At 41.9% G+C, this 57,671-nt stretch carries 53 protein-coding genes (1 of these 53 running past the window's edge); 27 read left to right on the forward strand and 26 right to left on the reverse strand.

Features of this window, described 5'->3' with window-relative positions; all coding sequences use genetic code 11:
* The first annotated feature begins 1,113 nt into the window (after positions 1–1,113).
* The 16 genes from AC4E96_RS01905 to AC4E96_RS01980 all read left to right on the forward strand — a co-directional run bounded on the left by AC4E96_RS01905 (position 1,114) and on the right by AC4E96_RS01980 (position 16,728).
* Complete coding sequence (locus tag AC4E96_RS01905) at positions 1,114–1,371, forward strand: OadG family protein (RefSeq protein WP_488032223.1); 258 nt, start codon at positions 1,114–1,116, stop codon at positions 1,369–1,371.
* A gap of 10 nt (positions 1,372–1,381) precedes the next feature.
* Positions 1,382–3,217 carry a sodium-extruding oxaloacetate decarboxylase subunit alpha gene (gene oadA, locus AC4E96_RS01910; protein ID WP_490254741.1) on the forward strand — a complete coding sequence of 612 codons (1,836 nt, stop codon included), beginning with the start codon at positions 1,382–1,384 and terminating at the stop codon, positions 3,215–3,217.
* A 4-nt stretch (positions 3,218–3,221) separates the two neighbouring features.
* A complete protein-coding gene (locus tag AC4E96_RS01915) occupies positions 3,222–4,355 on the forward strand; it encodes a sodium ion-translocating decarboxylase subunit beta (protein WP_488032221.1) in 1,134 nt (377 codons plus the stop codon).
* 233 nt (positions 4,356–4,588) lie between these two features.
* Entirely contained in the window at positions 4,589–6,220 is a 1,632-nt protein-coding gene (pyrG, locus tag AC4E96_RS01920; RefSeq protein WP_490254742.1) for a CTP synthase, read from the forward strand.
* A gap of 62 nt (positions 6,221–6,282) precedes the next feature.
* Positions 6,283–7,572, forward strand: coding sequence for a phosphopyruvate hydratase (eno, locus tag AC4E96_RS01925; protein ID WP_490254743.1), 1,290 nt, complete (start codon positions 6,283–6,285; stop codon positions 7,570–7,572).
* A 191-nt stretch (positions 7,573–7,763) separates the two neighbouring features.
* Positions 7,764–8,369, forward strand: coding sequence for a hypothetical protein (locus AC4E96_RS01930; RefSeq protein WP_490254744.1), 606 nt, complete (start codon positions 7,764–7,766; stop codon positions 8,367–8,369).
* Positions 8,370–8,449: 80 nt separating this feature from the next.
* Positions 8,450–8,755, forward strand: a complete 306-nt coding sequence (locus tag AC4E96_RS01935) for a septum formation initiator family protein (protein ID WP_490254745.1) — start codon at positions 8,450–8,452, stop codon at positions 8,753–8,755.
* A gap of 2 nt (positions 8,756–8,757) precedes the next feature.
* Positions 8,758–9,522 (forward strand): 2-C-methyl-D-erythritol 4-phosphate cytidylyltransferase, encoded by a 765-nt coding sequence (gene ispD / locus AC4E96_RS01940; protein ID WP_490254746.1) that lies wholly within the window; start codon positions 8,758–8,760, stop codon positions 9,520–9,522.
* Between the two features lie 8 nt (positions 9,523–9,530).
* Entirely contained in the window at positions 9,531–10,007 is a 477-nt protein-coding gene (gene ispF / locus AC4E96_RS01945) for a 2-C-methyl-D-erythritol 2,4-cyclodiphosphate synthase (protein WP_488032229.1), read from the forward strand.
* 91 nt (positions 10,008–10,098) lie between these two features.
* Positions 10,099–11,157, forward strand: coding sequence for a tRNA pseudouridine(13) synthase TruD (gene truD / locus AC4E96_RS01950; protein ID WP_490254747.1), 1,059 nt, complete (start codon positions 10,099–10,101; stop codon positions 11,155–11,157).
* A gap of 60 nt (positions 11,158–11,217) precedes the next feature.
* The gene (surE, locus tag AC4E96_RS01955; protein ID WP_488032214.1) at positions 11,218–11,967 is read left to right on the forward strand and encodes a 5'/3'-nucleotidase SurE; all 750 of its coding nucleotides are present in this window, start codon (positions 11,218–11,220) and stop codon (positions 11,965–11,967) included.
* Position 11,968: 1 nt separating this feature from the next.
* Positions 11,969–12,607 carry a protein-L-isoaspartate(D-aspartate) O-methyltransferase gene (locus AC4E96_RS01960; RefSeq protein WP_490254748.1) on the forward strand — a complete coding sequence of 213 codons (639 nt, stop codon included), beginning with the start codon at positions 11,969–11,971 and terminating at the stop codon, positions 12,605–12,607.
* Positions 12,607–13,191 carry a YqaA family protein gene (locus AC4E96_RS01965; RefSeq protein ID WP_488032212.1) on the forward strand — a complete coding sequence of 195 codons (585 nt, stop codon included), beginning with the start codon at positions 12,607–12,609 and terminating at the stop codon, positions 13,189–13,191. The genes AC4E96_RS01960 and AC4E96_RS01965 overlap by 1 nt, the downstream gene beginning before the upstream one ends.
* 278 nt (positions 13,192–13,469) lie before the next feature.
* On the forward strand, positions 13,470–14,051 hold the full coding sequence (locus AC4E96_RS01970; RefSeq protein ID WP_488032211.1) for a peptidoglycan DD-metalloendopeptidase family protein: 582 nt from the start codon (positions 13,470–13,472) through the stop codon (positions 14,049–14,051).
* Positions 14,052–14,108: 57 nt separating this feature from the next.
* Positions 14,109–15,092 (forward strand): RNA polymerase sigma factor RpoS, encoded by a 984-nt coding sequence (rpoS, locus tag AC4E96_RS01975; RefSeq protein ID WP_490254749.1) that lies wholly within the window; start codon positions 14,109–14,111, stop codon positions 15,090–15,092.
* A 235-nt stretch (positions 15,093–15,327) separates the two neighbouring features.
* A complete protein-coding gene (locus tag AC4E96_RS01980; RefSeq protein WP_490254750.1) occupies positions 15,328–16,728 on the forward strand; it encodes a hypothetical protein in 1,401 nt (466 codons plus the stop codon).
* Between the two features lie 108 nt (positions 16,729–16,836).
* On the opposite strand, the gene mutS is transcribed toward AC4E96_RS01980, so the two are convergent.
* Positions 16,837–19,491 (reverse strand): DNA mismatch repair protein MutS, encoded by a 2,655-nt coding sequence (mutS, locus tag AC4E96_RS01985; protein ID WP_490254751.1) that lies wholly within the window; start codon positions 19,489–19,491, stop codon positions 16,837–16,839.
* A 339-nt stretch (positions 19,492–19,830) separates the two neighbouring features.
* On the opposite strand from mutS, the gene AC4E96_RS01990 reads away from it, so the two are divergent.
* Together AC4E96_RS01990 and recA are read left to right on the forward strand one after the other, a co-directional pair.
* Positions 19,831–20,352 carry a CinA family protein gene (locus tag AC4E96_RS01990; RefSeq protein ID WP_488032207.1) on the forward strand — a complete coding sequence of 174 codons (522 nt, stop codon included), beginning with the start codon at positions 19,831–19,833 and terminating at the stop codon, positions 20,350–20,352.
* Between the two features lie 99 nt (positions 20,353–20,451).
* A complete protein-coding gene (gene recA, locus AC4E96_RS01995) occupies positions 20,452–21,492 on the forward strand; it encodes a recombinase RecA (RefSeq protein WP_488032206.1) in 1,041 nt (346 codons plus the stop codon).
* A gap of 75 nt (positions 21,493–21,567) precedes the next feature.
* Here recA and AC4E96_RS02000 read toward each other — a convergent pair whose 3' ends face one another.
* From AC4E96_RS02000 to AC4E96_RS02050, 11 genes are all read right to left on the reverse strand, one after another.
* Positions 21,568–22,827 (reverse strand): hypothetical protein, encoded by a 1,260-nt coding sequence (locus AC4E96_RS02000; protein WP_490254752.1) that lies wholly within the window; start codon positions 22,825–22,827, stop codon positions 21,568–21,570.
* Positions 22,828–22,832: 5 nt separating this feature from the next.
* On the reverse strand, positions 22,833–25,139 hold the full coding sequence (locus AC4E96_RS02005) for a putative bifunctional diguanylate cyclase/phosphodiesterase (RefSeq protein WP_490254753.1): 2,307 nt from the start codon (positions 25,137–25,139) through the stop codon (positions 22,833–22,835).
* A 37-nt stretch (positions 25,140–25,176) separates the two neighbouring features.
* Positions 25,177–25,860 carry a methylamine utilization protein gene (locus AC4E96_RS02010; RefSeq protein WP_490254754.1) on the reverse strand — a complete coding sequence of 228 codons (684 nt, stop codon included), beginning with the start codon at positions 25,858–25,860 and terminating at the stop codon, positions 25,177–25,179.
* A gap of 92 nt (positions 25,861–25,952) precedes the next feature.
* Positions 25,953–27,200: a TIGR02281 family clan AA aspartic protease gene (locus tag AC4E96_RS02015; RefSeq protein ID WP_490254755.1), complete on the reverse strand. Its 1,248-nt coding sequence runs from the start codon at positions 27,198–27,200 to the stop codon at positions 25,953–25,955.
* A gap of 27 nt (positions 27,201–27,227) precedes the next feature.
* Positions 27,228–28,331, reverse strand: a complete 1,104-nt coding sequence (locus tag AC4E96_RS02020) for a phosphoribosylaminoimidazolesuccinocarboxamide synthase (protein WP_488032201.1) — start codon at positions 28,329–28,331, stop codon at positions 27,228–27,230.
* A gap of 119 nt (positions 28,332–28,450) precedes the next feature.
* A complete protein-coding gene (locus AC4E96_RS02025; protein ID WP_490254756.1) occupies positions 28,451–30,070 on the reverse strand; it encodes a methyl-accepting chemotaxis protein in 1,620 nt (539 codons plus the stop codon).
* Positions 30,071–30,244: 174 nt separating this feature from the next.
* Positions 30,245–31,012, reverse strand: coding sequence for an ABC transporter permease (locus AC4E96_RS02030; protein WP_488032199.1), 768 nt, complete (start codon positions 31,010–31,012; stop codon positions 30,245–30,247).
* Positions 31,012–31,950, reverse strand: a complete 939-nt coding sequence (locus AC4E96_RS02035; RefSeq protein ID WP_490254757.1) for an ABC transporter ATP-binding protein — start codon at positions 31,948–31,950, stop codon at positions 31,012–31,014. Before AC4E96_RS02035 ends, AC4E96_RS02030 begins: the two co-directional genes overlap by 1 nt.
* 31 nt (positions 31,951–31,981) lie before the next feature.
* On the reverse strand, positions 31,982–32,671 hold the full coding sequence (locus tag AC4E96_RS02040) for a flavin prenyltransferase UbiX (RefSeq protein ID WP_488032197.1): 690 nt from the start codon (positions 32,669–32,671) through the stop codon (positions 31,982–31,984).
* Positions 32,672–32,681: 10 nt separating this feature from the next.
* Positions 32,682–34,109 (reverse strand): UDP-N-acetylmuramate:L-alanyl-gamma-D-glutamyl-meso-diaminopimelate ligase, encoded by a 1,428-nt coding sequence (mpl, locus tag AC4E96_RS02045; RefSeq protein WP_490254758.1) that lies wholly within the window; start codon positions 34,107–34,109, stop codon positions 32,682–32,684.
* Between the two features lie 72 nt (positions 34,110–34,181).
* Entirely contained in the window at positions 34,182–36,698 is a 2,517-nt protein-coding gene (locus AC4E96_RS02050) for a zinc-dependent metalloprotease (protein ID WP_490254759.1), read from the reverse strand.
* A 397-nt stretch (positions 36,699–37,095) separates the two neighbouring features.
* On the opposite strand from AC4E96_RS02050, the gene AC4E96_RS02055 reads away from it, so the two are divergent.
* The 4 genes from AC4E96_RS02055 to AC4E96_RS02070 all read left to right on the forward strand — a co-directional run bounded on the left by AC4E96_RS02055 (position 37,096) and on the right by AC4E96_RS02070 (position 41,018).
* On the forward strand, positions 37,096–38,076 hold the full coding sequence (locus AC4E96_RS02055; RefSeq protein WP_490254760.1) for a class 1 fructose-bisphosphatase: 981 nt from the start codon (positions 37,096–37,098) through the stop codon (positions 38,074–38,076).
* A 276-nt stretch (positions 38,077–38,352) separates the two neighbouring features.
* Complete coding sequence (locus AC4E96_RS02060; protein WP_490254761.1) at positions 38,353–39,276, forward strand: manganese-dependent inorganic pyrophosphatase; 924 nt, start codon at positions 38,353–38,355, stop codon at positions 39,274–39,276.
* A gap of 172 nt (positions 39,277–39,448) precedes the next feature.
* Positions 39,449–40,600 carry an MFS transporter gene (locus AC4E96_RS02065; protein ID WP_488032228.1) on the forward strand — a complete coding sequence of 384 codons (1,152 nt, stop codon included), beginning with the start codon at positions 39,449–39,451 and terminating at the stop codon, positions 40,598–40,600.
* Entirely contained in the window at positions 40,593–41,018 is a 426-nt protein-coding gene (locus AC4E96_RS02070; protein WP_490254762.1) for a hypothetical protein, read from the forward strand. Before AC4E96_RS02065 ends, AC4E96_RS02070 begins: the two co-directional genes overlap by 8 nt.
* A 33-nt stretch (positions 41,019–41,051) precedes the next feature.
* Here AC4E96_RS02070 and AC4E96_RS02075 read toward each other — a convergent pair whose 3' ends face one another.
* The 13 genes from AC4E96_RS02075 to rpe all read right to left on the reverse strand — a co-directional run bounded on the left by AC4E96_RS02075 (position 41,052) and on the right by rpe (position 53,162).
* Positions 41,052–41,465 carry an acyl-CoA thioesterase gene (locus tag AC4E96_RS02075; protein WP_490254763.1) on the reverse strand — a complete coding sequence of 138 codons (414 nt, stop codon included), beginning with the start codon at positions 41,463–41,465 and terminating at the stop codon, positions 41,052–41,054.
* 76 nt (positions 41,466–41,541) lie between these two features.
* Positions 41,542–42,336, reverse strand: a complete 795-nt coding sequence (gene speD, locus AC4E96_RS02080; RefSeq protein ID WP_488032190.1) for an adenosylmethionine decarboxylase — start codon at positions 42,334–42,336, stop codon at positions 41,542–41,544.
* A gap of 132 nt (positions 42,337–42,468) precedes the next feature.
* Positions 42,469–43,251: a substrate-binding periplasmic protein gene (locus AC4E96_RS02085; protein ID WP_490254764.1), complete on the reverse strand. Its 783-nt coding sequence runs from the start codon at positions 43,249–43,251 to the stop codon at positions 42,469–42,471.
* A gap of 340 nt (positions 43,252–43,591) precedes the next feature.
* The gene (locus AC4E96_RS02090; protein WP_488032188.1) at positions 43,592–43,999 is read right to left on the reverse strand and encodes an OsmC family protein; all 408 of its coding nucleotides are present in this window, start codon (positions 43,997–43,999) and stop codon (positions 43,592–43,594) included.
* Positions 44,000–44,040: 41 nt separating this feature from the next.
* Entirely contained in the window at positions 44,041–44,391 is a 351-nt protein-coding gene (locus AC4E96_RS02095; protein WP_490254765.1) for a DUF3802 family protein, read from the reverse strand.
* A 53-nt stretch (positions 44,392–44,444) separates the two neighbouring features.
* The gene (locus tag AC4E96_RS02100) at positions 44,445–45,251 is read right to left on the reverse strand and encodes a 2-oxoadipate dioxygenase/decarboxylase family protein (protein WP_488032186.1); all 807 of its coding nucleotides are present in this window, start codon (positions 45,249–45,251) and stop codon (positions 44,445–44,447) included.
* Between the two features lie 120 nt (positions 45,252–45,371).
* A complete protein-coding gene (gene astD, locus AC4E96_RS02105; RefSeq protein WP_488032185.1) occupies positions 45,372–46,865 on the reverse strand; it encodes a succinylglutamate-semialdehyde dehydrogenase in 1,494 nt (497 codons plus the stop codon).
* A 9-nt stretch (positions 46,866–46,874) separates the two neighbouring features.
* Positions 46,875–47,900: an arginine N-succinyltransferase gene (astA, locus tag AC4E96_RS02110; RefSeq protein WP_490254802.1), complete on the reverse strand. Its 1,026-nt coding sequence runs from the start codon at positions 47,898–47,900 to the stop codon at positions 46,875–46,877.
* Between the two features lie 81 nt (positions 47,901–47,981).
* Positions 47,982–49,187 (reverse strand): aspartate aminotransferase family protein, encoded by a 1,206-nt coding sequence (locus AC4E96_RS02115; protein WP_490254766.1) that lies wholly within the window; start codon positions 49,185–49,187, stop codon positions 47,982–47,984.
* A 386-nt stretch (positions 49,188–49,573) separates the two neighbouring features.
* Positions 49,574–50,737, reverse strand: coding sequence for an HDOD domain-containing protein (locus AC4E96_RS02120; RefSeq protein WP_490254767.1), 1,164 nt, complete (start codon positions 50,735–50,737; stop codon positions 49,574–49,576).
* A gap of 17 nt (positions 50,738–50,754) precedes the next feature.
* The gene (locus AC4E96_RS02125; RefSeq protein WP_488032181.1) at positions 50,755–51,324 is read right to left on the reverse strand and encodes an anthranilate synthase component II; all 570 of its coding nucleotides are present in this window, start codon (positions 51,322–51,324) and stop codon (positions 50,755–50,757) included.
* A gap of 83 nt (positions 51,325–51,407) precedes the next feature.
* Positions 51,408–52,409, reverse strand: coding sequence for a tryptophan--tRNA ligase (gene trpS, locus AC4E96_RS02130; protein ID WP_488032227.1), 1,002 nt, complete (start codon positions 52,407–52,409; stop codon positions 51,408–51,410).
* 87 nt (positions 52,410–52,496) lie between these two features.
* Positions 52,497–53,162 carry a ribulose-phosphate 3-epimerase gene (rpe, locus tag AC4E96_RS02135; protein ID WP_488032180.1) on the reverse strand — a complete coding sequence of 222 codons (666 nt, stop codon included), beginning with the start codon at positions 53,160–53,162 and terminating at the stop codon, positions 52,497–52,499.
* Between the two features lie 253 nt (positions 53,163–53,415).
* Here rpe and AC4E96_RS02140 point away from each other — a divergent pair, with 253 nt between their 5' ends.
* The 5 genes from AC4E96_RS02140 (at position 53,416) to AC4E96_RS02160 (ending at position 57,241) form a co-directional block, all read left to right on the forward strand.
* On the forward strand, positions 53,416–54,075 hold the full coding sequence (locus AC4E96_RS02140; protein ID WP_488032179.1) for a TorF family putative porin: 660 nt from the start codon (positions 53,416–53,418) through the stop codon (positions 54,073–54,075).
* 87 nt (positions 54,076–54,162) lie between these two features.
* Entirely contained in the window at positions 54,163–54,426 is a 264-nt protein-coding gene (locus AC4E96_RS02145; RefSeq protein WP_488032178.1) for a DUF4404 family protein, read from the forward strand.
* Positions 54,427–54,622: 196 nt separating this feature from the next.
* On the forward strand, positions 54,623–54,817 hold the full coding sequence (locus AC4E96_RS02150) for a hypothetical protein (protein WP_488032177.1): 195 nt from the start codon (positions 54,623–54,625) through the stop codon (positions 54,815–54,817).
* A gap of 48 nt (positions 54,818–54,865) precedes the next feature.
* Positions 54,866–55,591 (forward strand): SapC family protein, encoded by a 726-nt coding sequence (locus tag AC4E96_RS02155; RefSeq protein WP_488032176.1) that lies wholly within the window; start codon positions 54,866–54,868, stop codon positions 55,589–55,591.
* A gap of 165 nt (positions 55,592–55,756) precedes the next feature.
* Entirely contained in the window at positions 55,757–57,241 is a 1,485-nt protein-coding gene (locus AC4E96_RS02160; RefSeq protein WP_490254768.1) for a GGDEF domain-containing protein, read from the forward strand.
* Positions 57,242–57,321: 80 nt separating this feature from the next.
* Here AC4E96_RS02160 and AC4E96_RS02165 read toward each other — a convergent pair whose 3' ends face one another.
* A protein-coding gene (locus tag AC4E96_RS02165; protein WP_490254769.1) for an inorganic phosphate transporter crosses the window boundary here: on the reverse strand, positions 57,322–57,671 show its 3' end. 934 nt of this gene lie beyond the right edge of the window; only the last 350 of its 1,284 coding nucleotides appear in the window; its start codon lies off the right edge, out of view; its stop codon occupies positions 57,322–57,324.

Here is a 57,671-nt window from a genome sequence, read left to right on the forward strand (position 1 = left end):
GGCTACGAACCAGGCGGTCGGAGGTTCGAATCCTCCCGAGCGCGCCATTTTCTCAGCAAACACAAACTTCTATTTTTTACACTCAACTAAATGACAACACAGATCTATCCTGGCTCGGGTCGGATCAGAACCTCCGCAAGGTTCGAGTGTACTTGACTGAGCATTGATAAGCCTTTATCTCGGCCGCGCAAGTACGTCCTTGTAATGCTTTCGGCCGCACATCCCTGTGCGGCAACGCCTCGAAAAGGCTCATTCAATACTCACCTCTCACGATTTGTGTAGCAGGCCTTATAAACACTCATGCAACACTCTCCTGTCTAAACCGGTGGTGATAAGAGATGATGAGTTAGGTAGTTCACTCCTTGATAGTCCAAACAGGATGTTTGGCCGTAAGCGCCACAAGGATGTGCTTGCAGCGGTCAAGGATTGAACTACCTAAGTTATCAGCTCGGGTCGGATGAGAACCTCCGCAAGGTTCGAGTGTATTGGGCTGAGCATTGATGAGCCTTTATCTCGGCCGCGCAAGTACGTCCTTGTAATGCTTTCGGCCGCACATCCCTGTGCGGCAACGCCTCGAAAAGGCTCATTCAATACTCACCTCTCACGATTTGTGTAGCAGGCCTTATAAACACTCATGCAACACTCTCCTGTCTAAACCGGTGGTGATAAGAGATGATGAGTTAGGTAGTTCACTCCTTGATAGTCCAAACAGGATGTTTGGCCGTAAGCGCCACAAGGATGTGCTTGCAGCGGTCAAGGAGTGAACTACCTAAGTTATCAGCTTGACCACAGAATCTGACGAATGTGTGGTGGCGACGTTTATTCTTTGGCATGCTCCTTAATCTCTTCTATTCTTAATAAAAGTTTCGCTTAAAAATCAGCTAACTAACTTCGCTATAAAAGTAGCTGAACGCGAATTTTTATGCATTTACATACGTAGGTAATTTGTGTGTTTTTACATAAAAAACTTTCATTTTTATGCGTTTTCATGTTAATTAAGAGCTAATGCTCTAATTTTTGATGTGTTGTCTTTGAGAAAGTATTCACTTGTTTTGTTTTAGTATTCATTTGGGTGGTACTTTCTCAGTAATGGAAACACAGTAAGGAAAGGAAATGGCTATTTCAGAATTACTAGCAGAAGCTGGTTTATTAATGCTGATCGGTATGATTGTCGTATTTGTGTTTTTGACAATACTGATCTTTGCAACGACTCTTTTATCTAAATTTGCTGGTACGCCGGCTACAGCACCTCTGTCTTCTGATAACAAAGAATCTTCATCATCAGAAAACAACACTTCTATCAAGGCCTCAGCGCCTGTTGTTGCAGCTATTAGCGCAGCGATTCAAACCTACAAACAAAATAATAAATAAAGGACTGACCATGAAAAAGCCCTTGTTACTGACCGAATTGGTATTGCGTGATGCGCACCAATCACTTTTAGCAACGCGTCTGCGTTTAGAAGACATGCTTCCTATTGCAGAAAAGCTCGACAAAGTAGGTTATTGGTCGATGGAGTCTTGGGGAGGCGCGACGTTTGATTCGTGCATCCGCTATTTAGGTGAAGATCCTTGGGAACGTATTCGCGAGCTTAAAAAAGCGATGCCTAATACAAAGCAGCAGATGTTGCTGCGAGGACAGAATTTACTGGGTTATCGTCATTATGCTGATGACGTGGTACGAAAGTTTGTTGAGCGAGCTCATACAAACGGCGTGGATGTATTCCGCATATTTGATGCCATGAATGACATTCGAAATTTAGAAACGGCAATCAAAACAGCCGTTGATATTGGCGCTCATGCCCAAGGCACTATTTCTTATACCGTTTCACCAGTCCACAATTTACAAATGTGGCTTGATATGGCCAAACGACTTGAGGATATGGGGAGCCACTCTATTTGTATTAAAGACATGGCGGGCCTATTAAAGCCTTACGAATGTGAAAAGTTGATCACAGGCCTTAAAAACACCGTGGATATTCCAATTGCGATGCAGTGCCACGCGACGACTGGCCTTTCAACCGCGACTTATCAAAAAGCCATTGATGCGGGCATTGATATGCTCGATACAGCGGTGTCTTCGATGAGTATGACCTATGGACATAGTGCAACAGAAACCATGGTCTCGATTGTAGAAGGGACAGATAGAGATACGGGTCTAGATCTCGTATTACTTGAAGAAATAGCATCCTACTTCAGAGACGTTCGTAAAAAGTACGCAAAATTTGAAGGTAGCTTAAAAGGTGTAGACTCACGAATTTTGTTAGCTCAGGTTCCTGGCGGCATGTTAACGAATATGGAAAATCAACTTCGTGAACAAGGCGCTGCTGAAAAGCTTGACGATGTATTAAAAGAGATCCCTGCCGTTCGTGAAGACTTAGGTTTTATTCCTTTAGTAACACCAACCTCGCAAATCGTTGGCACTCAGGCAGTGTTAAATGTACTCACAGGTGAGCGTTACAAGTCTATTACTAAAGAAACTGCTGGCGTTTTAAAAGGCGAATACGGTGCAACCGCAGCGCCGGTGAATAAAGAGCTACAGGCTCGTGTACTCGATGGCGCTGAGGCAATAACTTGTCGACCAGCGGATGTCATTGAAGATGAATTGGATAAATTAACTGGTGAGTTGACCCAGCAAGCCCAAGAAAAGGGTATTTCACTTGCTTCTGACACTATTGATGACGTGTTAACTTACGCTTTGTTCCCTCAAATCGGCCTTAAGTTCCTCGAAAACCGTAACAACCCTGATGCTTTTGAACCAGCACCAGGTACAGAACAAGATGCTTCAACTCAAGCCGACAATAAAGGTGCTTCTCAAGCAGCAGACGCACAATCAGGTTCAGGTCAAGCAGAAGCGTATACGGTCAATGTTGATGGCCAAAACTATGAGGTTGTTGTTGCGCCTTCTGGCACGATTGCCTCGGTTGTACCGTCTAGCCAAGGTCAATCATCTGTTCCAAATCAAGCTCAACACTCAAACCAAGTAGCGACATCTAGCCAAGCGAGTGGTGCTAGTTTAAGTGCGCCATTAGCCGGAAATATCTTCAAGGTTTTGGTCAAGCCTGGTCAGCAGGTCAATGATGGTGACGTAGTGATTATTTTGGAAGCGATGAAGATGGAAACAGAAGTAAGAGCTTCTCAAGCCGGACAAATACTCTCAATTGATTGTAAAGAAGGGGATGCCGTTACGACAGGCGATCAACTTCTAACGATAGGGTAAGGGCATGGAAGGATTAATTACGTTATGGGAGTCTACGGCTCTCGCTAACTTCGAGTCTGGTCAAGTGATCATGATGCTAGTTGGTGCATTATTGCTTTTCTTAGCCATCAAAAAAGGGTTTGAGCCGCTGTTATTGTTGCCTATAGGTTTTGGCGCAATTTTAGCTAATATTCCGCTTGGTGGCTTTAATGATGAAGGCGGTGTGCTTTATTACATTTATTACGTCGGCATTGAGACAGGTGTATTTCCACTCTTAATCTTCATGGGTGTCGGCGCTATGACCGATTTTGGGGCGCTTATTGCCAACCCCAAAATGTTGCTGCTCGGGGCCGCGGCTCAGTTTGGTATTTTTGCGACCTTGTTTGGTGCGATTTTACTAAATTTGATTCCAGGTTTTGATTTTACACTTCAAGACGCTTCTGCTATTGCCATTATTGGTGGTGCAGATGGACCGACCGCAATCTTTTTAGCATCCAAGTTGGCCCCTGAATTACTTGGAGCAATAGCAGTTGCCGCCTACTCATACATGGCACTAGTTCCGATTATTCAGCCACCTATCATGAAGGCATTGACGACGCCTGAAGAACGCACTATCAAAATGGAACAATTAAGAACTGTGTCTCAACGTGAAAAGATCTTATTTCCGTTGGCGGTCCTGTTTATGACTATATTGTTTTTACCAGCGGCAACGCCTTTAGTCGGAATGTTCTGTTTGGGCAACTTAATGAAAGAGTGTGGCGTGGTCGATCGACTGAGCAAGACAGCGCAAAATGAACTGATCAACATAGTGACGATTTTCTTGGGTCTAGCGGTAGGCTCTAAACTCAACGCTGAAGCATTTTTAACGGTTGAAACGCTAGGTATTTTAGCTCTTGGTGCGGTTGCGTTCAGTATTGGTACAGCTTCAGGTGTGATCATGGCTAAAATAATGGGCAAATTTAGCAGTAAGCCGATTAATCCATTACTCGGTGCAGCTGGTGTATCAGCGGTTCCAATGGCGGCTCGCGTTGTTAATAAAGTCGGGCTAGAAGCAAACCCACACAACTTCTTATTAATGCACGCGATGGGCCCAAATGTCGCAGGGGTTTTAGGCTCTGCTGTGGCAGCGGGTATTTTACTTGCGCTAGTCGGCGGTTAAGCCTCTTAAAAATGCCTGTTTGGTCAATGAACTACAGCAGGCATTTTTTTTCATAAACTTATCTTAGTTGATTGTTGGAATAGTGTTCGTTTGTTATACTTTTACCCCGTCCTATGTACATCCAAAATAATTCATAATCAAAATTCGCATTAGCCTGGCTAGTAGCGAATGTTTTTCTATTTGTTTTGGTCGTATAGGAAACCCGAATAGCAATCTAATTTATTAAGGTTTGTATGACGACTCGATATATTTTCGTAACTGGTGGCGTTGTATCATCACTGGGTAAAGGCATAGCGGCGGCTTCCCTAGCAGCAATTTTAGAAGCACGTGGATTAAACGTGACAATCCTAAAATTAGACCCTTACATCAATGTTGATCCAGGGACCATGAGTCCAATTCAACACGGTGAAGTTTTTGTTACTGACGACGGTGCAGAAACCGACTTAGACCTTGGCCATTACGAGCGATTCATTCGCACCAAAATGACTAAGAAAAATAACTTCACTCAAGGCCGAGTATATCAAGACGTTCTTTCTAGAGAGAGACGTGGTGACTACTTAGGCGCGACTATCCAAGTTATTCCTCATATTACCAATGACATTAAACGTCGAGTCATTGAGGGCGCCGAAGGTTATGACGTTGCTATCGTTGAAGTAGGTGGTACTGTCGGTGACATTGAGTCACAACCGTTCTTAGAAGCGTTACGTCAGTTAGGTACAGAGCTTGGTCGTGAAAACGCGCTTTATATGCATTTAACCTTAGTGCCTTATTTAGGCGCTGCGGGCGAAATCAAAACCAAACCAACTCAGCATTCTGTCAAAGAGTTGCGTTCTATTGGTATTCAACCAGACGTATTGGTATGTCGCTCAGACCGCTCAATCCCTTCAAATGAACGTGCTAAGATTGCTTTATTTACTAACGTCGAAGAAAAAGCCGTTATTGGCCTTAAAGACGTTGGTTCAATTTATCAAATTCCAGCATTGCTTAAGTCACAGGGCCTAGACGACTTAATTTGTCGCCGTTTCCACATCGATGCACCAGAAGCTGACCTTTCTGAATGGGAACAAGTTCTTTACGAAGAATCGAATCCAATCGGTGAAGTGAATATCGGCATGGTTGGTAAATATGTTGAACTACCAGACGCATACAAGTCGGTTAACGAAGCGTTAAAACACGCTGGCCTTAAAAACCGTATTACAGTAAACATCAAGTATGTTGATGCCCAAGACCTAGAGATTAAAGGCACTGAAATCCTTAGCGAACTAGATGCGATTTTGGTTCCAGGCGGCTTTGGTGAGCGCGGTACAGATGGTAAGATTTTGGCGGCGCAATACGCCCGTGAAAACAAGGTCCCATATTTAGGCATTTGCCTTGGTATGCAAGTAGCGTTAATTGAATACGCCCGTAATGTAGCTGGACTTGAAAACGCCCACTCAACCGAATTTGATCCAGACTCACCACACCCAGTAGTGGGTTTGATCACTGAATGGTTAGATGCAGAAGGCCAGGTTGAGCTCCGATCTGAACAATCAGATTTAGGTGGTACAATGCGCCTTGGCGGTCAACAGTGTTATTTAAAGCCAGACTCCAAAGCACGTGAAATTTATGGCGACGAGTGGATCACAGAACGTCACCGTCACCGTTATGAAGTAAATAACAACTACATTGAAAAGCTAGAATCGGCTGGTCTAGTCTTTGGTGGTTTATCAGCGGATAAGAAATTGGTCGAAATGATCGAAATCCCAAATCACCCTTGGTTTGTTGCAAGTCAATTCCACCCGGAATTTACTTCAACGCCTCGAGACGGTCACCCTCTTTTTGAAGGCTTTGTAGGTGCTGCGGGTCAGTATAATAAGAATAAATAAAAATTGAGATTAAACGCAGCGGTTACGCTGCGTTTTTATTGTAAACAAATAAGGAATTGAGAATGTCTCAAATAGTAAAAATTGTTGGTCGTGAGATCATGGACTCACGTGGTAACCCTACAGTAGAAGCGGATGTATACCTAGAATCAGGTGCAGTAGGCCGTGCCGTTGCACCTTCTGGCGCATCTACTGGTTCACGTGAAGCATTAGAATTACGTGATGGCGACAAAGCCCGTTACCTTGGTAAAGGCGTACTAACAGCTGTTGCTAACATCAATGACAAAATCGCTCCGGCGCTTATCGGTAAAGACGCACAGCTTCAAGTTGCCGTTGACCAAACAATGTTAGAGCTAGACGGAACTGAAAACAAAAACGTATTAGGTGCAAACGCAATCCTAGCGGTTTCATTAGCAACAGCAAAAGCGGCAGCACTTGAGAACGGTATTGCTTTATTTGAGCACATTGCTGATTTAAACGGTACAAAAGGCGAATTCTCAATGCCTGTACCTATGATGAACATCTTAAACGGTGGTGAGCACGCAGATAACAACGTTGATATCCAAGAGTTCATGATTCAGCCAGTTTCTGCGCCAAACTTCAAAGAAGCACTTCGCATGGGTGCAGAAGTGTTCCATAGCCTTAAGAAAGTATTAAGTGAAAAAGGCCTAAGCACTGCAGTAGGTGACGAAGGTGGTTTTGCACCGAACCTTGCATCAAACGAAGAAGCACTAGCTGTTATCGAAACAGCGGTTGAGCGTGCGGGTTACAAGCTAAACGAAGATATCACTCTAGCACTAGACTGTGCGGCATCTGAGTTCTACAGCGATGGCGTATACAACTTAAAAGGTGAAGGTAAAGAGTTCGACTCTGCTGGTTTTGCTGACTACTTGGCTGACCTATCTAACCGTTACCCAATCGTTTCAATCGAAGACGGTTTAGACGAGTCTGACTGGGATGGTTGGAAGTTATTAACTGACAAGATTGGTGAAAAAGTACAGCTAGTTGGTGACGATTTGTTCGTAACTAACACTAAGATCCTTCGCGAAGGTATCGAAAAGGGTGTAGGTAACTCAATCCTGATCAAATTCAACCAAATCGGTTCTTTAACAGAGACGCTAGAAGCGATTCGCATGGCAAAAGAAGCGGGTTACACTGTCGTTATCTCTCACCGCAGTGGTGAAACTGAAGACGCGACGATTGCTGATTTAGCGGTTGGTACAGCGGCTGGTCAAATCAAGACGGGTTCACTTTGTCGTTCTGACCGTGTTGCTAAGTACAACCAGTTGTTGCGTATCGAAGAGCAATTGGGTGAAGTTGCTTATCGCGGTCGCAGCGAGATCAAAGGTCAATAGTGATCTAATTGGTTAAAAAGTGTATAACTAAAGGAGCGATAATTCGCTCCTTTTTTGTACGGAAAAATTGAATGACCAATAACACAAGACAAAACACATTATGGCAAGGGCAGGGTGATAGAACTCAAATCGCCGAGCTTTGTACTGTCTTGTACTAAAGAGAACTCAAACGCCTCTCACAGGATAAGAATTTGTCTAAAGAGGGCTTACAAAAAACACTTGGCTCTTTGTCGTATTACATCGAAAAAGCCAGTCACCATATATTAACCAGTCAATCGCCACTGGAGCTAGATTCAAGTAATGGCAGCTGGCTTGCCAAACAATCCGTTAACCCATTATCAAGTAAAGTGAATTCGGACCAAACCCAAGCGTTTTACTCAAAGCATGCGTGTATGGCATTAACAGTACCAGTTGTAATCAACGTATTTGGAATAGAGCAAGTCTTGTTAGATACCATCGATGAAGTTGACGAAAAAGCCATGCGTTTGCACTGCAATCAACATGGTTGGTTCCATTTTGATGGTCGCCATATACAACAAAGTAGCTCTCAAAATGAGGTCGATTTAATGAATGTTGGCGCAAGCTCAATAACGAGTACAGTTAAGACCTCTCCTAATTCCTCACGGTTATTGTTAAAGCCAAGTAAAGTAAGTATGTCTGCCGCTTGTTGTGGCCATCAATGGAAAAACCAACAACGTATGGCGTCGCGTGCTCTGTCATTACGGGAGTTATTGTTGACGACAAGAGTAAATTGGAAAAAATTGAGCCAACCTTTACCTTTAAAGCGATTTAGTTAAACTTTTCGATACAATCCCCTTTCACTCAAGCGCGCATATTTGCATAATAACCCTATTGTCTAATTATACTGAGTAGGGCCATGAAAATATTCAATGTCGTGCTGATCATTTCAGCTATATTACTAATCACCCGCTTAGTAGCAGGCCACAACGGTATGCAGTTTTATAATGAAAACCGCTCTGAGGTGACTCAGCTCAAAAAAGATAATGACGAATTACTAAAACGAAATGAGTTGTTGGCGGCCGACGTCAATGATTTGAAAGTCGGATTAGAGGGCATTGAAGAACGTGCCCGCAATGAACTTGGCATGATAAGAGAGAACGAAACGTTTTTTAGACTTATTCCTTCAGACCAAAACAGCAAACGTAAAAATAACGAAAATTAATCATGACCAAATCTAACTTAACGATGAGTGTGGCGACCGATTTAGTCGTGGTCATTCCCGCAGCGGGTGTTGGCAGTCGAATGGGGGCGAATAAACCAAAGCAATATTTACCTTTAGCCGGCCAAACAATTCTTCAAAAAACCGTTAAAAAATTTCTAAATCTTGAGTATGTGGCTCAAGTTGTTATCGCCATTTCTAAGTCCGATCCTTATTTTGATGATTTAAAACTGGCAGAACACCCAAAGGTTACTGTGGTTGATGGTGGTAACGAGCGGGCCGACAGTGTTTCTAATGGTATTGCGTGGGCTAAACAGCAAGGCTTTGAGTGGGTGTTAGTTCACGATGCCGCACGCCCGTGTGTTATAAAAGACGATGTCGATGCTCTTGTAGAATATGCGTTGACTAACAACCGTAACGCTATCTTAGGTGCAAGGGCTAAAGATACATTTAAACGCAGTCTGCCATCACCAAAACCGAGCACTGCTAATATTGATTCAACTGTTGATCGCAACGACTTATGGCATGCCTTTACGCCTCAATGTTGTAAGGTAGGCGAATTGTTTGATGCGATGGCGAAGTTGACCAATGACCAAGGTCAACTTGATAAACGTGTTACGGATGAGGCCTCAGCATTAGAACTGGTTGGGCACACCGTAGATATTTTGGAATCGAGTCCTAACAATATTAAAATTACCGTGCCAGAAGACTTGCCGCTAGCCGAGTTTTATTGGCAACTAGAACAAAATTCAGTAATAGAGAGCAGCTAAAGATGAATATAAGAATCGGGACAGGATATGACGTTCACAAATTTGGTGGTGAAGGCCCGATTGTTTTAGGTGGTGTAAAAATACCATACGAACAAGGTTTTTTGGCGCACTCTGATGGCGATGTCGCGATTCATGCATTGTGTGATGCTATGTTGGGGGCACTGGCGATGGGTGATATTGGCCAACATTTCCCAGATAATGCGGACGAATACGAAAATATCGATAGTCGTATTTTATTGCGTCATGTGAATAACTTGATCAAAGAAAAAGGCTTTAAGTTAGGTAACTGTGATTTAACGATTGTGGCCCAAGCTCCTAAAATGGCACCTCATATCTTAGCGATGAGAGAAACATTGGCCAGTGACCTTAATGTTTCGATAGATGATGTTTCAGTCAAAGCGACGACAACAGAAAAGCTTGGCTTTGAAGGACGGAAAGAAGGCATTTCAGTTCAAGCTTCTGTATTGCTGGTGGCTTTGCCTTAACTTCGAATCAACCCATAGGCAATAAGCTATTAATGTCAGCCTTAACTAGCTGACTTCACGATTTTATGATCCAGGATTTAACAAAAATATAATGACAGACTCGACTGAAAACAAAGACAACCATTTTAAAGACTGGAATCTTACCCACTGGGCATATCAATTAGGTAAACCTAGCGCCGAAGCGGACTTTAAATCAGTACCAGAAGACTTCGTCGTCACCGAAAAACTGTCTTTTGACTTAACTGGCGAAGGTGAAAATCTATTTTTACTCATTGAAAAGCGTGGATTGAACACACAACAAGTTTGTCAGCACCTCGCTAAAGTATTGGGCAAGCGTTTGCGAGACATAGGCTACGCGGGTTTAAAAGATAAACAGTCGGTTTCTAGACAATGGTTTTCGGTTCAATCTAATGTGACACAAGAGTTAGACTTAAGTAAGGTAGAAACAGACCAGATTAAATTGATTGATAAAACTCGTCACCTTAAAAAGCTCAAAGTGGGTGCGTTAGCAGGCAATGCGTTCTCAATTAGGCTTAGAAATGTGTCCGATTTAGAGGCGGTAGTTCAGCGACTTGAGCAAGTAAAAGTGCAAGGTGTTCCTAATTATTTTGGGTTACAGCGTTTTGGCTTTAATGGAAATAATTTAAATTGGGCGGACCGTTGGGCGAGTGGTGAGGCTATTCGCGATAAAAAGATCAAAGGGTTTGCCTTGTCCGGTGCACGCTCATTTTTGTTTAATGAAGTAATTAGTGCTCGATTAAACCAGGGGCTTTTCGAAACAGCCATTGATGGCGACGTTTTTATGCTAACGGGTTCAAATTCTTTTTTCCAAGAAGACATTAATGAGCAAATCAACGAAAGATTAAAGACTGGTGATATCAGTATCTCTGGACCTTTGTATGGTTTAGGTGACAACCCGGTGAGTGGAAAAGTACTTGAATTAGAACAAGGTGTACTGTCTTCAAAGCCAAACTGGTTAGCATTGTTAGAATCAGAAAAGTTGGAAATGCAACGACGTTCAATTCAATTACGTCCAAGTAATGTTCAATACACATTAAGTGAACAGGATTTGCTCGTATCGTTTGAGCTTCCAAGTGGCGCATTTGCGACATCAGTACTTCGAGAATGCGTGCAATTTAGGGCAGACTAAAACCAGAACCGGTTAACTCTCATCGTTTTATCAAATAGAGTGTTATAAAGGATGCGGAAAATGAAAATACTGTTAAGCAACGATGATGGGGTTTTGGCACCCGGTCTAGAAGCACTTTACAATGAATTAAAAAACGTAGCAGATGTCACCGTTGTTGCTCCAGATAGGAACTTAAGTGGGGCAAGTAGCTCACTAACACTGACAAATCCGCTCAGAGCCCAACAACTTAAAAATGGCTTTTATAGTGTAAATGGCACTCCGACTGACTGTGTTCACTTGGCTATTAATCAATTGTTGCCAGAGCCACCGGATATGGTTGTTGCCGGTGTTAATCATGGCGCTAATCTAGGTGATGATACCTTTTATTCTGGTACAGTCTCGGCTGCTGCTGAAGGCCGCCACCTTGGTTTGCCGGCTATTGCTATGTCTTTGGTCTCAAGAACGGATAAAAATATGCCCGCGGCAGCCCTTGTAGCCAAAAAGGTGGTTGCCCATTTACAGCAGCACCCTCTCGAATCAGATAGAATTTTGAATGTAAATGTGCCCGATTTACCTTATGATCAGATAAAAGGCTTTGAAGTTACCCGACTAGGTCGAAGGCACAAAGCTGAAATGATGACAAAACAACAAGATCCGTGGGGTAGAGATATCTATTGGTATGGTAAGTTAGGCAAGGAGCTGGACGCTGGGGTGGGTACTGACTTCCATGCTATTACTAGACAAAACGTATCGATTACACCATTAACTGTAGACATGACGGCTTATTCAAGTATGGACTCAGTCGCTTCATGGGTAGATAAAATAAAGTAGTATGAATAATCAATTTGCAAGAAGCGGGGCTGCTTTAGCCGGACAGCTTAAAGGACTAGGAATTGCCAATATCAAAGTGCTCGATGCAATTGCGACGGTTCCCCGGCATCAATTTGTCGAGCCTATCTTAGCTCACAAGGCCTACGAAAATACTGCACTTCCGATTGGTAACGGTCAAACCATTTCACAACCGTATATTGTTGCAAAAATGACTGAGCTGTTAGTAGAACATGGTGTTCGTACTAATGTGCTAGAAATAGGCACAGGCTCCGGTTATCAAGCCGCTATATTAGGTAAGGTTTTTGACAAAGTCTTTTCCGTGGAGCGTATTCGACATTTGCAATTAGTGGCCAAACGACGACTGCAGGGCTTGGATATTTACAACGTTCAAATGAAACACGGCGATGGATGGCAAGGTTGGGAGTCAAAAGGGCCATTTGATGCAGTCATTGTAACAGCTGCGCCAGACAGCATTCCTGTTGCGCTTAAAGAACAGCTAAACGATGGTGGTTTGTTAGTTATCCCCGTAGGTACTGATAATCAATCATTAGTCACCGTTGTCAAACAAGGCGACACTTTTATTGAAACTAAACACGAAGCGGTGAGGTTTGTTCCTTTAGTCGCAGGAGATACCATGTAATGAAAGTCTTTACTCAGTTGTACGATGCTTGTATTCGTTGGGCGAGACATAAATATGCGACTTATTATTTAGCAATTCTCACTTTTGCTGAATCGGTCTTTTTTCCAATTCCTCCTGATGTCATGCTGGCTCCGATGGTTATTAGCCAACGTAAAAAAGCATGGTATTTGGCGTCAATTACAACAATTGCGTCGGTAATTGGTGGTATTGTCGGGTATATGTTAGGGGCTTATTTATATGAGCCTGTTGTATTGCCATTTATCGAGATGATGAAATATCAAGAAAAGTTCGCCGCAATTGTCGGATACTTTGATAAATATGGTGTTTGGATTGTGTTTTTGGCAGGTTTTACACCAATTCCATACAAGTTATTTACGGTTAGTGCCGGTATGCTTGCGATGACGTTTTGGCCATTTGTCATTGCCTCAGCTATTGGTCGCGGGATGCGATTCTTTTTGGTTGCAGGTATCTTGTATTTTGGTGGCGAGAAAATGGAAGCCAAGTTGAGACAATACATTGATGCGATAGGTTGGGCAGTGGTGATGCTCATTGTCGGTTATTTGATTTATAAACAAGTGGTGTAATGAAGTATATAGGCGTAGTGGTTTTATTGATGTTTCTTGCCGGGTGTGCGACCCGGAAGTACCCTGCGCCCATCGTTGAGATAGACCAGAGTCAAAGTCACTATTCTCGAACGCATCGCAATTCTCTTGATTCTGATTATTACACGGTAAAAAAAGGTGAGACGCTTTACTCAATTGCGTGGCGTGCCGGCTTAGACTTTCGTTTGTTGGCACAAATAAACGACATTAAAGCACCCTATGCAATCTTTCCAGGTCAGAGGCTAACACTGTCAAAACGCTTGGCAAAAGTAACCAATAAAACCTCGAGTTTTCAAAATAAAAGCTCATCTGTAGCCAAAATAAATACAAAGCCAAAATTTAATAAAAAAACGGTTGCAAATAAAAAATCAGAGGAGTACGGTAAAAAACAAGCGGATCAAAAAAGAAAAAAAACGATAACGCAAAACGTTAAAAACGCAGTAAAAAATGATTCGTTTCCTAGCAAGGTTCGCTCATGGCGATACCCTAGCAATGGAAAAATTATCGATACTTATTCCACTAAGGAAAACGGAAATAAAGGAATCGATTTCGGAGGCCAAATAGGCGACCCCGTCATTGCCGCAGCAGATGGCAAGGTGGTGTACGCTGGTAGTGCGCTAAGAGGGTTTGGTAATTTAATTATTATCAAGCACAACAATGATTATTTGAGTGCTTACGCTCATAATCGTGTTCTTAAAGTTAAAGAACAGGATTGGGTAGAGGCGGGTCAATTAATAGCGGAAATGGGCGACTCTGGAACCGATAAAGTGAAACTTCACTTTGAAATTAGATTCCGTGGCCGAACCGTCAATCCGCTAAAATACCTACCTAAAAAGCGTTAAGCATAGATCGTGAACCTGACTTGCTATAACAATAGCATTGTCGATAGGAGGCGTACTATGAGTCAAGAACTTGTACACGAAGTGGAAGAGAGCACAGAAAAGTCTGATATCGACTTTGAAGCTGACAGTTTGCCTAATGTAGCAGCTGCAAAAGCCGAGAAAGATGAAGAAGTCGTGCACAAAGCCGAGCAACCCAAAAACTTAGATGCAACCCAAATTTATCTGAGTGAGATTGGATTTTCACCACTACTTACAGCAGAAGAAGAAGTCTATTTTGCGCGTAAAGCTTTGAAAGGCTGTGAAGCCTCTCGCAAACGAATGATCGAAAGTAACCTTCGATTAGTAGTAAAAATTGCGCGTCGTTACAATAATCGAGGTCTAGCGCTACTCGACCTAATCGAAGAAGGTAACTTAGGTCTTATCCGCGCCGTTGAAAAGTTTGATCCAGAACGCGGATTCCGTTTTTCAACATATGCAACATGGTGGATTCGTCAAACCATTGAACGCGCCATCATGAATCAAACCCGTACCATCCGTCTTCCTATTCACGTCGTCAAAGAGCTGAACGTATATTTGCGTACTGCAAGAGAGCTAGCTCAAAAACTTGACCATGAACCAACCGCCGAAGAAATTGCGGCTAAACTCGACAAACCTGTTGAAGATGTCTCAAAGATGTTGCGTTTGAACGAACGTATAAGCTCAGTAGACACGCCTATAGGTGGCGATTCAGATAAAGTCTTGCTAGATGTGATCGCGGATGAGCGAGGGCAGGGACCTGAGCATAAGACGACAAACGATGATATAAACAATAATATTGTCAGTTGGCTTGAGCAACTTAATCCAAAGCAAAGAGAAGTGTTAGCACGTCGATTTGGTTTACTCGGTTACGAACCGTCAACCCTAGAAAACGTAGGTAAAGAAATTGGCTTAACGCGAGAAAGAGTTCGTCAGATTCAAGTAGAAGCGCTAAGACGCCTTAAAGACATGGCCTTGCACGAAGGTTTAAATATGGAATCCTTGTTTCAGGTCGAAGAACTTTAAGCTAAAGGACTATAGTGCCAAACTAAAAAGTAAAGGAGCAATGATAGTTGGTCAGGTTTTTCTGTATTAGAAACAAACCTTTGTTTATCAGCTGGTTATAAGTGCTCCGCTGTATTGTTATTAACTATCAAGTAGTTAAGCCCACTTTTAAGTGGGCTTTTTAATGGGCGAAATTACTTAAAAGTGGTTATAATGAAGGCTCGCGTTTTAATGAGAAATTAATGAAACTAAAATAATGAGTTACTTGATAGCTTTTGCATGCTTTGTCTTTCTGACTTTCTCCACAGTCGTCACTGGTGAAGACAAGACAACTGTAACGCTTAGAACGCCACCTCCTATTCCCCAAGGCTACTTTATCCGAGATGTACTCTCTACCGTTTATACGAATATCGGATACAAGGTCGACTTTATTGCATTACCTGCGACGCGAGAGCTCATCATGGCCAAGAACGATAGGATATCCGGCGTATTGGCAAAAGATATCGTTGTCGAGTCTAATTTCCCCGAACTTATTCGTATAGAACATCCATTATTTGAATACAAAGTGGTCTATGTTGCAGATAGACGTAAATGCGGTTTCTGTTTGTTGGATTCTATAGAGCTAATTGGCTTTCCAAGGGGAGGCCAAATATTTCCCGTACTGATTAAAAAGTTTTTTCCGAATGCAAAATCAACATCCTTGAGCTGGAACTTAAATGTTGAAGAAGTTGTCGAGAAAGGGCGTTTACCGGCTTTTATAACAACAAATATGGGGTTTTCTGACGCGGTTGCTTCGAGTCCACATACTATTGTTCATGAGCTAGACCGACGTTACGATTTTCATTACATCGCTCCGTATATGGGTCATTTAAAAAATGATATTGAGACAGAGTTACAGCGCTTAGAATCTGAAGGCGTCCTAAACGAACTGCGCTTGAAGTATGGGTTAATCGAAGTAAAGCCAACTAAAATTGCACTTGAGGATAAGCCTGTGCTTGCAGTGTCGGGTAATTGGTATGAATATACTGAAGTTGACGGCAGCGGGGTTTATTGGGACATCATTCAGCACGCTCTTTATCGAAGAGTCGCGGTAAAAACAGAAGCAACATCTTGGGTGCGTGCTGTGCGTATGTTTGAATCCGGAAAAGCAGATATGTTGGTAGGTGCATATAAGCACTTACCGAAGGGCTACCTCTCATCCAAATACCACATAGACTATGAATCAGAAGTGGTAGTTTTAAGCAAATCTGAAGATATTTTAGCTCGATTTGATCAAGGAGATATGAATTTAACTGTATGTGTCGCAGAAGCATACGAATTAGTGACCGAAGTAGCTGCTAAACGCGCTTTTATTCATCAGGCCGACTTCAATAAGTGCGAGGAGTTACTCTTTGCGGACCGGGTCGATTTAATAATTGACTACCCATACAATTTAGCCCATCTCACTGACAAGTATCCAAACGAAGTGTTTTACGAATCTTTGCCTTTACACGTGCTTTTCCATGATGATGAAGATGGCAAGTTGTTAAAAGACCAGTTTGATCAGGGAATGGAACGTGCTGCTAAAAAAGGCCAATTAGCTCAATTCTTCTTGAGGCCTGAAGACTATGTTTTTGCAAGAATGACTGAATTAGCGGATACATCTTCATCAGAATAACCACGCTAATTCACTTTAATCCTTTCTTTATATTAACTTCTGTTTTTATCGATAACCGAACCGCCACCTTCGGACTAATCATCGTTAGGTGGCATTAACCTGACTCGGTTATTTAATTTGTTGCTTTAGCTGGTTCAATAATTCCCAGGCCTGTCGAGGAGACAAGTCATCTAAGTCTGTATTCACAATTATATCTGCCACTTGTTGTTTCGACATGTCCAACAACGATAGTTGAGGCGCCTGTGTAAGTGGTTGTGCTTCAGACTGGTCTCCAGTGCTACTTGTTGCGTTTTGTCGTTGTGTACGTGCACTCTCGTCTTGTTGAGCTTCTGCAATCGATTGTTGTTCTAAATGAGAAAGCTTGTGTTTTGCAAACGCGAGTACTTCTTTTGGTAAGCCGGCAAGCTTGGCGACTTGAATACCAAAACTTTTACTAGCGGCACCTGATTGAACCGCATGCATGAAGACAATGTCATCACCGTGCTCTTGAGCATCAAGGTGCAAATTGAAAATTCCATCATGAGCGGCAGCAAATTCTGTTAATTCAAAGTAGTGAGTCGCAAACAAGGTTAATGCTTGGATTTTGCTCGCTAAAAACTCGGCAGATGCCCAAGCTAAACTAAGTCCATCATAGGTACTCGTACCACGGCCAATCTCATCCATTAAAACTAAAGAGTGAGGGGTGGCATTATGTAAAATGTTGGCGGTCTCTGTCATTTCAACCATAAAGGTTGAGCGCCCTGAGGCCAAGTCATCTGATGCACCAATACGCGTAAAGATGCGATCTATTTCGCCTATTTGTGCTCGTTCTGCAGGGACGAAGCTACCAATATTTGCCATAAGGGTGATCAAAGCAACTTGGCGCATAAAGGTTGATTTACCGCCCATATTTGGACCAGTAATCACTGCTAACCTATTATGACTATCTAATGATACCGGGTTGGCGATAAATGGGTCAGACATCACTTGCTCGACGACAGGGTGACGACCATTTTCAATATTAATTTGACGACCACATACTAACTCAGGTTTGTGGTAATTTAGGCTCTCTGCACGTTCGGCAAAGTTACACAATACATCCGTTTGTGCCAATGCGTCTGATAGGAGTTGTAAAGGCTCGAGGGCGTCGACAAGTTGTTCTACTATTTGTTCGTACAGACGTTTTTCTAGTGCCAGAGAACGACTCTGGCTCGACAATACACGCTCTTCGTGTTCTTTTAATTCAGGGACGATATACCGTTCGTTATTTTTAAGTGTCTGTCGGCGAATATAGTGATCAGGCACCTGTGCGGAGTTGGCTTTACTCACATCAATATAAAAGCCGTGGACTTTATTAAATCCGACTTTTAAGGTGGCGATGCCCGTCTGTTCTCGCTCTCTTGCTTCTAGCTCTTCAATAAAGCGCGTGGCACCGTCACTCAATTCTCTTAGTTCATCAAGCTCGGTATTAAAGCCAGGCTTGACGACACCACCATCGCGAATTAACACGGGTGGGTTCTCGATTATTGCAGCTTCCAAAAATTGTGCGATATCTGGTAATGGATTGATTTGATTATTCAAGGTTTGCAGGCGAATGGAGCCAAGACCAGATAGTTCGCTTTTTATTTCCGGTAAAACGAATAGGGCACTTCGCAAACGAGCCAAGTCTCTCGGTCTTGCCGAACGGATGGCTAGTCTCGCAACGATACGCTCAATGTCGCCGACACTTTTTAGTAAAGACTGAATTGGTTCAAAAGCACCGTTTTGTAACAACTCTTCAACCGCATCTAAGCGCCCGTTAATTTCAAGCTGCTCGCGACTTGGCATATGGATCCAACGTTTCAATAAACGACTGCCCATTGGGGTAGACGTATTATCTAAAACATTCGCTAGCGTATTTTCTGAACCACCTGAGAGATTTTGAGTCAGCTCAAGGTTTTTACGGGTAGCGGCATCAATTAGGATAGCAGACGCCGTTGATTCTACTTTAATCGAACGGATATGAGGTAAAGCTGTACGTTGTGTATCTTTAACGTATTGCATCAAGCAACCCGCAGCCGCGATTCCGTGCGCACAGTCCATCACTCCAAAGCCAGTGAGCTCTTTGGTATCAAACTGTTGATTTAAAACGCGATGTGCAGTCTGTAAATCGTATTCCCAATCTGAGCGTCGGCGGCTTCCTTTGATATTGCGAATAAGACCCGGCGCGACAAAACTTTCTGGGTAAAGGAGCTCTGCAGGACTGATACGAGTTAATGTCGCTTGTAAGTCACTCTCATTTTCGAACTGGTTGATTAAGAAGCGGCCACTGTTTATGTCCAAGAAGGCTAACCCAAACGTCGTGTTGTCTTTGCTTGTATGGCTGTAAACTGAGGCAATGAGATTGTCTTGTCGGTCAGGTAATAAGTTTTCATCTGTCACGGTACCAGGAGTCACGATACGCACGACTTTGCGCTCGACAGGGCCTTTGCTGGTGGCCGGATCGCCGACCTGTTCACAAATAGCGACCGATTGGCCTAATTGAACTAACTTAGATAAATAATTATCAACGGCGTGATAGGGAACACCTGCCATTGGGATAGGTTGACCATGCGAGGTACCGCGTTTGGTTAACGAGATGTCAAGCAAGTCCGCAGCGCGCTTGGCGTCATCGAAAAACAGCTCATAAAAGTCACCCATACGATAAAACAACAGTACATCTTGATGATCTTTTTTTATTTTTAAAAACTGCTGCATCATCGGCGTTTGCGAAGCAATACTGTCTTGGCTGTACAAATCTATCATTGGCGAACTTTTAACACTGAGCGTTGATTAAGAATGTCGTATATTGTCACAGATTCGGAATTATCTGTCTTGCAAAATTAACAGATGAGACGGCAGTTGATGTATTTTTTATCGGCTTACGTCATGTAGAATTAACGCTGATAGAATTTTTAAGTGCAACCATACTTTGAAAGATGTTGAGTTTACTAAATGAACTCTATTAAGTTTTAGTTTGGTTGAACATAGCGATGTACAACTTGGCTATGCAATACATGCAAGACGCAGAACAACGAGCGCTGTAGTTAGACTTAGTAGCAGAAGCTTTGGCAAAAGCGACAATCACCACGGCGAGGACATAAAGTGACAGAGTCGAAAAACGAAATTAATAAACTAGCCAGTCAATTGGTGCTTAAGCTCAATGACCTTGGCCAAACATGTACGACGGTTGAGTCATGCACCGGAGGCGGTATTAGTAGTGCAATTACTGATATTGCTGGCAGCTCGTCAGTATTCGAATATGGTTTTGTTACTTATAGTAATGAAGCCAAATCTAAGCTTGTCGGTGTCAAAAGCGAAACACTTGAGCATTTCGGTGCGGTCAGCAAGCAAACCGTGCTCGAAATGGCTATCGGTGGGTTAGAAAATGGACACGCTGATTTAGCTATTTCGGTTAGCGGTATTGCCGGTCCAGGTGGTGGTTCAGAAAGCAAACCCGTAGGGACAGTTTGGATTGCAATTGCATCAAAAGTCCCCAACAATTCTACTGGTTATACGGTTTTTGCTGATCATTATTGCTTTGAGGGAAATCGTTTTGAAGTAAGGAAGAAGTCCGTCGAAGCCGCATTAAATATGGCTCTTGGTGCACTAAGCAAAAAAAATTAAAGAAAAAATCACATACAGTATTGATACTGTTTAATTATACAGTATACTCACTGCATTGATTCGGCACATAGCCCGATTTTAGAATTTCTGGAGAATGAAATGGACGCAAATAAAGAAAAAGCACTAGGTGCTGCGTTACAACAAATTGAACGCCAATTTGGTAAAGGCTCAATTATGAAATTGGGTGACAGCAAAGCGTTAGACATCGAATCTGTATCAACAGGTTCACTAGGTCTGGATATCGCTTTGGGTATAGGTGGTTTGCCATGTGGTCGTATTATCGAAATTTACGGTCCAGAATCTTCAGGTAAAACAACACTAACACTACAAGTTATCGCGCAAGCTCAAAAACAAGGTAAAACTTGTGCATTCGTTGATGCCGAACACGCGCTTGATCCAATATACGCTGCGGCATTAGGTGTTAATGTTGATGAGCTATTAGTTTCTCAACCAGATACAGGTGAGCAAGCATTAGAAATTACAGACATGCTAGTACGTTCAGGTGCCGTTGACGTACTGATTGTTGACTCGGTTGCGGCATTGACTCCAAAAGCTGAAATCGAAGGTGACATGGGTGACTCTCACATGGGCCTTCAAGCTCGTCTGATGTCACAAGCATTGCGTAAGCTAACCGGTAACATCAAGCGCTCGAATACACTGTGTATCTTCATCAACCAAATTCGTATGAAGATTGGTGTTATGTTTGGTAACCCTGAGACAACAACGGGTGGTAACGCACTTAAGTTCTATGCATCAGTACGTTTAGATATTCGTCGTATCGGTTCTGTTAAAGAAGGCGATGAAGTTATTGGTAACGAGACTAGAGTCAAAGTCGTTAAAAACAAAGTGGCTCCTCCATTCAAGCAAACTGAATTTATCATTATGTATGGTAAAGGTATTTCTAAAGAAGGTGAGTTAATCGACTTAGGCGTTAAGAATAACGTGGTTGATAAGTCTGGTGCTTGGTATGCATACAATGGCAGTAAGATTGGCCAAGGTAAGGCAAACTGTATCAAGTTCTTAAAAGAGAACGTAGACGTTGCAGAAGAAATCGAAGCAAAACTTAGAGACATGTTGTTGCTTCAAGCGACGATTCAAGACGAAGAAGCAGAAGACAAAGACGCAACGTTAGAAGGCTAAAAACAGCTTTCAACGAAACAAAGAATGACCCTTGCAAAGTCGCCATGTTATTTTAACTGGCGACTTTTTTTATACTTAAAAATTATATTGCACTATCCCAGCAAGACTAACCTGGGCTTGTTTGGGCGGCCAGCTTGCCCATAAAGCTCGGTTGCTATTTTCACTATCGATTCGACTTACTTCAACGCCAATTTGAACCCCAGAATTTAGTATCTGCCGCCAGCTCAAGGTGATGTTGTTGCCCGAGCTATCATTAGGGTCAAACATATTGTCATCCTTGTCGGTCACTTCAAAATAATCATATCTGACGCTAAACCTATGTTTCAAACCACCCATTTTTCTGGAGTGATGCAGGAGTAGGTACAAAGCTTTGAAGTCATTGTGGACACCCTTGATTCGGTCGCCCATTTCGGTGCTACCATCCATATATTGAAATAACACGCGACTGGATTTAGAAAATTTGTGTAAAGCTGAAACAGAGACAAATTTTGTTCGCCAAGAATATTGCATATCTGGTTCGAGTCCAAACGGGCTGGCTAAGTTGTCGTAAATGTAAAACCTTACATCAGTTTGTCTTAAATACTGATAATGCGACCCTACGTAATAGCCGATGTGACCGTCCGTTTCAGTATTGATATCCACATAGGTTGGATTAGGGTTGTCTACGGGCATAAATTGAAAGTAATCGGCGAAGTGTACCTTTTCACCAATAGAGGACTGCCTTTGATGCACCGCCCAACCTCGCCAGGATAATAAAGAGGCTAAGCCGTCATTTTGCTGATATGCACTGGCAACAAGCGTATATGAGTGTTTGGAACCGTGAATCCGACCTGGACGAGAAAATTGCCACTCAATACCCAATGGGCGAACTTCTTCCGCAACCCAACTGTTGATGGCAGAAAAGTTAAATGTATAGGGTGAAGTCCAGCCAATGCTGGCATTCTCTAAGGAAAACTCTGGATAAAAATAACCGATTTTAAACTGGTGTTTGTAAAACTGAGAAATAGGTTTTGACTCGATGTAAGCTTCTGATAAGCCAAATCTATCGTCACCATCTAGATTGTACTGCAGAGTTGACTTAAAAGAAGTGGTCACGCCAAGCTCCCAGTTTACATCTAGGAGTGCATGGTCAAAGCGCAATTGACTACCATCGTCATACCTTAATAAGCCCGTTCCATTATCCAACCAGGGATCGAGCCAATTAGATTCGTTATTGATGTGATATACACCACCTTGAGCTTGACCAGCAAACTGGACGCTAGAACTCGCCAACGTCATATTTGTAACTAAAAGAAGTGCTGTAAGCGGTACCCACTTTACTTTATGTAACGTCATGTCAGTTACAAATCCTTTGCCAAAAATAACCCACTATTGCCCATTAACCATGCTTCTAACATGGTTGCCTCTAATGGTTTACTCATGTAATAGCCTTGGCCTGTCTCGATGTTTAGCTCCGCAAGTATTTCCATCGTAGCCTTATCTTCAATGCCTTCTGCAACAATAGTTAGCCCTAAATTATGAGCTAAGCTACTAATTGACTTAACAATGATTAGGTCGTCGGAGTTATTAGCTAAGTCCAACACAAAGGACTTATCTATTTTAAGCTCATCTACAGGCGTTCGCTTTAATTGTTCCATCGAAGAATAACCTGTACCAAAGTCATCGATAGATAGTTTGATCTTCATGTTACTTAACATGTTGAGTGCTTTAATGGCTTGTTCAGGATCATCCATAATTGCACTTTCAGTGACTTCAAAAATCAATGCTTCAGGTGAGACTTGGTATTTTTCTAACAGGTTGGCAACAAATGGCGGAAGGGCAAGATCAGTCAAATCAATGGCTGAAATATTAATCGCCATTTTTATCTCAAAACCTAGTTCTTTTAGCCTCAAGTGCTGTTGTAAAGAGGTTTCTATAGCCCAGTGTGTCAAGTGTCTAATATTACCGGTTTGCTCAGCTAGCGGAATGAATTCATCTGGGAATATAAAACCATGTTTGGGGTGTTTCCAGCGGACAAGTGACTCCACACTGATCACTTTACCGGTTTTGAGGTCTATCTTAGGTTGAAAGTTTAACTGGAGTTGCTGTTTTTCAATGGCGTTTTTGAGCTCAGTCATTAAGCTAAGTCTAACAACCGAGTATTTATTTTTGGCCGCAACAAATCGACTAATGCTGTGATGTTTGTCTTTTGCATCATAAAGCGCAATGTCGGCGTATTGCATTAGTTTTTCTGGTAAACATGTGTCATTAGGGTAAACAGATACACCAATGCTGATTGAAACATCCAAAGCGACGTCATTGACTAAAAAAGGTTCATCGAATAAGTGAGCGACTTGATTGGCCGCGACAATGGCATCACTCTCCGTTTCTAAGGGAATAATTGCGGCGTACTCATCACCGTCTAAGTAGGCAAGAAAAGAAGACGAGGATTTGTGTTCATTGAGTCGAGTTGCAATGGCTTTTAGTACGGCATCGCCAAACTCATGACCTAAGGTATCGTTAAAATCTTTAAATCGGTCTACATCCATCCACAAAACTGCAAAACTCGCATCTGGCTCTTGTGTAATGTACTCATTTATTTTTGCTAAGAAGAAAGTACGATTTGGGAGTTCTGTCGATGAACTAAAATAAGCCAATCGGTAATTCTCTTGTTCACGGCTTTTGATTGCTTGTTGCATATCTGAAAGTGCAAAGGATAACGACTCTACTTCTTCTAGTGAACGGTTGTGCTCAAATTCGGGGTACTCTCCTTTACGAATTTGATTCGCTACGTCTGCTAACATTCGCAGTGGTTTGGCGATGCTTTTTGAAAATGAAAAGGTAAGGAATGAGATCAACACTAAGATAACCGCGATTGCAGCGGAAAGTTGTATTATTAGGTTCTCATAATTTAGGTGCGCTTTACTGCTCGGCACTACGAAAAAAACGTCTATGGGCTGGCTATCGGCGAGGCCAAAATAAAGCTGAAATACAACGTGCTCTTGCTCATTAATAAATGTGGTATGTTGAACTATATTGGTTTGATTTTGAAATTTGTGTGGAATATTTGCAAAGGCTGCCGTTAATTCACTGAGGTCATTTTGTGTGTCTGTTGTCGCCCTGACAATATTCATGTATCTGATGCTGATGTCAAAATTAGTGATATCTCGAACATCTTCACCTAGTAAGCGCTGTACTTTAATCCCGGACATCAACCACGCATCAACCGTAGGTGCGCTTTCGACAAACTTCACTGCCTGAACGGTAAGAAGGTATAGGGTTTGGTCTTTGTATATAAAGTGAAAGCCATCTTCATTTTGATATTTGGGCTGTAATACTGGCTCGTCATTCGGAGTTGTGCTTAGAGGGACTCGCTCGTTGTTATAAGCCACCAAAAAGTCAACATTAAGGCGTTTTTGAAAGTTAGTTAACGCAAGTTGTAGCGACGCAGGGTCCTGTTTGGCCCTTCGAATCAAAGTTTTGGTAGAGAAGTCACGACTTATCGTTTCTAATCCTTTTTTAAGAGCACTCAAATCTGCGTTTAATTTGTAATTTAGCACTGATGAGGAGCTTCGGAATTGAGCTGTCAACTGACTACTGCTGTGTTGATAAGTTTGAGTGAGAGTCACCGCCAAAACAGAGCTAACCGTAATGGCTAGCGCAAACATAAACAGCAAAAAGTTCCTGTTTTGAAGTGAGCGAAAGTTAATACGCATCAAATTCGTCATCGTCATCAAATTCATTAAGGTTAGGTAATAACGCTTCACTGAGGCTTATCGTAAAGCTTTTTGGGACCGCAGAGGATGCATCTAGTTCCAATGAAAACTCGGCATCCATTCCCTGTAATAGTGGACTGTGAAGGTTAACTCGATACTTTCCTTTAGGAATGTCTAGTTTGACGAGACCAGACTCATTGGTTTTTGCAAAAAATGGCGTATCTACAACGTATATATAAGCCAGCATCCAGTCGTGAATATTACAGCCTAGGGTTACTTGACCCGTTTGCTCAAACGGTAAAGGCTCTGGTTTTTGATCTTTATATAATTTTAGCTCGAAGGTTTTTGCTTCAGAGAAGGAGTAGACGTGATGTTGAACCGAGTCTGAATTTGGAAAGCTGATTTTAGCCCCTTTTTGTGCCATTAAAATATGAGGAACAAACTGTGTTTTGATTTGGTTCATTTCCTGAGGTTGAGCAATTAATTGCTCAGGTGATACTTCAAAAAGTGGCGTTAATGAAACTCCCACGTTTTCAGCAGCTTGTTTGTCTTTAGTAAGGACGAGAAGGTTTAAAGGACTGGCCATGCCGTTAGCCGAAATAAAGAACAAGCAACTGGCCCAAAATAGTGCTTTTGTTTTATTGAGACTGTTGCTGATTTGTTGTTGGTACATAGTCACCCATTGTTTAAACGCCGTAGTTTGCCTTTATTGTTTTAAATCAAACACAATACATAAAGTGGCATCTTCAGCTTATATTTTATTAATCAATTTGCAATTGAAAGGAATAGCAAACTCCCTTCTTGATCGATTTCAAATTTAAAGTGAGATAAATAGTTCATGCCTAATAATCCATCATAACGACTTCTAAAATTCATAACAGCAAAATTTTCGTCAGCAACGACAAACTCACCAATTCCGATGGTAGAAGATTCGTACACGGGCGCTGTTACCATTCCACCTGCGGTATTAAATTGCATCATAGATTGTCGTCGAACTTTAGTACCTCTGAGGCGATGTAATGCCTCTTTAGTCAACACGGTCATGGATGCTCCTGTATCAATTAGCAGGCGGAACAACGCACCGTTGATCTCAACATTGACAATGAAATGGTTGCCCGATTTGGTGAGTGGAATAGCTTTACTGGTAATTGCAGTCTCTTCTCCTTGAGCTCTAAGGATATCGAGCTTTTGTTTTGCGTTTGGTACAAGTCGCCATTGTTCATAAAAATAGTCGAAGCTGACCCAATCGCCGTCATTGACAAGATGCTTAGCGTAAAAGGCATGAAGCGTGGTCCATTGATTAATTGCCAACAGAGTATCTTTGTACCTGTGATAAAGGTCGGACAGCGCCGTTGTGTTGTCAGCACTATCCAAATCACGTCCGTATTGTTTTAACAAGGAAGTGAAACGTAATGTGGCTCGTTCGGCAATGTCTGGATCGTCCGTCTGCTCAATGATCATTTTATAATTATCAAGGGCATCTTCGTAGTCTCCGAGTTGTTCGAGTATGTCTCCTTCTGCTAACAATAAATCTGAGTTGTAGGGGAATCGAGTTAATAAGTCCCTAATATCAGAAAGCTGAAGGTAATATGCTTGGTGTGAAATAACACGAAGGTAATCAGCTACGTCTTGTTCCTTTAACTCGTCTAACGGTGTGGATAAGAGTTGCTCTCGTGAAGATGTTGCGGTGTCGTTTTTTGCAAAGTTGTTGCCCTTTAATCTGTTCGAGCCAAAGTGATTTGTGTCACTAATTCCAGTTTCATTGTTATCTACTGTAGTGCGCTTCTTCGCGGAGCTTGGCGAATGGCTTGCTGTTGTATTATTTGAAGCCGTTGAGGTACCCACGATTTTCTCAGTATCGTGATTATGGACGAACGACGTAGATAAGGGGCTTTGCTGAGGTTGTTCGTGTTCTTGAAAGAACAGTTGCGGTAAAAAGTTAACGGCGATGAAAATACCTAGTAGAACACCAATGAGCGTGACAGAAATGAGAGTAAGTGTCGTCTTGTTCATTGGTGTCGTCCGTTTTCTAATGAACCCCTATTTAATCAGATCGTATTCATTTCGCAAGATATCGATGATTTCTTGTTTAGGATTGGATGATAATTGGATCGCTTGACCAGTGACTTTTTCGGCAATGTTTCTGTAGGTTTCCGATACTTCCATCATAACATCGACCGGAAGTGCATTGTTTTTGGCTAGTGCTTCACGTTCATCCATTCGGTTTTTGTTCAGCAGAATGTCAGGATCTTCAAACCGATTGAGTAGCATTTGCCTGAATCCTTCTTTCGAGTTTTCAACCACCTGACCGTTCTCAAAGGATTTCTCATCCCATATTCTTGATGAATCTGGGGTACCCACTTCATCCATATAAATAAGTTTGTCATTGCCCGCTGCGTCTTTTACGTAACCAAATTCAAATTTGGTATCGACAAAAATTTGATCGATTTTGGCAAGTTCTTCACTAATTAAATCGAAACCTTCAGTAAGAAGTTTTTGATACAGTTCTACGTCTTCAATTGACTTAAAGTTGAATGACTCAAAATGATCTTTGATGTCTTGGTTTCGAATGTTTGCATCATCCGCTTCTGGGACATTAGGGATGCCGCGTAATATACCTTTAGTTGATGGCGTGATAAGTATTTGATCAAGCTTTTGGTTTTTGGTTAGGCCTTCAGGTAATTTAATTCCACAAAATTCACGTTCGCCTTTTTCATAGCTTCGCCACATAGATCCCGTAATGTACTGTCTAGCTATGGCTTCGATCATAACGGGTTTGGCTTTTTGTACTATCCAGACGAAAGGATGAGGAATGTCTAGGATATGGCTGTCGGCCAGACCATTTTCTTTAAATAACTTAAACCAGTGGTTAGATACTGCGTTAAGTGCTGCACCTTTACCAGGTACACCATTTAAACCGTTCTCGCCGTGCCAAACGCAATCAAAGGCTGAGATACGGTCACTAATGACCATAATAGCAAGCGGCGTTGCAGGGTCGACATCATAACCTTTTTGCTCAATCAAGCGACGACTATCTTCAATCGTAAGCCAATAAACAGAGCGAACTTTACCACTGTGAACAGGTAAGTCGGTTTTGATAGGGAGATCATTATTAACAGCTAATACAGATTGCGCCAGCTTCATTTAATTTAGGTCCAAAAAAGGTATGGGAGGTGGCTCTAAAGTTTATCAAAGCTAGTAATAAAAAAAAGGCTGTAATAACAGCCTTTTTGATATTTATTTTGTGATTAAAACTTTGAACATTAAAGTTTGAACTTGGATGCAGCCTCAAGTAGGTCATCTGAAAGTGTATGCAAACTCTTAGAGACGTCACGAATACCATCAAGTGCTTCAAGTGATGCACCAATAGATTGATTCATGTCGTTGACATTTGTCATCACTGTATTTGCGACAGATGTTTGTTGCTCGGTTGCTGTCGCGATCTGGGTATTGAGGCCATGAATTGTATTAATATGACTTGCAATTTTGTTGACAGAGTCGCCCGTTTGAGCGGCGTATTGTTCGTTACGTTCAGCCTGGGCACTGGCACTTTCCATCGACTCAACAGAAGCAGTAGCTGCATCGGTCAGAGCGTTGAGTAGTTCTCTAATTTCCGTTGTGGACTTTGAGGTACGTGATGCTAACTCTCGGACTTCATCAGCAACAACGGCAAAACCTCGACCTTGCTCACCAGCACGGGCCGCTTCGATCGCCGCATTGAGTGCTAACAGGTTAGTTTGTTCTGCGATAGAAGTAATAACATCCAAAATTTGATTTACATTTTGGGTATCTTCGGCCAACTTGTGGATGACCGAAGAGGCACCTTTAATTTCGTTATTTAATGCTTGTGAAACGGCCATCGATTGATTGAGGATTTCTAAGCTTTGGTTGGCTTCCTGCTCAGCGTTTTCGGTTGCCACTGCCGCTTCGTTGGCTGAGCCTGATATTTCATTCACACTTTGGTTCATCTCTTCCATGGACTGCTTAACCATTTCAGAGTCTTCGCTTTGCTTGTGCATTGATGACTCAGCCGTCTCCATACGTTGAATAAGACGAGTTGAGTTGTCGAGTAATGGTTGCACCACAGCCATTACGTCACTGATAGCACTGCGAAGCACGTCCATAAAACCATTAAAGTTTTTGGACATTTGACCAATTTCATCTTCACTTTTTACTTTTAGCTTAGAGTTTAAGTCACCGTCTCCTGCCGCTAGTTCACCTAACGTCGCGGCTGCGTCACTTGCAGACTCTCTGATTACTTTACCGATGAAAAAGCCTAATGCAGCGACACAAAGGGTCAATATAACTGCGATAACAATACTTTTTACAATTGCAGACTGAGAGCGTTCTTTCGCGTTTTCTGCTAGCTCGACATATTCGCGGTCAGAGTTGGATTTGTATTGTTCTAAATTGTCATTGAGCTGTTTGAATAGCTCAGCTTTGGTTTTACTTTGCTCTTGTATGACTTCAAAGTCGGCATTACCTGAGATAAATGCGACGACAATTGCTTTTGCGATTTCATTGTATTTGGCGAGTGTTGTCTCGAATTGAATGAGCTTTTGTTGGTTCGCCTTATCAAGACTTTTGATTTGATCGATGTTTGATTGCAGAACTTGATACTCTTGCTCTGCAGTGTTTATTAGTTCTTCATCTCCAAAGGAAACTGCTTGAGTGTATAGCTCGTCGATCCGATTGATGATGAACGAGTTAGCAGTTGATATTTTTGCAATTTGATATCGGCGATCTTTAAGTTCGTCAATATTCTCATTGTTTTGTTGACTGGCAATGGCGTTTAAAACAATAACCACTACAAGTGCGATCAATGCGATTAAAGTAATGACATTGATTTTGATGAAAACACTTAAATTTTGAAATTTATTCACACTGCATCTACCTATCAGATTTATCAAAGCCTAAGTTATATCGGCTTTGCAGTGCAAAGCCTTAGATATAACGCAGTCAAAGTGAAGCAGTTGCTGATTTTGTAACCATAACTGCTTGTATCGACTTAAGTTTAGACAAAGAATCTCATCTAACAAGAAATCAAATAAATTATATTAACTACGGATCCCAATTCCTTTGTTAATAAGTGTCATCGCGATTGCAAAAAACACCACCACAAAGGCAATGATCATGCCGACTGCAACCGACAAATCTACATCGGATACACCCAAGAAACCGTATCTAAACGCGTTTACCATGTAGACAATAGGGTTAATCTTAGACACAGTTTGCCAAAACTCAGGTAGTAGACTGAGACTATAGAAAACACCACCTAAATAAGTCAGAGGCGTCAAAATAAAGGTTGGAATAATAGAGATATCATCAAATGAATTGGCAAATATAGCATTCATAAGTCCTGCTAGTGAGAAGACCATTGAAGTCATCAGCACCGTTAGCACTAGGATTGAGATACTGTGAATTTGAATATCAACAAATAACATTGAGACACAAGTAACAATCAAACCAACAAGCAGTCCTCGCAACATACCGCCACCCATAAAACCTAGTACAATGACGTAGTTAGGGACCGGCGCTACGAGCATTTCTTCAATGTTACGTTGAAATTTGGCGCTGTAGAACGAACTCGCTACGTTAGAATATGAGTTAGTAATTACCGACATCATGATAAGTCCAGGCACGATAAACGACATATAGTCGTAACCGCCCATTTCGCCGATACGAGAACCAATCAAATTACCAAAAATAACGAAATAGAGCGTCATAGTAATCGCTGGTGGTACCAAGGTTTGAACCCAAATTCTTAAAAATCGCGTACATTCTTTGATAAGTATTGCTTTAAGTGCAACTGAGTACATGCCCATTATGCTGCGGCTCCTTTTTTACCTTCTTCAACCAGGCGAACAAATAGTTCTTCTAAACGGTTTGATTTGTTTCTCATACTTAATACTTGAACCCCTTGTTCAGTCAGCTGACTAAACACCTTGTTTAGGCCTTGCTCTTTGGCGACTTCAACTTCAAGCGTGTGATTGTCGGTCGCGACGCAATTAAACCCCTCTAGTTTTGGTGCTGTCTCAAACTCACTAGTATCAAGAATGAAGGTTTCCATGTTTAGCTTGGCTAATAGGTTTTTCATTGACGTATTTTCACCGATGACACCTTTATCGATAATCGCAATGTTACGACACAGCATTTCTGCTTCTTCAAGGTAGTGAGTGGTTAAAATGATGGTAATACCTTCGTCTTTGTTGAGTTTTTGTAAAAACTCCCACATGCTGCGCCTGATTTCTATATCAACACCTGCGGTTGGCTCATCAAGGATAAGTAACTTTGGTTCGTGCATTAAGGCACGGGCAATCATAAGTCGACGTTTCATACCGCCAGACAAAGTGCGAGCTTGAGAGTCACGCTTTTCCCAAAGGTCAGTTTGTTTTAGGTACTTCTCTGCACGCTCAAAAGCGGTGGCACGGTCCACACCGTAATAACCAGCTTGGTTTACAACAATTTGGCGAACCGTTTCGAATTGGTTGAAGTTAAATTCTTGAGGAACCAATCCAATGAAAGACTTTGCTTTTTCTAAGTCCGTATCGATGTCATGGCCAAAGACTTTTACTGAACCAGCCGTTTTGTTTACTAACGAGCTAATAACACCAATCGTTGTTGATTTACCCGCGCCGTTAGGGCCTAACAAGGCAAAAAAATCACCTTCGTTCACGTTTAAGGTGATGCCTTTTAATGCTTCAACTGTCCTGCTCTTGGACTGGTAGGTCTTTTTTAAATCTGATATTTCCAGTGCGTACATAATTTATCGAGTCTCGCTCAAAATAGATTGTTTAATTGGTGTAGCCCCAACGAGGCACTAAAGATTGTTCAATATTGAGATGGTCCATTATTCTTGCGACCATAAATTGCACTAAGTCATCGATACTTTTGGGATGGTGATAAAAGCCAGGCGCCGCCGGCATAATAGTTACCCCTAAGTTAGATAACTTTAGCATATTCTCTAGATGAATAGAGGAGAATGGAGTTTCACGCGGGACGATGATGAGTTGCCCACGCTCTTTGATGACTACGTCTGCGGCCCTTTCTAGTAGGTTGTCAGATGTACCATTGGCAATAGCTGATAAGGTTCCGGTTGAACATGGTACAACGACCATTTGTTTTGGCGCTGCCGAGCCGGAAGCCGGAGGTGAAAACCACTGGTCTTTGCCAAGCGCGATAATTTGATGTGGTGCAGCGTCAAAATGAGTTTCGCACCACTGGCTGGCTTTTTCAGGGTTACCGGGCATATCTAAGTTTGATTCTGTTTTTAACACAACTTTGGCCGCAGAACTGATCAGCAAAAAAATTTGATAGTTGGCGTTTACTAACTGCTTGATTAACTCTAGCGCATAAGGTGCGCCAGAAGCCCCAGTCATTGCTAGGGTTATGCGCCCGGCAAATTCACCACTGTGGTATTTATTTGATACGGCACCACCAGTATTGGCACTATCACGCTTCGTGTTGTCAGGGTTAGAAGACATTTGAACAGTCCTATTGTAGGGCGAGAATTAACTTTTCGTGGATGCCTTGAAACCCACCATTACTCATCACCACTATATGGTCACCTTTGGTGGCAAGATCAACGGTTCGTTGCACAATTTTATCCACATTATTCACAAACTCTGTCTCAACTGAGTTTTCAGGAACCGCACATCCCCAGTTATCACTTGGTTGATAAACAAAAACCATATCGGCATCTTGCCAGCTATGTCCAAGCGTATCGGCATGAACGTCTGATTTCATCGTATTGGAACGCGGTTCAATAATGGCTATGATCCTTTGTTTTCCAACTTTTGCTCTTAGTCCTGCAAGGGTAGTTTTAATTGCGGTTGGGTGGTGAGCAAAATCATCGTATATAGCGATATCATTGGCGTTGGATCTTAACTCCATGCGGCGCTTGGCATTAATAAATTCGCTCAAAGCGTCAATACATATTTCAACCGCCATCCCACAGTGACGTGCTGCAGCTAATGCCATAAGAGCATTATGGACATTGTGATGGCCACTCAGTTGCCAATTGACTGTGCCCACGTTTTTATCGTTAAGAAATACATCAAACGTACTGCCATCTATTTGACCAAGAGAGTTTGGTTGAAGCTTCGCATGCCAGCTTGATTGGGCGTCTGGTGAAACATGAGATATTTCGTCGTTTGTTTCTGGTTTCGGTATTTTAGATAAAGGTTTTGGGTCTACGTTGATGGTTTCTATAGGCGACCAAAGGCCCTTGTCTAAGGTTTCTTGGATAGCAGGCACGGCTGTGTCACATAATAATAAGCCATTGCCCGGAAGAGTTCGGATTAGATGGTGAAACTGGGTTTGGATGGCCGCTAAATCCGAGAATATATCAGCATGATCAAACTCAAGATTGTTAAAAATAAGTGTCTTAGGTAAATAGTGAACAAACTTACTGCGTTTATCAAAAAACGCTGTGTCGTATTCATCAGCTTCAATTACAAAAAACGGACTTTCACCTAAGCGAGCGGAAACCTCAAAGTTGCCAGGGACGCCACCAATTAAATAGCCAGGTGACATGTCACAAGACTCAAGAAGCCACGCAACCATACTAGCGGTACTGGTTTTGCCGTGTGTACCACTAACAGCAACAACCCAACGATTTTGCAAGACTTCTCTTTTTAGCCATTCAGGTCCAGAGGTGTAAGGGATATTTCTAGCTAGAACAAACTCAACCGCTTCATTGCCGCGGCTAAGTGCATTACCAATGATGACTAGGTCAGGCTCGACTTTAAACTGCTCACGGCTCCAGCCTTGAGTGAGCTCGATACCTAAAGACTCTAGCTGAGTCGACATCGGTGGGTAAACGTTTAAGTCAGAGCCAGTCACTTTGTGACCGAGCTGTTTGGCAATGGCGGCGATACCACCCATAAAAGTGCCGCAAATGCCAAGTATATGAATGTGCATGGAAAACCTTATAGAAAAACGCGATAGACTCAAGCTGACCTGAGTCTATCAAATTCGAGGCCTTAAGTTGCTCTAAATTGGAGAGCCTGGCGGTAATTTTGTCATATCAGTCAGTGGAATCCACTTTCTATGGTCAAAATACCAATCGAGGTGGTGGCTCAACACTCGATAAAATCCTCGATACCCAGTACTAGGGTTAGTTGTTTCTTGTTTTAGCCACGCATTGAGTTGGGCAAGAACATTAAACAAGTCCGCTTTTACTTCGATTGGCGTTTTTTCATCGCTTAATATGGCAACCAATTTTTCGACGGTCACGGCGGCGATTCGTTGTTGTACTAATGATTCTTGCGCACCTCTTAGACTTGGTTTAACTGTCGCTTCTACGATTTGAGTTAGATAATCATTGAGTGTCCAGAATTCGGAACTTTGGGCTGACTGTTGAGCAATTCGAGACAGTCTAGCTGGGTTCAATAAGCCAGTTAAAGTATGATTTGCACCCGCTGCGGCAAGGGTAATTGGGTCAAACGTCAATCCGGTCTTACTCTTTGGCGTTTCACGGTTTGCATAGCTGCCGTAGGCTTTAGGTGGAATGAGTTTACTGACAGATTGAGGCAAGGTTAGGGTTTCGCTACTAACGCTTTGTAACAATGCTTCCAAAGCCGCTTGTTGTTGTTTGGCTGAAACTGGAGCTATCGCCGTGCCTTCAACATCTTCCTTTAAGGCATAACTATACTCAATCCCACCAATCTGTTTTACAGCCGCTGTGACTTGATATCGATGAAAGTAGTAAAGCGGCATCAATATCTCTGCCAAATCAGACAACGGCTGATTTGGGGCGAGGTTATTAAGGCCAAAATCGTTTAACGCATGAGCTCTTACGGTTAGTACTCGAGTCAGTTCTGCCGCCGCATCTTTACCATTATCCCATAGGTGACCAGTTGGATGTGCACCACTTAACGGTCGTGCATCTGGGTCTGACATGTACAACAAACCTTGGCTTTGAGCCTGGCCAATAATTTCTTTTAAGGCTGCTTGCTCTTTCGATGCGCTGGTATATTGAGAATAACCGTATTTAACAACATGCTTGTCCCACTCACCAATTCCTGTGGCGTAGGCATTAGATAAATCGATTGTTCCATCATTCAGGGTAATAAGTGGATGAGGGTAATCCATTACTGAAGCTCTATCGTTTGTCGAGGCTGCAAAGTTATGGGCAATACCTAGTGTGTGGCCGACTTCATGTGCCGATAGTTGACGAATTCGGGCTAATGCCATTTCTTTAATTGCGGTTGTCTGTTCACTTAATGGGGTCTCTGTCCCTGACTCAAATGGACCTGTTAAGGCTTGTGCTAACAAGTAGTCGTGACGAACTCGCAAAGAGCCGAGGGTGACATGGCCTTTGATAATTTCACCGGTGCGAGGGTCTATGACCGATGCTCCATAGCTCCATCCTCGTGTCGCACGGTGCACCCATTGAATTGTGTTATACCTAACGTCCATTGGGTCGGCATGTTCAGGTAGCATTTTTACCTGAAACGCATTGATAAAGCCTGCAGCTTCAAAGGCTTGATTCCACCATCGAGCGCCTTCCAATAAGGCAGAGCGAACCGGCTCTGGTGTGCCTGGGTCTAAGTAATAAACAATAGGCTCTTTGGCTTCACTTTTGTCCGCCTTTGGGTTTTTCTTCTCAAGCCTGTGTCGCGGAATGACTTTAATGTCCATACTCTCGTCCAAACTAACCGCATAGTCTTTATGGCTAATACTCCAAAAGCCACTGAAAGGATGGAACACACGAGGCTTATAATTGTTATCTGGTAGTTCAATTAACGAATGGTGAGTGTGTAAGGTAATACGTTCTGGGTCGGGGGCGACTTGGCGCACGTATTTACCAGGTTTAGAGCCAGAAAAAGAAATAATGGCTTCAAGTTCGGTGTTTTTTTCAAAAGCTTTACTTCTAGCAAAATGAACGGCACTACGATGAGGGACTAATTTGAAGTTACCTTGCTTGGTGTCTTTTAGGCGCTCGCTTATACCGTGAATATCACTAAGTAAAAATGGCGTGTAGTCAATTAAGACCGTTCCTCTGTCTTTGGCTTTAATCTCAAAGCCTTCAATGACTGACTTAGCAAACGCTTGCTCGACACTCTTTCGCTCTGCATTGTTGCGACTATTCGCTCGATAGTCAGTATTGAGTTGGGTTAACAGTACCTTGTTGCCGTAATTTTCAAATTGAACAATTCGAGTAGCACCAAGTTGGCCACGGTCGAGACCGATATCGTTTGAACCTAAGCCATTAGGTAACGAGCTTTGAAATAAAAAGGGCTGTTCAAACTTATCAACTTGCAAGTAAAGCTTGTCGGCTTGTTTGTCGTAGTAAAAGGTGTAATACCCTTCGACTTTTAACATGCCTTTGCTAAATTCTTGGATACTCTGAACTTGAGCATAAGCATTTGACGTAAGTAAAAGTAAGCCAATGAAAAAGCCGGTTATCGACGTCAACCAGTAGTAAGTACGGTTTGTTAATGATGACTTAAAGCGACTTAAACCAGAATACCGTTGTTGCGGTTCGTCTACTTGGCAGAGTTCCATATGTTCACCTTTATTATAATTGCCGTTGTTATTTGAGCACTCAACGAATAAAAGAGCTTTTATAAAGATAAAAGATTCTTTGACTAAACGTTTAGATTTTAAAAGTTATTTAGATTTAAGTGTGCCCGAGTTTGTAGTTGATGTGAATACGTTTAGCTTTTGACTGTGTTTTGGTGCGATGTGTTTACAGTTTATCAATGACAGGCTTTGTAAGTTGATATGAAAGTTTTCATAAAAAGTTGTCAAATGACTGCAACTCAATTAAAAAATTGGTTAGAATGTCTGCGTTCGCCAGTACATATGAAAATAGTGAACGAATCACAATAGGCATAGACCTAACCCGTACTGACTGATCAAACTGTTAAATGTCAAATATCAATAAAAGGCTTTAAAAACAATGCAAAGATTGGCACCTGAGTTACGAAAAGATGGCGTGGAATTAGATTTGATTTCGTTAATAAGAACCATCTTAGCTGCGTGTAAGGACATTTCTTTCCGCGTAGGCCAGGCCGATCTTTCAGGTGTTTTGGGTTCTACCCTGAATGAAAACATTCAAGGTGAGACACAAAAGAAATTGGATGTATTGTCTAATCAACTGCTTAAAGACATGTTGTTAGAGTCGGGCTTTGTTCGAGCTATCGCATCTGAAGAAGAAGACGACATTGTAGAAGGAGAGCACGGCGGCCGCTTCCTAGTCGCGTTTGATCCACTTGATGGCAGCTCAAATATCGATGTAAACAGCCTTACCGGCACGATTTTCTCTATCCTTCCTGTCCCTGAAGATAAACTGGATGGAGCGCCTATCACCATGGATGACTTCTTACAACCAGGTCGCAACCAAGTCGCGGCGGGTTATGTAATGTATGGTCCGTCGACGATTTTGGCTTTGACTACCGGCAAGGGGGTTGATTTTTATACTTTAGACAAGACTCACGGGTCGTTCTTAAAGACTAGAGAAAACATCCAAATCCCAGAAGAGACGCAAGAGTTCGCAATCAATAGCTCGAATCAACACAAATGGGAAATCCCAATGCAGCGTTATATTCGCGATATTCTTGACGGTAAACAGGGCATTCGCGGCAAAAACTTCAATATGCGTTGGATTGCTTGCATGGTGGGCGATGTACATCGAATCTTGTGTCGAGGTGGTATCTTTACCTACCCAGCACACACAGACAAGCCAGAAAAACCTTACAAACTTAGACTGTTATATGAAGCCAATCCTATGGGACTTTTGGTAGAACAGGCTGGTGGTATTATCTCAACAGGTTCAGAAAACATCTTAGATATGAAGCCAACTGAACTACATCAACGTGTACCGGTTATTTTGGGTTCTAAACAAGAAGTGAAAATTTGTTTGGACTACCACAATCAATAAGTTGCGAAGCACGCTGATACACAAATTATCAGCCAACGCTCAACCTTTTTAATACGAGTAATAAATAAATCAACAGGGTTAACACTCATTCTAATAATAATAATGACAAAAACTCGTGTTCCTCAAGTCCAGTTCGGTGTGCTGGTGCAATAGACACACCGAACTGGCTTTCTTTTTACCTGATCAGCAAACACATTTTATTGTCGAAATTTGGTCCAATTTCGTTATAATTCCCCGCATTAAAATTACATCTATCTTTATATTTAAGGGTTTGACATGCCAAATTATGTAGTAGGTCACAAAGTACCTGACTCAGATTCTATTTGTTCTGCGATTGCATTATCGTACTTAAAGACGACATTAGGTGAGCCAACGGTTCCAGCGCGTCTAGGTGAACTTTCTCCAGAAACTAAATTTATCCTTGAGCGTTTTGGTTTTGAAGAGCCGGAGCTAAAGTTAAGCTACGCTGGTGAAAGCCTATACGTGGTAGACCACTCAGACCGTGTACAAGGCCCTGATGACATCGATGAAGCGACGATCTTAGGTATTATTGATCATCACAAACTTGGTGACATCACAACGTCTGCACCACTTGAGTGCTGGATTCGTCCAGTAGGTTGTACTAACACAATCATCAAGATGATGTACGACTTCCACGATGTTGAAATTCCAAAAGACATCGCAGGCGCTATGATGTGTGCAATTTTAAGTGACACAGTCATTTTCAAATCACCAACTTGTACAACGGCTGATATTAAGTGTGTTGAAGCGCTAGCTGAAATCGCAGGCATTGACGATCCAAAAGAGCTTGGCATGGAAATGTTCAAAGTGAAATCAGCAGTAGAAGATACGCCAATGCGTGACTTAGTACTTCGCGACTTTAAAGACTTCAACATGAACGGCAACCTTGTAGGTATCGGTCAGTTAGAAGTTGTTGATTTAGCTATCTTTGATTCATTCAAAGACGAACTACACGCTGACTTAAAAGCACTTCGTGAAGGAGGCAACCGTCATTCAACTATCTTGTTGTTAACAGACATCATGAAGGAAGGTTCAGAGTTATTAGTCGTTTCTGAAGACGAGAGTATCGTTGAAAAAGCCTTTGACGTGAAGCTAGAAAATGGCCGTGTTTGGATTGATGGTATTATGAGCCGTAAGAAGCAAGTTGTACCACCTCTACAAGACGCATTTGGTGCATAATTAATACCTGTCTTTATATCTCGAAGCCGTGCAATGCACGGCTTTTTTGTACCTGTTTAAAAAGTTCTAAACTGTCTGTTTTTTAGCTAGAATAGAGCTCATCTTTCGACACTCACCTACCTTCAATGGATCGCCTGTGAATCGCTTATCTCCTCAAACTTTCTTGCTTGCTATGGCGTTTGTCATGCCGTTTGTGTTTTCAACTTGGATGGCACTACTCAACAACTTCGTCATAGAAAAAGCTGCGTTTACTGGCGCGGAAATTGGTTTGTTGCAATCCATTCGAGAGATACCAGGGTTTTTGGCGTTTACTGCCATTTATGTCCTGTTATTTGTTCGCGAACAGCGTTTTGCCATCTTGTCGATTGGTGTCATGAGTGCCGGCGTCGCTGCGACAGGGTTCTTTCCTAGCGAGTACGGCTTGTATCTTACAACGCTGGTTATGAGTATTGGCTTTCACTATTTTGAAACGACCCAACAAAGTCTCACGTTACAGTGGTTGGATAAAAAAGAGTCCGCGCACTTTTTGGGTAAGTCACTCGCGGTGAAGTCCTTTGGTGCACTGTTGGCGTTTGGTGGAATTTGGCTGTTGATGGAGTGGTTTGAAGTCACCTACAAAACGACGTATTTATTGGCTGGTGGCATTGGCTTGGCCGTGGTGCTTTTGTTGTGGTTTGGTTTTCCAATGTTTGAACAGCCTGCTACACAAACTAAAAAAGTTATCTTGCGAAAAAACTACTGGCTGTATTACACACTGACCTTTTTGAGCGGTGCTCGCAGACAGATTTTTGTGGTTTTTGCTGGTTTTATGATGGTCGAAAAGTTTGGTTACAGTGTCGGTGAAATCAGTCTTTTATTTGGTGTGAACTACGTTTTTAACCTGTTATTTGCCGCCAAAATTGGTAAGTGGGTTGGCGTGATAGGTGAGCGAAAAGCTTTAACTTTAGAATATGTTGGTCTAATACTCGTTTTTGTTGGATATGCTTTTGTTAGTAACCCTCATATCGCGGCCGGTTTATATATTATCGACCATATGTTTTTTGCTTTGGCGATAGCTATAAAAACCTACCTACAAAAAATAGCAGACCAAAAAGACATCGCCGCTACTGCGTCCGTGTCATTTACCATTAATCATATCGCTGCGGTAGTGATCCCAGCGTTGTTAGGTTTAGTATGGTTATACTCGAGTACACTGGTATTTTTAATCGGCGCAGGCTTTGCTTTGTGCAGTTTAATTGCCAGCCAGTTAATTCCAAACGAGCCAACAGAAGCTTTGCCGACAACGTTAGCCAAGCCAACTACACCAGAAAAAGAGTATGTTTAAACGCCAAAGTTTTGATCGTAAAAAAAGCCGCCGACCCAGTTTTCAAAAGCGTCGCGGCGGTATAAAAGAAGCGTTGATCAATCGACAAGTATTGGTAATACACAGAGCCATCGCCGTCAAAATACTTAAAGCCCACCAGGCTGGCGACTCAAGTCTCGCAGAGCGTGTTTTAGAAACGATCTCGACTCGATATGACCTAGGAAAAATGCGTTATGGCGAGTACTTAACTTGGCAGAGTTTATTGGAAATGTTGGACTCGCCAGAGGACTTTTTAAAAGGGATGTTGGAAGACTCATTTCAGATGAACAAGTATCGTCGCCGCACACCATTTGTGGGTATTTTAACAGAAGAGGAACGTCAACAAGCGTTAGCTGAAGACGCCCTTGGTGAAATAGACGACGTAAGTGTGTTGTTCTAGAACTTTAAAAGTTGGCGCTTATTAACTTGAAAACTATGAAGCGAGTAAAGATTCTTTATCAACTAAGTGTTCTTCTAGCTGTTTTCTTTCTTCGTCATTGATTTGTGCACTGGAGTTTGTGCTGTAATCAAATTTTACCATCACACACTCACCCCAAGCGGCACGTTTCCCGCCTTGATACACTTCTTGTAAAATTGTTAGGCTCGCACCGCCTAATTTACTGATGTGAGTGCGAATTTCCACTTCTTGCCCGTAGTGGATTTGTGCTAAATAATTCACCTCGATTTTGGCGATGATCAAATTCCACTTTTTGATGTCTTGTTCTGGGTTGAATATTTTAAAAATACCTGGACGAGCGCTTTCAAACCAAACGGGAATAACGGTGTTGTTAATGTGCTGCAGACCATCTGTCTCGGCGAATCGGGGCTGTAAAGTAATACTGAACATACTGAGTTACCTGTTGTTTTTAGACATAAAAAAACGGCCAATCGACCGCTTTTTTGAATCGTCATCATGACACGTTTTATGGCATGTTTCGAGCGTAAAAAATCTCCGACATCTCTTGCCTAAGCTTGTCGTGAATTTCTTGTTGTTGTTCTTCGTTTAAGTCATCTGTCGACAAGCCAAATAAATAGTTATTTAAGTCGTTGTCTTTGATCATCATCTTGGTGTGAAACATGTTTTCTTGATACACGTTTACATCAATCATGTCGTATTGCTCAAGAATGTCATCGCCAATGAAGTTTTGAATCGAGTTAATGTCGTGGTCGATATAGTGCTTATTGCCATCTGTATCACGTGTAAAGCCACGAACACGGTAATCGAGTGTAACGATATCCGACTCTAATTCATGAATTAGGTAGTTAAGTGCTTTAAGCGGAGAAATAACACCACAGGTAGATACTTCGATGTCCGCACGGAATGTACAAATGCCATCGTGTGGGTGTACTTCAGGGTATGTATGAACACAGATGTGGCTTTTATCTAAGTGGCTTACGACGCTCTCTGGAACGGGGCCAGGTGCTTCAGACTGATCGACTTCTGAAGGTGACTTAATTTCCTCTTCACTTACCAAAATAGTTACTGATGCGCCTTGTGGGTCATAGTCTTGGCGAGCCACATTAAGAATGTTGGCGCCGATGATGTCACAGACTTCAGTTAATATATCCGTTAAACGGTCAGCATTGTATTGTTCATCGATATACTCGATGTACTCTTGACGTTGTGCTTCGGTTTGAGCGTAACAAACATCGTAAATGCAGAAACCTAAGCTTTTAGTTAGGTTATTAAAGCCGTGTAATTTAACGTTCGGTTTCAATCAGGCATTCCTCAAAAACAAATAGTGAATTAGGGCGCGGATAATATAGTAATCCCACCTAATTACAAAATGAATTTTAGTAATATAGATGGGATTCAATTGACATGCAATTCGAAGCCTAACTGCCCTTTGTTAGTTTAGATCTTTGCTCGACAGTTGAGAAATTTCTGAATTGTCTTGGTATTTTTCAAGCGTTTTCTCAATAGCTAATTGAAAGGATTGAACTAGCATAGGGTCAATGTCCGTACTCAAGGCGAAATAGTAATGCTTTGGCGGAAAACGAAAAACAATTTCAAATAAAGAAGGATTTAACCCGGCTGACATTAACGTTTCGCGCCAAGCAAACTCTCCAAAAATCCATGCATCAATTCGTTTAGCTGTTAACATGGTTCCCATACTTGTCGGGCTAGGCAACAACACAATTTGGTCCGACGGGACGTTTATTTCGTGAAGTATTTCTTCTCCTACATCACCTCTAACCGCACCGACGATATATCTCTTTAAGTTGGCTGAGTCAGTGATTTTAATCTGACGAGCTTTGAGCGCTATCACTACGTCGCTTTCAGTGGCGATGGGTCCCACCCATTGAAATTTATCTTCTCGTTCAGGAGTGCGAATTGTACTGAATAAAACGGTTTTGGGTCCTCGCAAAGCATTTTTAAACGCTCTAGCCCAAGGCTGAACTAAAATCTCATCGCGTTTAACTGGACTATCCAAGTCTGCCGATGCACTTAACAATAACTCAACTGCAAACCCTTGTAATTGATCATTTCGAATATAGTTAAACGAGGCATTGTTTTCCGTTATGTAAGTGAGTTTGTTGAGTTCTAAGGAGGAAGCAGTAACACTCATTGATAAGGTCAACACAATAGCTGCACATTCTAAAAGTAATAACCTAAAAAACATTGATTGCATCTTATACTTTCCGAAAAATAAAAACCGATGTTTCCCAAGTCACTATATTATTATGACTCTGGAAAAAATATGTGCTAATTTAATGCTACTAAATTAATGACTTTTAAACTAAACGACTTAAACAGTCGTCCGGTTTTTTTAAGTAACTAGATTTAGAAGTCGTTATTAAAGTTTAGCATTCCTAATCCAGTTTTCTAGATTGAATTAGACTCTATCAATAAGCGATGAAAAAGTAATAAATGAGCCGCTGGGCGGCTCATGGGCTAGATAAGTGAAGCGACCATGCTAGGTTAGCCGATGGTGTGCGCCCACTTGTGCGGTACTTCACAGTTGCGAAAGGTTAATCGCGCTCTAAAATCTCAAAGTCGTGAGTAATGTTCACACTTGCTTCTAACATTTTGGCGACCGAGCAGTACTTGTCAGCCGATAAACTAACAGCTCGTGCAACGTGTTTGTCACCCACGTCAACGCCTTTAACAACAAATTTTAAGTGAATAGAATTGAATACCTTTGGTACCGTTTCGGCACGTTCTGCATCAATTTCGACCCATACATCATCCACTTTTTGTTTCGCTTTCTCCAAAATGGATACGACATCAATCGCGCTGCAAGTGGCGGCTGATAATAATACCATTTCCATTGGACTCGGTGCGGTCCCAGGATTGTCACCGTCAAGAATGATCTTGTGACCAGACTCTGATTCACCAACAAAGGCCATGCCTTCTTGCCAGGTTACTTTTGCTTTCATTTTTAAACTCTAACTGTGTTTGTTTAGAACGACTTAACGAATTAGTCGAGTAAGTCAGCGATGGCCCCATCAAAAATGTTTTTGATGAGTCCGGTGAATTCCTTTACGTATTCCACGTGCTCTTGGGTTACAGGCTGCTGCCAGTGATCAAAAAGCACTTGTTGCATATCGTAAACAATACTGTCTACTTCACGAACAATAATAGAACGGTGGTTTACTTCTAAGTCTTCATGCTGACTGCAAAGCGTAATGATTTGATTAGCGATCTCATCTTCGACTAACACTTCTAAGGTTAAGTTGGGCACGATTTGGCCATTGCGCTGCGTAAAAATATCACGGCTAGAATACAAGTATTCCATCAATTCATCGTAGGCGGTTTTATCAGTGACCATTCAACTTATCCTTATTGAAAATACATTTGGGTTTTGATTAGTAAGGACTAAATTTACCCTTTAACGTTTGTACTTTCAAAGATCTTATCGGCAGACGCCGCAACAAAGCCGCTGTATAACTTACCAGGTTCGATTTCATATCGACGAGCAAACTCATAAAAACAACTTGGAATAGTGTGGGCACCATCGCTAAACTCTACAGTTGCCTTGTCGGCCATAGTAGAAGATTGCTCAAGAAGCACTTCAGGCGAGCCTTTGATTTCACCACCAGATGTATTAAGTACAAATCCTGCGGATTTTAATGTCTCATTTACAGACTCAAGTGTTTCGTATTTGGTTAGCTGATTAACACTTACTGTAAAGTGGTTAGGAATGTATCCCCAAGCAGACATCCAAGCGGCGTATTCGCTCTCGTCTAATAATGTTAGGTAATCTTGGTGACTGACTTGCCAATGTGTACCTGAGTACAAGAAGTTGTCTGCGGTTACGGCTTCTTCATCAATTTGGTCAACCATGTTGCGAATGATGGCTTGAGCTTGTTCTGAAAACTCTTCAACCAATAACTCACTGATAAAGACTTTAGGTAGCGTTTCATCTTCGTGTTCAAAGTGTTTTGCTTTTAGCTTTTTAGCTTCAAAGTCATAGTCACCACCGTCTTTATACCCTAAGGCTAAAAGATGAGCGGCTAGTTTATCTAAACTTACCTTCTCAATATTAAAGGTTCGCAGGGCAATGTGATCATTAATCACATCTTTGCCGTTGTCTTCACCTAAAAGAGCATGAATTTTTTGTGCAGAAGGAGTAACCGTTAGGTACTTTGACCACATGTTTTCAAACAGTTCGTTTACATTTGAATGCATGATATTTCCTTTGATATTAAACGTTTTGATTGGTTCTATCTAACGCGACTAACCACCGTAAATAGATAACCAACTTTTATTATTGATACGATTAAAAAAAGCGGCCTAAGCCGCTTTTATTTAGATTTTTAGGCCTGGGCTTAAAGAATCAGGCAACACCACTTCGTCAAGTTCGACTGAAGCAACTGGGTAAGCACAGTAGTCTGCGGCGTAGTAGGCGCTCGCTCTGTGGTTACCAGACTGACCAATACCACCAAATGGCGCAGCACTGCTCGCACCTGTAATTGGGCGGTTCCAGTTAACGATACCGGCACGGATACGGCTTAAGAAACGGTCGTATAACGCAGCGTCATCACTTAAAAGGCCTGCCGACAAACCGTAGCTTGTATCATTTGCCACTTTGATAGCTTGATCGAAATCACTAAAACGGAAAACTTTTAGTAATGGACCAAAGTGCTCGTCATCAGGGAAGTTAGCGATATCAGTACAGTCAATGATGCCTGGAGAAACAAAACCGGTATGCTCTTTAAGGTGAGTTAGTTCAACTAACACTTTGCCGCCAAGTTTTACTAGCGCTTGTTGTGCTTCAACCATACCTAAAGCAGCGCGCTCAGAAATCATAGAGCCCATGAACGGCTGTTCAGCGCCTTCTTCTAGAGAATCACCAACAACAATGTTCTTAGTCGCTTCAATTAACTTAGCTAAGATGGCATCGCCCTCTGGACCAACAGGTAATAGAAGTTTACGTGCACATGTACAACGCTGACCGCTTGAAATAAACGCTGACTGAATAATGTCATGAACTGCGGCATCAGTATTCTTAACGTCATTAACGATAAGTGGATTGTTACCACCCATTTCCAAGGCAAGGATTTTGCCCGGTTGAGCAGCAAACTGCTTATGTAATAAGTGGCCTGTACCAGAGCTACCAGTGAAGAACAAACCGTCAATTTGAGGGTGGTTCGCTAAGGCTTTACCCGTTTCAACTTCACCTTGAACTAAGTTAACAACACCTTTTGGTAGGCCAGCTTTTTGCCATAGTTCAACAGTAAGTTGAGCAACCATTGGGGTTAATTCACTTGGCTTGAAGACAACCGTGTTACCAGCGATTAGCGCTGGAACAATGTGACCATTTGGTAAGTGACCAGGGAAGTTATAAGGGCCGTATACAGCAACAACACCATGTGGGCGGTGACGTAACATTGCTTTACCAACTGGCATTGGGTTTTCTTTAGTGCCCGTACGCTCGTTGTAGGCTTTTTCAGAAATCGCCACTTTGCCAATCATCGCACCAACTTCTGTGCGCGTTTCCCATAAAGGCTTACCCGTTTCTTGGGCCATTGCCAACGCCATTGGTTCTTTGTATTCACCCAGCAGTTCAGAAAAACGCTTAATGATCTCTAAACGCTCTTCAACGGTCTTGTCAGCCCATGGTAAAAACGCTTCACGTGCTGCCATAACCGCGGCATCAACTTGAGCTTCGGTCGCAGATAATGCTTGCCAGATCACTTCGTCGGTCGCTGGGTTAACTGACTCAACTAAGTCGCCTTCACCCGCTAACCATTCACCGTTAATGAATTGGCCGTTTATGTATTTGTTTTCTGTATTTGACATGGTTAAATCCTATTTTAAGACCGCAGCGCGAACTTGATCACCGCCATTTACCTTCAGTATATCTGCATATTCCTGAGTCAGCGTGATCACCATTTGATCTTTGTTTAATTCAGTTTTGGCTACAGTTGCTCTAAATTCTTGAACAGACGTGTTAGAGATAATGATATTTGTGTCAGATTCAAGGGCATCAACAATTTCTACTGTATACAAGTCACTGTTTTGAACCGTGTGGATGTTGGCAATATTAGCTTCGACCGTCGGGCCACCATCGAAAATATCGACGTAGTTTTTATAGCTAAAACCTTCTGACTTAAGAAGCTTTAAGGCTGGTTCGGTGTTTTTGTGAACCTTACCAATAACAGCTTGTGCTTCTTCAGACAATAAGTTTACGTACACCGGGTACTTAGGCATTAACTCAGCAATAAAGACTTTTTGACCGATACCCGTTAAGTAGTCAGCCGTAGGAAAGTCCATTGAGAAGAAGTGCTTCTCAAGCCATTGCCAAAATGGAGAGTCGCCGTTTTCATCTGATACACCACGCATTTCTGCGATGACGGTATTTGAAAAGCGCTCTTTGTGTTGTGCTAAGAATAAGAATCGGAATTTAGAAAGTACGCGGCCAGTGATGCCTTTTCTAAAGTCTTCACGCAAGAACAAGGTACACAACTCTGTAGCGGCTGTATAATCGTTACACAGGGTCAAAATATCGGCTGTGTTATAGATATTTAGCTCGCGAGAATGATGAACTACTTTGCCTAGGTGATAATGATAAAAGGCGTCTTCAAGACCGACATACGACTCGATACCACTCGTGCCCATGATTCGACCTGTCTCGACATCTTCCATAACAAATAAAAAGCCATGCTCTTCAGGTTGTTCAGAAACTTGAGACTTAAACGATGCTTCTGCGCGTTTGATCTTGTTACTGATTAATTCTTCGTTAACCGGTAACGAAGTAAAACCATGACCTGACTCTTCTGCAATTTTTAGCAGTTCAGGATAATCTTTTTCTTGGATTGGACGAATTACAAACATCACATCTTCTTCCTATAGAAAAAAGCCAATGAAAATCATTGGCTATTTAAATTACTTCCGCCAATTAAGCTAAAAAGCTCATTATGCGTTGACGATGTTTGCAACACCTTGTTCGAATCGCGCCATACCTTCTTCAATGTCAGCCATTGGAATAACAAGAGATGGAGTGAAACGAATAACGTTAGCACCAGCGACTAGGCTCATTACACCTTGTGCAAGCGCGGCGTTTAAGAAGTCTTTTGCACGACCTGTGTACTTATCGTTAAGCTCGGCACCAACAAGAAGACCTTGACCACGGATGTCTTTAAATACATCGTATTTGTCATTGATTTCAGCAAGCTTCTTCTTGAAGATGGCTTCACGCTCTTTAACACCGTCTAATACTTCTTTTGTATTTACTGTGTCAAAAGCCGCTTCTGCAACGGCACACGCTAGTGGGTTACCACCGTAAGTAGAACCGTGAGTACCGATTTTAAGGTGTTTAGCCAATTCAGTTGTAGTTAGCATTGCACCGATTGGGAAACCACCGCCTAATGCTTTTGCTGAAGCTAGGATGTCTGGGTTTACACCAAGACCCATATATGCAAATAACTCACCTGTACGACCAACACCTGATTGAACTTCATCAAAAATCAATAATGCGTTGTTGTCGTCACATAATTGACGAACGCCTTCGATAAACTCTTTTGTTGGAGGCACGATACCGCCTTCACCTTGGATAGGCTCAAGCATAACAGCACACGTTTTGTCAGAGATAAGCTCTTTTAAGCTGTCTAAGTTGTTGTATTCAGCATGAACGATATCGCCTGGCTTAGGACCAAAACCATCAGAATAAGCTGGCTGACCGCCTACTGTAACTGTGAAGAAAGTACGACCGTGAAAGCCTTTCTTGAAAGAAATGATTTGCGTTTTGCCTTCGCCGTGAACATCTAATGCCCAACGACGTGCAAGCTTAAGTGCCGCTTCGTTTGCTTCTGCACCAGAGTTTGCAAAATATACTTTTTCAGCAAATGTGCTATCGACTAATTTTTTAGCTAAACGCAATGCAGGTTCATTTGTCATTACGTTTGAAAGGTGCCAAATTTTTTCACCTTGCTCTTTTAATGCACCGACTAAAGCAGGGTGACAATGACCAAGACAGTTGACCGCAATGCCGCCAGCAAAATCGATGTACTCTTTGTTATCTTGGTCCCATACGCGAGAGCCTTCACCTTTAACTGGAATAATCGCCGCAGGTGCGTAGTTAGGAACCATTACGTCATCAAATAAAGCACGTGTTACAGTCATGTTTGTATCCTTATGTTAAGCCCAAATTTATTCTAATTTGGATAATGTTTATCCGAAAATTTGAGGTTTAAAAAAGTAAATATGACGGCATTATTGCAAATTTTTGAGCATTTGTCTGCCCCCTAAACGCTCGCAAACCCTTGTCAGAACTGGAATCGGTCTTTATATGAATAAATAGTGAATAAATATTTAACTATTATTCATGTGTGGCAAAATCTTGCAGGGCTGTATACCAAGTTTTCTATATCCTATTGAGCAATGGGGATGAAAAATGCCCAAATTTAGTGCAAAAATTTAACTGCATAGATGCCCAAAAATAATTTTGATAAATAAATTGAAAAGAAAATATTAATGGCTTGGTTGAATATTAAACAGTATGGGTAAGGTTAAATGTGCCTGGTGATGAGGTTGAGTTTGGATAAATCGACTTTATTTAGGTTTGATATAAAGTCATTATTGATTTTGGCATTGGTTAAAAAACGCTTTGCTTCGTTGAGTTCAATTAAGCGAGCTTTTTGTAAGATCTTGTATTGGCCGTAGGTCATCGACTTAATAAACAGCTGATAAAACGCTTTAGTGGTTTTATCTATGTCTTGGTCAATGATGGTATCAGGCCAAGTAATGCCAAGGTCAAGGGCTTGGACAAAGTGAGGATAATCAATTGCTAGCTTGTCAAATAGTCCCTTAGAGATGTCCAAAGAATGTTTAAACAAAATGTCGGATGCAAATTCACCATCATAAGTCAGCGCATTTAACGCTTTTTCGATATCTGGACGACCACTTTGTCTGGCCTTTTTCATTTCTGTTAGGCGAACTTTCTCAAACGACTTTAGATAAAGCCTAAGTGCTAGTCCATAACCAACACTATGCAATAGGCCAAACAAGTAAGCATGCAGTGGTGGTAAATTACAACTCTCTGCCAGCTGTTCCATGCAATTGGCGACAGCAACAGAATATTGCCAGAGCTTATTTTTGGCATCTGAAAAAGGTTCGGTGCTATGTGGTTGCCAGTGTTTGGCAACCAGGGCTATGATTGGCATCTTTATGTTATCAGGCCCCACATACCTAATCGCAAGCATAACATCGTCTAACATTGGTCGAGTCGACTTCGGATCGCGAAAAGGAGGCTTGTTAACGAGGCCTAACAACTCTTTTTTGAGCCATGGTACAAGCGCGACGTGTTGGGCAATCTGATTTGAACTGGCATTAGGTTGCAAACAAACTTGAATCAGCTTAATTAGCGCAGTATCCACTTTAAATATGTTACTAAATAAAACACTTTTGTTGTCAACGATGTGTTCGATGTAATTGAAAAGGGCATCGTGGAAGTACTCGTTGATGTAAATTAAGAATTCTTCCGCCGTTTTGGCTTGGCGGGCTTTTTGTTCTTGAGCTCGGGCCTCTACGGTGAGTAGGTTGCGATTAGTGTCGCTAGCTTGATCAGATTTACTAATCAATCCAAGTCGTTGTTTGGCAATTTGATCAGATACGATAAAGTCAGAAAATCGATGGGTGATGATTTGTGTTAATTTACTATTTTGCGCATCCATTGCCGTTACTCTTGATACTACAATGACAAAAAGTTGTTCAATAAAGTTAAGCCGTGTTCCGACATTACCGACTCTGGATGGAATTGTACACCTGCAACTGGATATTCTGTCATTTCTAACGCCATTAATTCTTTTTCGGGACCATCAACCCAAGCTACCGGTTTAATAAAGTCGGGTAACGTAGACTCGTCTGCTATTAGAGAGTGATAACGGGTAACGGTCATCGGGGAGGGTAATGTTGCAAAGAGCGCAGAGTTTTGGTGGCTAATTGATGATGTTTTTCCATGCATTACGTGTGGCGCTCGTTTTACTGTTGCACCAAATTGTTGAGCAATGACTTGATGACCTAAACAGACGCCAAGAATGGGTTTACTCTGATAAAAGTGTTCGATGGTTTGTAAAGACACACCGGCTTCATTTGGCGAACAAGGGCCTGGCGAGATAACAATTCGCTCAGGGTTTAGTGCGCGAATATCACTTACGCTTAATTCGTCATTTCGTTTGACCAATACGTCTTGATCTAAAGACTCAAAGTAATTCACTAAGGTGTAAGTGAACGAGTCGTAGTTGTCGATCATTAAAAGCATTTGGGGACGTCTATCAGTGAGATAAAAGGCAGCGTCGACACTAAAAGAAATGCTTGAATGACGACGCTATTGGACACTTATGGTTATGGACGACTAACAAGTCCAAGTGCATCGTAAACTGAAGTTAGTGTTTTTTCAGCCTTGATCGATGCTTTCTCTGCACCAATTTTCATGATGCGTTCTAATTCAGTTTGGTCATCACGAATTTCTTTGAATCGAGCCTGAATTGGTTCGATCATAGCGACAACGGCTTCTGCTGTGTCTTTTTTCAGGTGACCGTACATTTTGTCTTCGTACGCTGGTACAAGTTGCTCAATGCTTTGGCCAGTTGCGACACTTAGTAAGGTCAGTAAGTTTGAGACACCTGGCTTTTCTTCTGTATCAAAGTAAATACGAGCTTGCTCGTCAGAGTCAGTCACTGCTTTTTTCAGCTTTTTCTCAATCTTCTTTGGCTCATCTAATAACATGATGTAACCATTTGGATTGTCATCAGACTTTGACATCTTCTTCAATGGATCTTGAAGGCTCATTACACGTGCACCAAACTGAGGAATTTGCGGATCTGGAACTGTGAAAACGTCGCCATATAAGTTGTTAAAACGAGTCGCAATATCACGAGTCAGCTCTAAGTGTTGCTTTTGGTCTTCACCCACCGGTACGCGATCAGCTTGGTAAAGTAAAATGTCAGCCGCTTGTAGAACAGGATAACTGAACAAACCAACGTTAACATTGTTGCTGTGCTTTGAGGATTTATCCTTAAACTGAGTCATTCGGTTTAATTCACCCATTTGCGCATAGCAGTTGAGTACCCACGCTAACTGAGCGTGTTCGCGAACATGAGATTGAACAAATAACGCAGACTTATCTGGGTCGATACCGCACGCGGTATATAATGCAACGCCATCTAATACACGACTTTTTAGTACTTCGGGCTCTTGACGCACGGTCAAAGCGTGTAAGTCGACCAACATAAAATAGCAGTCATTGTCATCTTGCATCGTACGCCATTGATTGATTGCACCAATGTAGTTACCGATTGTCATGCCGCCTGTTGGTTGAATACCACTGAGTACTGTACTTGTCATTGTTTTTGCCGTTTTGAAGTTAGTTACGTTTAAAAAGTGCGCCATTGTAACCCGATTACAAATTGGCGCAACGAATTGAAGGATTAATTAGGCTAAGTTGGCGATAATTTGGGCGACTCTGGCCGCTCGGTTTTCGGCATTGAATATTGCCGAGCCCATTACGAATGTGTCCGCACCACAATCGGCAATTTCTCGGACATTGTCTTGGTTTACACCACCGTCAACTGAGATGCGTATCGAATATCCTGATTGGTCTATTTTGGCGCGAAGACGCTTTATTTTATCAAGGCTAGCCGGGATGAATGCTTGACCACCAAAGCCAGGGTTTACCGACATGACCAATACAATATCGATAAGTGGCAAAACTTCATCCAACACCTCAATTGGCGTGCCCGGATTGAGGGCAATACCGGCTTTACATCCTGCGTCTTTAATTAACATTAATGAACGGTGTAGATGTTTTGTCGCTTCAGGGTGGATAGTGATCAGGTCTGCGCCAGCCTTGGCAAATTGCTCAATCATGTCATCAACAGGCTCAACCATTAAGTGAACATCAATTGGGGCATCAATTCCGTGCTCTTTTAGTGCTTTACAAATCATCGAACCAAAACTCAAGTTTGGCACATAGTGATTATCCATCACATCAAAATGAACCCACTGGCATCCAGCTGCTAACACCTCATTAACTTCATCGCCTAATTTTGCAAAGTCTGCCGAGAGAATAGAGGGAGATAAAATATATTCGTTTGCCATAATTTTCCTAAAAAGTTTGTTTGGAAAAGCACCAAATAAGGATGCGCTCGCACCAAAATAGCTCAAAAAAACAACTCAAAAAAACCAGCCTAAACAAAAGTCTATGTTTTTCAATTGGATAGCCTTGGGCACAAAAATTGTTACGTTCTAATTATGAATTAAAACCATGCTAACAAGGTTGCGGTCTGCAAGCCTAATTAATTTAAAAAAATAGAACAACTTAAGAATATAAAAAATAAAAGGGAACATCGATATGAAATTAAAAGCTTTATCACTGTCAGTGGCAACAATTATAGCCTCTTCATTATTTACACCTGTATCGGCTATTGCCGAAACATCGGCGAATGTTGGTGTTACTTCAAATTATTTGTGGCGTGGTTTTGAACAAACAGACGGCGACCCTGCGGTGTTTGGTGGTCTGGATTGGGCATCAGAAGATGGTTTTTATGTTGGTACTTGGGCGTCTACTGTAGATGGTGCTGATGCGGAAGTTGATTTGTACGGTGGCTATGCTTTTACAAGTGGTGATGTAGATTATGACTTGGGATATATCATTTATCTTTATCCAGGAGCGACAGACTTAAACTTCTCTGAGATATATGCATTGGCGAGTTTGGGTCAATTCTCTGTTGGTGCATGGGTGCTTGCAGAGGCAGATGGTCTAGATTTTGGCGATACACTTTATTTGGAAGCTGGTTATGAGCTGCCGATTGATGATGATAGTGGTGTGACTTTTCATGTTGGCCATTACTCGGGCGACGCATTTGACAATAACTCCCTCGATTTAAAAGTAGAGTATGGTTACAAAGGATTTAATGTTGGCTTGTCTAAGGTTCAAATTACGGATGTAGACATTGATGAAACAGAAGAAGTGAAATTATATGCTGGATATAGTGTTTCCTTTGACCTGTAAATTACTAAACCTAAATAGTGATTTGTGATTTCACATTTTATTACTTCCTGTCTAAGCTTAAGTTAGGTTTAGACAGAGGAGTAAGTCATGTTACCGTCCGATCTTGTAGACTCGTTAGCTAAGTTACATGCCGAGTTAGAAACAACCAAAAATGTTGATCCACAAGTCATTGAGCAAGTTCGTGAGTTAGATCGCCAAGTCAGTGAAATGATAAAGTCTAATGAGCTTCAAGCCGAGCAAACAATAGAGTCACAGTTGTTAGCGCTCGAAGCTCGGTTCGCTTCAGAACACCCTACCTTAGAACGCATAACCAGAGAGGTGATCGACCGTTTGGCAATGATGGGGATTTAATTCTCTAATCAAAAGCAATCCACTACAAATTCACTTCTGATGTTATAAAACGCATACTTTATATAGCCACAGGACCTAAATGTGGCTGAAATATCACCAAGTAAAAAATAAATCCGTTTTTTCTGTTGCGACGCGCTTTAATTTTAGCTTATTGTCCTCATGTAGATTCTAAGTTATCAACATGTAGAAAACACAGATGGACTTTTCATCCTTGAACAAACTTTCTGCAAATACATTTAACAAGCAAAAAGCAATGATTAAAAATGTATTAGCAGGCAAACCCGTTAAATGTCCTACATGTCAGCAACCAGTTTTACTTTCGAGTGCCGATGAGCAACTCAGTTTAAAATGCGCAAAGGGTTGTACAGATATACTGTTAGACAAAGAATAATAATATTTAAGCGCGACATAGCGCATGGAACTTTTTGGAGAAGGCCTCATGGCAACTGATTATCAAGCATTACACAACGAAACGCACAGAAACGTAAAAATTGCGCCAAAGAAAAGCGTTGAAGATCTAAAAAACCAACATGCTCTTGGTGTTGTAGTTCAAGAATTCGCATTAGCGGCAGCTGAATTCCCAGTTGTTTTTGTAAAAGACGAAAAAGCAGGCGCAACATTCCCTGTTGTTATTTTAGGTGTTGAGCAAAACACAAACTTATTCGTTACAGAAGAAAACAAATGGGCGGCTCGTTACGTTCCAGCTCGCTACACACACGTACCATTAAGCGTTATTCCTCACCAAGAAGACGAAAACCGCTTTGCAATCGCAATTAACATGGCAAGTGACATCGTAAGTGAAAAAGAAGGCCAAGCGCTATTCAATGAAGATGGTTCAGAAACAGAGCACTTGTTAGAGCGCAAAAAAGCATTGATGTCTTACGTCGAAAACGAAAAAGTAACACGTGCATTCATCGAAGCATTAGAAGAAATGGAGCTACTTGTTCCTAAAAACATCAACGTAAAAGTGATGGAGCGTGAATACAACTTAAACGGTCTATTAATGGTTGATGAGAAGAAGTTAAACGAGCTGTCTGATGAGCAATTCCTTAAACTTCGTAGCCGTGGTTTCTTAGGCCCGATTTATGCGCACCTAAGTTCAATGCACAAAGTTGCAGACTTAATTGAACGTCAAGGCGCAAAATTAAGAGCTGAAGCTGAATAAGCATCACTAACTTAATTAGAAGTATTTGATAGAAAAGCTCGTCCTAGAACGAGCTTTTTTGTATCTGTACAGAATAACCTTGGTACATAAAGTGCCGAATCGATTTAATGAGATAAACTCTAAGGATGGTGTTTTGAACCAAAAGGGGTAGGAGAATACCTGCTTATGGAAAATGAAAACCTAAAACACGGCCAAGCAGAGATTGAAATGCCGCTTGGTAACCAGTTTATAAGGTTCTTACCACTAAAAATGTGGTCTAAAGGTGGTGAAACTCGCCGCCTATTCATCATATGGTTTTGTTTAAGCCTATTGGTCATTCCGATGGGTATGCTTACACGACTTTTTGAGTGGACAGGTGTTGCGGTCGATCTTGGCCCACAAACCATTTATCTAACCTTGTATTTACCAATGATTTTTTGTGTGCCATTAGTGCTTTGGTTGGGCTTTTGGTGGGCCGCTATTCCAGCCTACTTATCTACGTTTTTGGTGGCACTTATAGGTGGTATGCCTATAGAGTGGATAGCTGTCTTTTCATTTGCCAACCCTATCGCTCTCGCTATGTACTTCATGTTTTATCGCATCACACCTATGCGCACTGATCTAAGAGGCGCAGAGTCGCTAGTGAGCTTTTTATTAATCTCCTTAGTCGCTTCGTTAGCTGGCTCAATTGGTGCTTTTATCTGGGCATTAACAAATAATGTAGGTTTAAATGAGGCTCACCCTGTTTGGCTGGGCTGGTGGCTTGGCGGTTGGCTGCAAGCCGTGCTAATCGTAGGTCCTATACTTTATTTTATTGGACCTTGGGTAGGACCTAAATTACTTCGAATCAAAGACAGCGCTCTACATATAAAAAGTGCTAAAGGTGCGATGTTAGCCATGGTGACCTCTTTCTTAGTGGTCGTGGTTTGTTTTGTTGGGGCCGGTCGGATTGTTAGTCTCAAGCAGCTGAATAACATTGATTGGGCTGGTGGTCAGTCAATGAGCTTTGCACAAGCACAAAATACTGTAGATAGCTTGTCTTACCCTTTATTCATATTATTGGCCGTTATGCTCGCTATCTGTTACCTAGGTTATAGAGCCATTCTATATTGGTATGACATGATTACCACAGCAAACAAAAAGCTTGAGGAAAGTAACAAACAACTTGTCCGTTTAGTTAGTGAAGATTCTTTATCCGGACTTTTTAATAGAAGACATATTTTTGAAAAGCTCAATTATGAATATCAAAGAAGTAAACGAGAGGAAAGCTCCTTCAGTATTATTATGATCGACGCCGATAAGTTTAAGCAAGTCAACGATCATTACGGACACTTAGTAGGAGATGAAGTAATAAAAGCTATCGCTGGTTGTATCAAGTCTATGATGAGGCCTTACGACACTGCAGGGCGCTATGGTGGTGAAGAGTTTATTGCTATCCTACCAAGTACTAGTTGTGAGCAAGCTAAATCCATCGCTGAACGTTTACGCCAATCGGTGGCTGATTTAAAATTGGCAACTGACGATTCTTCAAATATATTAAAAGTGACTGTCAGTATTGGTGTCGCAACATTTGATGAAGAAGATTTAACGCCCCAACGAGTCATTGATAAAGCAGATAAAGCGTTATTAATGGCAAAAGATACAGGAAGAAACAAAGTCGTCGCTTGGTGAAGTAAATCGCCTAAAAGCATAAAGGTATAAAACAAAAAAAACCTGCCCAAGGGCAGGTTTTTTTATACTCGAAGGTTTAACTATGCTACGCCAAAGGCAGCTTTTAAACCTAAGAAACAGATAATTGATAACGCTGCACCGATAGGTAGCGTGATAACCCATGAAACTACGATGTTTCTTACAACACCTAAGTTAAGAGCTGCAATACCACGTGCCATACCTACACCTAATACCGCACCAACAAGTGTTTGTGTAGTCGAGATAGGTAGACCAGTACCAGAAGCGATGATTACTGTAGACGCGGCTGCTAATTCAGCGGCGAAACCACGGCTTGGCGTTAAGTGAGTGATACCGTTACCAATAGTACGGATTACGCGGTGACCGAATAGAGCCAAACCAGCAACAATACCGAATGCACCTAGAGGTAGAA

Source organism: Psychrosphaera sp. (assembly GCF_982872775.1).

Bases quoted from the DNA above. Each gene is read 5' to 3' on its own strand.
- AC4E96_RS01905 (WP_488032223.1), top strand. From the start codon at position 1,114: ATGGCTATTTCAGAATTACTAGCAGAAGCTGGTTTATTAATGCTGATC.
- oadA (WP_490254741.1), top strand. From the start codon at position 1,382: ATGAAAAAGCCCTTGTTACTGACCGAATTGGTATTGCGTGATGCGCAC.
- AC4E96_RS01915 (WP_488032221.1), top strand. From the start codon at position 3,222: ATGGAAGGATTAATTACGTTATGGGAGTCTACGGCTCTCGCTAACTTC.
- pyrG (WP_490254742.1), top strand. From the start codon at position 4,589: ATGACGACTCGATATATTTTCGTAACTGGTGGCGTTGTATCATCACTG.
- eno (WP_490254743.1), top strand. From the start codon at position 6,283: ATGTCTCAAATAGTAAAAATTGTTGGTCGTGAGATCATGGACTCACGT.
- AC4E96_RS01935 (WP_490254745.1), top strand. From the start codon at position 8,450: ATGAAAATATTCAATGTCGTGCTGATCATTTCAGCTATATTACTAATC.
- ispD (WP_490254746.1), top strand. From the start codon at position 8,758: ATGACCAAATCTAACTTAACGATGAGTGTGGCGACCGATTTAGTCGTG.
- truD (WP_490254747.1), top strand. From the start codon at position 10,099: ATGACAGACTCGACTGAAAACAAAGACAACCATTTTAAAGACTGGAAT.
- surE (WP_488032214.1), top strand. From the start codon at position 11,218: ATGAAAATACTGTTAAGCAACGATGATGGGGTTTTGGCACCCGGTCTA.
- AC4E96_RS01960 (WP_490254748.1), top strand. From the start codon at position 11,969: ATGAATAATCAATTTGCAAGAAGCGGGGCTGCTTTAGCCGGACAGCTT.
- AC4E96_RS01965 (WP_488032212.1), top strand. From the start codon at position 12,607: ATGAAAGTCTTTACTCAGTTGTACGATGCTTGTATTCGTTGGGCGAGA.
- rpoS (WP_490254749.1), top strand. From the start codon at position 14,109: ATGAGTCAAGAACTTGTACACGAAGTGGAAGAGAGCACAGAAAAGTCT.
- AC4E96_RS01980 (WP_490254750.1), top strand. From the start codon at position 15,328: ATGAGTTACTTGATAGCTTTTGCATGCTTTGTCTTTCTGACTTTCTCC.
- mutS (WP_490254751.1), bottom strand. From the start codon at position 19,491: ATGATAGATTTGTACAGCCAAGACAGTATTGCTTCGCAAACGCCGATG.
- recA (WP_488032206.1), top strand. From the start codon at position 20,452: ATGGACGCAAATAAAGAAAAAGCACTAGGTGCTGCGTTACAACAAATT.
- AC4E96_RS02000 (WP_490254752.1), bottom strand. From the start codon at position 22,827: ATGACGTTACATAAAGTAAAGTGGGTACCGCTTACAGCACTTCTTTTA.
- AC4E96_RS02005 (WP_490254753.1), bottom strand. From the start codon at position 25,139: ATGTTTGCGCTAGCCATTACGGTTAGCTCTGTTTTGGCGGTGACTCTC.
- AC4E96_RS02010 (WP_490254754.1), bottom strand. From the start codon at position 25,860: ATGTACCAACAACAAATCAGCAACAGTCTCAATAAAACAAAAGCACTA.
- AC4E96_RS02015 (WP_490254755.1), bottom strand. From the start codon at position 27,200: ATGAACAAGACGACACTTACTCTCATTTCTGTCACGCTCATTGGTGTT.
- AC4E96_RS02020 (WP_488032201.1), bottom strand. From the start codon at position 28,331: ATGAAGCTGGCGCAATCTGTATTAGCTGTTAATAATGATCTCCCTATC.
- AC4E96_RS02030 (WP_488032199.1), bottom strand. From the start codon at position 31,012: ATGGGCATGTACTCAGTTGCACTTAAAGCAATACTTATCAAAGAATGT.
- AC4E96_RS02035 (WP_490254757.1), bottom strand. From the start codon at position 31,950: ATGTACGCACTGGAAATATCAGATTTAAAAAAGACCTACCAGTCCAAG.
- AC4E96_RS02040 (WP_488032197.1), bottom strand. From the start codon at position 32,671: ATGTCTTCTAACCCTGACAACACGAAGCGTGATAGTGCCAATACTGGT.
- mpl (WP_490254758.1), bottom strand. From the start codon at position 34,109: ATGCACATTCATATACTTGGCATTTGCGGCACTTTTATGGGTGGTATC.
- AC4E96_RS02050 (WP_490254759.1), bottom strand. From the start codon at position 36,698: ATGGAACTCTGCCAAGTAGACGAACCGCAACAACGGTATTCTGGTTTA.
- AC4E96_RS02055 (WP_490254760.1), top strand. From the start codon at position 37,096: ATGCAAAGATTGGCACCTGAGTTACGAAAAGATGGCGTGGAATTAGAT.
- AC4E96_RS02060 (WP_490254761.1), top strand. From the start codon at position 38,353: ATGCCAAATTATGTAGTAGGTCACAAAGTACCTGACTCAGATTCTATT.
- AC4E96_RS02065 (WP_488032228.1), top strand. From the start codon at position 39,449: ATGGCGTTTGTCATGCCGTTTGTGTTTTCAACTTGGATGGCACTACTC.
- AC4E96_RS02070 (WP_490254762.1), top strand. From the start codon at position 40,593: ATGTTTAAACGCCAAAGTTTTGATCGTAAAAAAAGCCGCCGACCCAGT.
- AC4E96_RS02075 (WP_490254763.1), bottom strand. From the start codon at position 41,465: ATGTTCAGTATTACTTTACAGCCCCGATTCGCCGAGACAGATGGTCTG.
- AC4E96_RS02085 (WP_490254764.1), bottom strand. From the start codon at position 43,251: ATGCAATCAATGTTTTTTAGGTTATTACTTTTAGAATGTGCAGCTATT.
- AC4E96_RS02090 (WP_488032188.1), bottom strand. From the start codon at position 43,999: ATGAAAGCAAAAGTAACCTGGCAAGAAGGCATGGCCTTTGTTGGTGAA.
- AC4E96_RS02095 (WP_490254765.1), bottom strand. From the start codon at position 44,391: ATGGTCACTGATAAAACCGCCTACGATGAATTGATGGAATACTTGTAT.
- AC4E96_RS02100 (WP_488032186.1), bottom strand. From the start codon at position 45,251: ATGCATTCAAATGTAAACGAACTGTTTGAAAACATGTGGTCAAAGTAC.
- astD (WP_488032185.1), bottom strand. From the start codon at position 46,865: ATGTCAAATACAGAAAACAAATACATAAACGGCCAATTCATTAACGGT.
- astA (WP_490254802.1), bottom strand. From the start codon at position 47,900: ATGTTTGTAATTCGTCCAATCCAAGAAAAAGATTATCCTGAACTGCTA.
- AC4E96_RS02115 (WP_490254766.1), bottom strand. From the start codon at position 49,187: ATGACTGTAACACGTGCTTTATTTGATGACGTAATGGTTCCTAACTAC.
- AC4E96_RS02120 (WP_490254767.1), bottom strand. From the start codon at position 50,737: ATGGATGCGCAAAATAGTAAATTAACACAAATCATCACCCATCGATTT.
- AC4E96_RS02125 (WP_488032181.1), bottom strand. From the start codon at position 51,324: ATGCTTTTAATGATCGACAACTACGACTCGTTCACTTACACCTTAGTG.
- trpS (WP_488032227.1), bottom strand. From the start codon at position 52,409: ATGACAAGTACAGTACTCAGTGGTATTCAACCAACAGGCGGCATGACA.
- rpe (WP_488032180.1), bottom strand. From the start codon at position 53,162: ATGGCAAACGAATATATTTTATCTCCCTCTATTCTCTCGGCAGACTTT.
- AC4E96_RS02140 (WP_488032179.1), top strand. From the start codon at position 53,416: ATGAAATTAAAAGCTTTATCACTGTCAGTGGCAACAATTATAGCCTCT.
- AC4E96_RS02145 (WP_488032178.1), top strand. From the start codon at position 54,163: ATGTTACCGTCCGATCTTGTAGACTCGTTAGCTAAGTTACATGCCGAG.
- AC4E96_RS02150 (WP_488032177.1), top strand. From the start codon at position 54,623: ATGGACTTTTCATCCTTGAACAAACTTTCTGCAAATACATTTAACAAG.
- AC4E96_RS02155 (WP_488032176.1), top strand. From the start codon at position 54,866: ATGGCAACTGATTATCAAGCATTACACAACGAAACGCACAGAAACGTA.
- AC4E96_RS02160 (WP_490254768.1), top strand. From the start codon at position 55,757: ATGGAAAATGAAAACCTAAAACACGGCCAAGCAGAGATTGAAATGCCG.